Annotated in this window: 59 protein-coding genes, 1 riboswitch and 1 other annotated feature (1 of these 61 cut by a window edge); of the genes, 39 read left to right on the forward strand and 20 right to left on the reverse strand. The window is 57.9% G+C overall.

The genetic code is table 11. The annotated features are described in order from the left end of the window. Positions 1-87: 87 nt before the first annotated feature. Positions 88-435, reverse strand: a complete 348-nt coding sequence (locus tag B5E56_RS09130) for a hypothetical protein (protein ID WP_087389444.1) — start codon at positions 433-435, stop codon at positions 88-90. 159 nt (positions 436-594) lie between these two features. Here B5E56_RS09130 and B5E56_RS09135 point away from each other — a divergent pair, with 159 nt between their 5' ends. The 10 genes from B5E56_RS09135 (at position 595) to B5E56_RS09180 (ending at position 6,880) form a co-directional block, all read left to right on the forward strand. After that, on the forward strand, positions 595-1,146 hold the full coding sequence (locus B5E56_RS09135) for a helix-turn-helix transcriptional regulator (protein ID WP_087389445.1): 552 nt from the start codon (positions 595-597) through the stop codon (positions 1,144-1,146). After that, positions 1,143-2,516, forward strand: a complete 1,374-nt coding sequence (locus tag B5E56_RS09140) for an NAD(P)H-dependent oxidoreductase (RefSeq protein WP_087389446.1) — start codon at positions 1,143-1,145, stop codon at positions 2,514-2,516. The genes B5E56_RS09135 and B5E56_RS09140 overlap by 4 nt, the downstream gene beginning before the upstream one ends. 147 nt (positions 2,517-2,663) lie before the next feature. Continuing rightward, positions 2,664-3,242, forward strand: coding sequence for an SGNH/GDSL hydrolase family protein (locus B5E56_RS09145; RefSeq protein ID WP_242958883.1), 579 nt, complete (start codon positions 2,664-2,666; stop codon positions 3,240-3,242). Then, complete coding sequence (locus tag B5E56_RS09150) at positions 3,239-3,649, forward strand: peptide deformylase (RefSeq protein WP_087327499.1); 411 nt, start codon at positions 3,239-3,241, stop codon at positions 3,647-3,649. The genes B5E56_RS09145 and B5E56_RS09150 overlap by 4 nt, the downstream gene beginning before the upstream one ends. Then, positions 3,646-3,960 carry a TIGR04076 family protein gene (locus B5E56_RS09155; protein WP_087389447.1) on the forward strand — a complete coding sequence of 105 codons (315 nt, stop codon included), beginning with the start codon at positions 3,646-3,648 and terminating at the stop codon, positions 3,958-3,960. Before B5E56_RS09150 ends, B5E56_RS09155 begins: the two co-directional genes overlap by 4 nt. 12 nt (positions 3,961-3,972) lie before the next feature. Next, entirely contained in the window at positions 3,973-4,689 is a 717-nt protein-coding gene (locus B5E56_RS09160; protein ID WP_087389448.1) for an SDR family oxidoreductase, read from the forward strand. After that, the gene (locus B5E56_RS09165; protein ID WP_087389449.1) at positions 4,686-5,153 is read left to right on the forward strand and encodes a flavodoxin family protein; all 468 of its coding nucleotides are present in this window, start codon (positions 4,686-4,688) and stop codon (positions 5,151-5,153) included. The genes B5E56_RS09160 and B5E56_RS09165 overlap by 4 nt, the downstream gene beginning before the upstream one ends. After that, a complete protein-coding gene (locus B5E56_RS09170) occupies positions 5,150-5,608 on the forward strand; it encodes a metallophosphoesterase family protein (protein WP_087265796.1) in 459 nt (152 codons plus the stop codon). Before B5E56_RS09165 ends, B5E56_RS09170 begins: the two co-directional genes overlap by 4 nt. Next, positions 5,608-6,153, forward strand: a complete 546-nt coding sequence (locus tag B5E56_RS09175) for a DUF6933 domain-containing protein (RefSeq protein WP_087265794.1) — start codon at positions 5,608-5,610, stop codon at positions 6,151-6,153. The genes B5E56_RS09170 and B5E56_RS09175 overlap by 1 nt, the downstream gene beginning before the upstream one ends. Next, entirely contained in the window at positions 6,125-6,880 is a 756-nt protein-coding gene (locus B5E56_RS09180) for a DUF5714 domain-containing protein (RefSeq protein WP_343214243.1), read from the forward strand. Before B5E56_RS09175 ends, B5E56_RS09180 begins: the two co-directional genes overlap by 29 nt. A 48-nt stretch (positions 6,881-6,928) precedes the next feature. On the opposite strand, the gene B5E56_RS09185 is transcribed toward B5E56_RS09180, so the two are convergent. From B5E56_RS09185 to B5E56_RS09200, 4 genes are all read right to left on the reverse strand, one after another. Continuing rightward, complete coding sequence (locus tag B5E56_RS09185) at positions 6,929-7,135, reverse strand: hypothetical protein (protein ID WP_087188167.1); 207 nt, start codon at positions 7,133-7,135, stop codon at positions 6,929-6,931. Positions 7,136-7,189: 54 nt separating this feature from the next. Further along, positions 7,190-7,846, reverse strand: coding sequence for a vWA domain-containing protein (locus tag B5E56_RS09190; RefSeq protein WP_087327519.1), 657 nt, complete (start codon positions 7,844-7,846; stop codon positions 7,190-7,192). An 87-nt stretch (positions 7,847-7,933) separates the two neighbouring features. Then, complete coding sequence (locus B5E56_RS09195; protein WP_087265786.1) at positions 7,934-8,284, reverse strand: DUF2200 domain-containing protein; 351 nt, start codon at positions 8,282-8,284, stop codon at positions 7,934-7,936. 4 nt (positions 8,285-8,288) lie between these two features. Beyond that, positions 8,289-9,404 (reverse strand): O-acetyl-ADP-ribose deacetylase, encoded by a 1,116-nt coding sequence (locus B5E56_RS09200; RefSeq protein WP_087389451.1) that lies wholly within the window; start codon positions 9,402-9,404, stop codon positions 8,289-8,291. Positions 9,405-9,603: 199 nt separating this feature from the next. On the opposite strand from B5E56_RS09200, the gene B5E56_RS09205 reads away from it, so the two are divergent. The 8 genes from B5E56_RS09205 to B5E56_RS09240 all read left to right on the forward strand — a co-directional run bounded on the left by B5E56_RS09205 (position 9,604) and on the right by B5E56_RS09240 (position 15,768). Further along, a complete protein-coding gene (locus B5E56_RS09205; protein WP_087389452.1) occupies positions 9,604-10,161 on the forward strand; it encodes a TetR/AcrR family transcriptional regulator in 558 nt (185 codons plus the stop codon). 65 nt (positions 10,162-10,226) lie between these two features. Then, positions 10,227-10,718, forward strand: a complete 492-nt coding sequence (locus tag B5E56_RS09210) for a hypothetical protein (protein WP_343214244.1) — start codon at positions 10,227-10,229, stop codon at positions 10,716-10,718. Continuing rightward, complete coding sequence (locus B5E56_RS09215; RefSeq protein WP_087389454.1) at positions 10,715-11,125, forward strand: DUF2871 domain-containing protein; 411 nt, start codon at positions 10,715-10,717, stop codon at positions 11,123-11,125. Before B5E56_RS09210 ends, B5E56_RS09215 begins: the two co-directional genes overlap by 4 nt. A gap of 143 nt (positions 11,126-11,268) precedes the next feature. Further along, a complete protein-coding gene (locus tag B5E56_RS09220) occupies positions 11,269-11,715 on the forward strand; it encodes a MarR family transcriptional regulator (RefSeq protein WP_087327536.1) in 447 nt (148 codons plus the stop codon). After that, positions 11,696-12,766 carry an FUSC family protein gene (locus B5E56_RS09225; protein ID WP_242958886.1) on the forward strand — a complete coding sequence of 357 codons (1,071 nt, stop codon included), beginning with the start codon at positions 11,696-11,698 and terminating at the stop codon, positions 12,764-12,766. Before B5E56_RS09220 ends, B5E56_RS09225 begins: the two co-directional genes overlap by 20 nt. 205 nt (positions 12,767-12,971) lie before the next feature. After that, positions 12,972-14,360, forward strand: a complete 1,389-nt coding sequence (gene amrA / locus B5E56_RS09230) for an AmmeMemoRadiSam system protein A (RefSeq protein WP_087389455.1) — start codon at positions 12,972-12,974, stop codon at positions 14,358-14,360. Next, complete coding sequence (amrS, locus tag B5E56_RS09235) at positions 14,357-15,181, forward strand: AmmeMemoRadiSam system radical SAM enzyme (RefSeq protein WP_087389456.1); 825 nt, start codon at positions 14,357-14,359, stop codon at positions 15,179-15,181. The genes amrA and amrS overlap by 4 nt, the downstream gene beginning before the upstream one ends. Before the next feature lie 26 nt (positions 15,182-15,207). Next, positions 15,208-15,768, forward strand: coding sequence for a flavin reductase family protein (locus B5E56_RS09240; RefSeq protein WP_087327543.1), 561 nt, complete (start codon positions 15,208-15,210; stop codon positions 15,766-15,768). Between the two features lie 106 nt (positions 15,769-15,874). Here the strand turns inward: B5E56_RS09240 and B5E56_RS09245 are convergent, their stop codons facing one another. Beyond that, positions 15,875-16,771 (reverse strand): LysR family transcriptional regulator, encoded by an 897-nt coding sequence (locus B5E56_RS09245; protein ID WP_087327546.1) that lies wholly within the window; start codon positions 16,769-16,771, stop codon positions 15,875-15,877. 138 nt (positions 16,772-16,909) lie between these two features. Here B5E56_RS09245 and B5E56_RS09250 point away from each other — a divergent pair, with 138 nt between their 5' ends. The 6 genes from B5E56_RS09250 (at position 16,910) to B5E56_RS09275 (ending at position 21,557) form a co-directional block, all read left to right on the forward strand. Beyond that, positions 16,910-17,491: a sugar O-acetyltransferase gene (locus tag B5E56_RS09250; RefSeq protein WP_087188179.1), complete on the forward strand. Its 582-nt coding sequence runs from the start codon at positions 16,910-16,912 to the stop codon at positions 17,489-17,491. Continuing rightward, a complete protein-coding gene (locus B5E56_RS09255; protein WP_087389457.1) occupies positions 17,488-18,030 on the forward strand; it encodes a flavodoxin family protein in 543 nt (180 codons plus the stop codon). Before B5E56_RS09250 ends, B5E56_RS09255 begins: the two co-directional genes overlap by 4 nt. A 119-nt stretch (positions 18,031-18,149) precedes the next feature. Then, positions 18,150-18,491, forward strand: a complete 342-nt coding sequence (locus B5E56_RS09260) for a cyclophilin-like fold protein (RefSeq protein WP_242958888.1) — start codon at positions 18,150-18,152, stop codon at positions 18,489-18,491. A gap of 12 nt (positions 18,492-18,503) precedes the next feature. Further along, on the forward strand, positions 18,504-19,256 hold the full coding sequence (locus B5E56_RS09265; RefSeq protein ID WP_087389459.1) for a carboxymuconolactone decarboxylase family protein: 753 nt from the start codon (positions 18,504-18,506) through the stop codon (positions 19,254-19,256). A 229-nt stretch (positions 19,257-19,485) separates the two neighbouring features. Beyond that, positions 19,486-21,039: an S-layer homology domain-containing protein gene (locus B5E56_RS09270; RefSeq protein WP_158098702.1), complete on the forward strand. Its 1,554-nt coding sequence runs from the start codon at positions 19,486-19,488 to the stop codon at positions 21,037-21,039. Between the two features lie 128 nt (positions 21,040-21,167). After that, positions 21,168-21,557 carry a NifB/NifX family molybdenum-iron cluster-binding protein gene (locus tag B5E56_RS09275; RefSeq protein ID WP_087188184.1) on the forward strand — a complete coding sequence of 130 codons (390 nt, stop codon included), beginning with the start codon at positions 21,168-21,170 and terminating at the stop codon, positions 21,555-21,557. Positions 21,558-21,615: 58 nt separating this feature from the next. Here the strand turns inward: B5E56_RS09275 and leuA are convergent, their stop codons facing one another. The 6 genes from leuA to B5E56_RS09305 form a co-directional block, all read right to left on the reverse strand. Next, positions 21,616-23,307 (reverse strand): 2-isopropylmalate synthase, encoded by a 1,692-nt coding sequence (gene leuA / locus B5E56_RS09280; RefSeq protein WP_087389461.1) that lies wholly within the window; start codon positions 23,305-23,307, stop codon positions 21,616-21,618. A gap of 54 nt (positions 23,308-23,361) precedes the next feature. Further along, positions 23,362-23,597: a binding site (T-box leader), on the reverse strand. A 44-nt stretch (positions 23,598-23,641) separates the two neighbouring features. Beyond that, positions 23,642-25,036 carry a hypothetical protein gene (locus B5E56_RS09285; protein WP_087389462.1) on the reverse strand — a complete coding sequence of 465 codons (1,395 nt, stop codon included), beginning with the start codon at positions 25,034-25,036 and terminating at the stop codon, positions 23,642-23,644. Next, positions 25,033-25,779 carry an ABC transporter ATP-binding protein gene (locus tag B5E56_RS09290; RefSeq protein ID WP_087188187.1) on the reverse strand — a complete coding sequence of 249 codons (747 nt, stop codon included), beginning with the start codon at positions 25,777-25,779 and terminating at the stop codon, positions 25,033-25,035. The genes B5E56_RS09285 and B5E56_RS09290 overlap by 4 nt, the downstream gene beginning before the upstream one ends. Further along, positions 25,772-26,299, reverse strand: a complete 528-nt coding sequence (locus B5E56_RS09295; protein WP_087389463.1) for a hypothetical protein — start codon at positions 26,297-26,299, stop codon at positions 25,772-25,774. Before B5E56_RS09295 ends, B5E56_RS09290 begins: the two co-directional genes overlap by 8 nt. Further along, positions 26,286-27,056, reverse strand: coding sequence for a hypothetical protein (locus tag B5E56_RS09300; protein ID WP_087389464.1), 771 nt, complete (start codon positions 27,054-27,056; stop codon positions 26,286-26,288). Before B5E56_RS09300 ends, B5E56_RS09295 begins: the two co-directional genes overlap by 14 nt. Continuing rightward, entirely contained in the window at positions 27,053-27,448 is a 396-nt protein-coding gene (locus B5E56_RS09305) for a GntR family transcriptional regulator (protein WP_242958890.1), read from the reverse strand. Before B5E56_RS09305 ends, B5E56_RS09300 begins: the two co-directional genes overlap by 4 nt. A 147-nt stretch (positions 27,449-27,595) precedes the next feature. Here B5E56_RS09305 and B5E56_RS09310 point away from each other — a divergent pair, with 147 nt between their 5' ends. The 3 genes from B5E56_RS09310 to B5E56_RS09320 all read left to right on the forward strand — a co-directional run bounded on the left by B5E56_RS09310 (position 27,596) and on the right by B5E56_RS09320 (position 31,644). Beyond that, entirely contained in the window at positions 27,596-29,383 is a 1,788-nt protein-coding gene (locus tag B5E56_RS09310; RefSeq protein ID WP_087389465.1) for an ABC-F family ATP-binding cassette domain-containing protein, read from the forward strand. A 35-nt stretch (positions 29,384-29,418) separates the two neighbouring features. Continuing rightward, positions 29,419-31,266 carry a family 10 glycosylhydrolase gene (locus B5E56_RS09315; protein ID WP_087389466.1) on the forward strand — a complete coding sequence of 616 codons (1,848 nt, stop codon included), beginning with the start codon at positions 29,419-29,421 and terminating at the stop codon, positions 31,264-31,266. A 183-nt stretch (positions 31,267-31,449) separates the two neighbouring features. Further along, a complete protein-coding gene (locus B5E56_RS09320) occupies positions 31,450-31,644 on the forward strand; it encodes a hypothetical protein (protein WP_087188192.1) in 195 nt (64 codons plus the stop codon). 56 nt (positions 31,645-31,700) lie between these two features. Here B5E56_RS09320 and B5E56_RS09325 read toward each other — a convergent pair whose 3' ends face one another. Continuing rightward, positions 31,701-32,882, reverse strand: a complete 1,182-nt coding sequence (locus B5E56_RS09325; RefSeq protein ID WP_087389467.1) for a M20 metallopeptidase family protein — start codon at positions 32,880-32,882, stop codon at positions 31,701-31,703. A gap of 176 nt (positions 32,883-33,058) precedes the next feature. Between B5E56_RS09325 and B5E56_RS09330 the strand changes: the two genes are divergently transcribed. The 3 genes from B5E56_RS09330 (at position 33,059) to B5E56_RS09340 (ending at position 35,521) form a co-directional block, all read left to right on the forward strand. Then, the gene (locus B5E56_RS09330) at positions 33,059-34,369 is read left to right on the forward strand and encodes an MATE family efflux transporter (RefSeq protein ID WP_087389468.1); all 1,311 of its coding nucleotides are present in this window, start codon (positions 33,059-33,061) and stop codon (positions 34,367-34,369) included. Positions 34,370-34,488: 119 nt separating this feature from the next. Next, on the forward strand, positions 34,489-34,995 hold the full coding sequence (locus tag B5E56_RS09335; protein WP_087188195.1) for an RNA polymerase sigma factor: 507 nt from the start codon (positions 34,489-34,491) through the stop codon (positions 34,993-34,995). A 52-nt stretch (positions 34,996-35,047) separates the two neighbouring features. Further along, the gene (locus tag B5E56_RS09340) at positions 35,048-35,521 is read left to right on the forward strand and encodes a hypothetical protein (RefSeq protein ID WP_087265740.1); all 474 of its coding nucleotides are present in this window, start codon (positions 35,048-35,050) and stop codon (positions 35,519-35,521) included. Positions 35,522-35,563: 42 nt separating this feature from the next. Here the strand turns inward: B5E56_RS09340 and B5E56_RS09345 are convergent, their stop codons facing one another. From B5E56_RS09345 to B5E56_RS09355, 3 genes are all read right to left on the reverse strand, one after another. Next, complete coding sequence (locus B5E56_RS09345) at positions 35,564-36,418, reverse strand: patatin-like phospholipase family protein (protein WP_087389469.1); 855 nt, start codon at positions 36,416-36,418, stop codon at positions 35,564-35,566. Positions 36,419-36,435: 17 nt separating this feature from the next. Further along, positions 36,436-37,788 carry an MATE family efflux transporter gene (locus B5E56_RS09350; RefSeq protein ID WP_087389470.1) on the reverse strand — a complete coding sequence of 451 codons (1,353 nt, stop codon included), beginning with the start codon at positions 37,786-37,788 and terminating at the stop codon, positions 36,436-36,438. A 400-nt stretch (positions 37,789-38,188) separates the two neighbouring features. Next, the gene (locus B5E56_RS09355; protein WP_343214245.1) at positions 38,189-39,160 is read right to left on the reverse strand and encodes an AEC family transporter; all 972 of its coding nucleotides are present in this window, start codon (positions 39,158-39,160) and stop codon (positions 38,189-38,191) included. A 107-nt stretch (positions 39,161-39,267) separates the two neighbouring features. Here B5E56_RS09355 and B5E56_RS09360 point away from each other — a divergent pair, with 107 nt between their 5' ends. From B5E56_RS09360 to B5E56_RS09390, 7 genes are all read left to right on the forward strand, one after another. Continuing rightward, positions 39,268-39,537, forward strand: a complete 270-nt coding sequence (locus B5E56_RS09360; RefSeq protein ID WP_087389472.1) for a YlmC/YmxH family sporulation protein — start codon at positions 39,268-39,270, stop codon at positions 39,535-39,537. Between the two features lie 98 nt (positions 39,538-39,635). Then, the gene (gene glmS, locus B5E56_RS09365; protein WP_087389473.1) at positions 39,636-41,468 is read left to right on the forward strand and encodes a glutamine--fructose-6-phosphate transaminase (isomerizing); all 1,833 of its coding nucleotides are present in this window, start codon (positions 39,636-39,638) and stop codon (positions 41,466-41,468) included. Positions 41,469-41,486: 18 nt separating this feature from the next. Continuing rightward, positions 41,487-43,061, forward strand: a complete 1,575-nt coding sequence (locus tag B5E56_RS09370) for an ABC transporter substrate-binding protein (protein ID WP_087389474.1) — start codon at positions 41,487-41,489, stop codon at positions 43,059-43,061. Positions 43,062-43,160: 99 nt separating this feature from the next. Further along, positions 43,161-44,120: an ABC transporter permease gene (locus B5E56_RS09375; protein ID WP_087389475.1), complete on the forward strand. Its 960-nt coding sequence runs from the start codon at positions 43,161-43,163 to the stop codon at positions 44,118-44,120. A 64-nt stretch (positions 44,121-44,184) separates the two neighbouring features. Next, positions 44,185-44,991, forward strand: a complete 807-nt coding sequence (locus B5E56_RS09380; protein WP_242955374.1) for an ABC transporter permease — start codon at positions 44,185-44,187, stop codon at positions 44,989-44,991. Between the two features lie 85 nt (positions 44,992-45,076). Beyond that, positions 45,077-46,687: a potassium/proton antiporter gene (locus B5E56_RS09385; RefSeq protein ID WP_087389476.1), complete on the forward strand. Its 1,611-nt coding sequence runs from the start codon at positions 45,077-45,079 to the stop codon at positions 46,685-46,687. A gap of 113 nt (positions 46,688-46,800) precedes the next feature. Continuing rightward, positions 46,801-47,355 carry a winged helix-turn-helix domain-containing protein gene (locus B5E56_RS09390; RefSeq protein WP_087188206.1) on the forward strand — a complete coding sequence of 185 codons (555 nt, stop codon included), beginning with the start codon at positions 46,801-46,803 and terminating at the stop codon, positions 47,353-47,355. Positions 47,356-47,392: 37 nt separating this feature from the next. On the opposite strand, the gene B5E56_RS09395 is transcribed toward B5E56_RS09390, so the two are convergent. After that, a complete protein-coding gene (locus B5E56_RS09395) occupies positions 47,393-47,890 on the reverse strand; it encodes an SLOG family protein (RefSeq protein WP_087389477.1) in 498 nt (165 codons plus the stop codon). A gap of 145 nt (positions 47,891-48,035) precedes the next feature. Continuing rightward, positions 48,036-48,164, forward strand: a riboswitch (FMN riboswitch). Between the two features lie 81 nt (positions 48,165-48,245). Between B5E56_RS09395 and B5E56_RS09400 the strand changes: the two genes are divergently transcribed. Further along, positions 48,246-48,851 (forward strand): ECF transporter S component, encoded by a 606-nt coding sequence (locus tag B5E56_RS09400; RefSeq protein WP_087389478.1) that lies wholly within the window; start codon positions 48,246-48,248, stop codon positions 48,849-48,851. 44 nt (positions 48,852-48,895) lie between these two features. Here B5E56_RS09400 and B5E56_RS09405 read toward each other — a convergent pair whose 3' ends face one another. The 3 genes from B5E56_RS09405 to clpB all read right to left on the reverse strand — a co-directional run bounded on the left by B5E56_RS09405 (position 48,896) and on the right by clpB (position 53,286). Continuing rightward, a complete protein-coding gene (locus B5E56_RS09405) occupies positions 48,896-49,966 on the reverse strand; it encodes a hypothetical protein (RefSeq protein WP_087389479.1) in 1,071 nt (356 codons plus the stop codon). Beyond that, positions 49,963-50,502 (reverse strand): sigma-70 family RNA polymerase sigma factor, encoded by a 540-nt coding sequence (locus tag B5E56_RS09410; RefSeq protein ID WP_087389480.1) that lies wholly within the window; start codon positions 50,500-50,502, stop codon positions 49,963-49,965. Before B5E56_RS09410 ends, B5E56_RS09405 begins: the two co-directional genes overlap by 4 nt. A gap of 150 nt (positions 50,503-50,652) precedes the next feature. Continuing rightward, complete coding sequence (gene clpB / locus B5E56_RS09415) at positions 50,653-53,286, reverse strand: ATP-dependent chaperone ClpB (RefSeq protein ID WP_087389481.1); 2,634 nt, start codon at positions 53,284-53,286, stop codon at positions 50,653-50,655. Positions 53,287-53,496: 210 nt separating this feature from the next. Here clpB and B5E56_RS09420 point away from each other — a divergent pair, with 210 nt between their 5' ends. Continuing rightward, positions 53,497-54,640, forward strand: partial view of an MATE family efflux transporter gene (locus B5E56_RS09420; protein ID WP_087389482.1) — the 5' portion only. The gene runs 227 nt beyond the window's last position; only the first 1,144 of its 1,371 coding nucleotides appear in the window; it begins with the start codon at positions 53,497-53,499; its stop codon lies off the right edge, out of view.

Raw genomic sequence — 54,640 nt, forward strand, 5'->3', positions numbered from 1 at the left:
GGGTAAGCCCGAGAAAGAAATGCAGTCGGCAAACCTTTCGGGGCCCCTTAAGGGGCTTCGTCCGTATCAGGCCCTTTTAGGGCCTACTCAAGCCTCCGGCTTAGCCGGAGGTTTTGACTCAATCAAACCCAGGTGTGCCAATTTTGCCTCAATTGCGCCCCGGCTTCTTCCGTGCTCTCTGGCAATGGCGGAGAGTTTCATTCCAGAATAAAACTCATCAACCAATTTATCTTGTTCTGCCTGAGGCCAGGACTTTCCTGCGTTTGGCGTGTTCGCCCCTTTTTTGGCGTCCTGAGTCAAGGAGAGGATATGGTGCAGCGCGCGGATGATATCCGGATGATTGCAAATATGGTTTGGTGGAAAGAGTTCACCAGTAAACGGGTCCATACCGTCCGCCAAGGCGGACAACAGTTCTTTTGCGCGAATAGTATCCATAGAGCCAGCCTCCTTCCTTTCCGTGCGAAACAGTTCCCTGATGCTGTATTCAGTATACTTGGATTACCAAGATACGGCAAGTAGAGCTGTGCAGTTTTGCATTGACTGAAACACAAGTCCTGCTCTATAATATCTCTATTAGATATATTGGAGGGCGTTATGGAATACCTGATTTTAGGGCTGCTGATTCTATCTCCCATGACGGGGTATGAGTTGCAGCAATTCATCAAGAAAAACCTGGCCCTGATCTGTTCCCATAGCGCGGGCAGCGTGCAGACGGCTCTTGCCAAGCTGAAGAAAGAGGGCAAGGTGACAGCCTGTGAAGTGATCCAGGGCAAGCGCCGTAAAAAGCGCTTTTCCATCACGGAAACTGGCAGATCTGTTTTTTCTGCCTGGGTGGCTCAGCCCATGCAGGCGGACAGGGTGAAGAACATGGAGCTATCCCGTCTGTTCTTTGCGGGGCTGGCACGGCCGGAGGAGCGCCTGGCCGCTATTCGGGACTACATCCGGCAGATGAAGGAGACCCGCGGGGTCCTCTGTGCCATTCAGCAGCAATTCCGTCAGATGGACCCGCAGGAATTGCCGTCTGGGACCGATTGGTCCCAGATACTGCGCTTCCAGGGATACACCATTCAGTACGGTATCGCCGCCGCTGACTTTGAAATTGGCTGGTACAGCCGTCTGCTTCACGAATTGGAGGAACAACCATGAAAATTCTTGTTTTGAATGCCAGCCCCAAGGGCAAGAATTCCACCACGGTCCACACCGCGCTGTATTTGCAGGCGCTGCACCCGGAGCATACCTTCACTGTCCTTCCGGTGGGCCAGCGCATCAAAAGCTATGAGAAAGATTTTGCTCCGCTGCGAGAGGAATTGGAGCAGGCAGATCTGCTGCTGTTCTGCTATCCGGTCTATACCTTTATTGCGCCCTATCAGCTTCACCGGCTCATCGAGCTCATCAAGGCAGATGGGGTGGATCTCTCCGGCAAGTTTGCCTCTCAGATCACCACATCCAAGCACTTCTATGATGTGACCGCCCACCGCTATGTGGAGGAAAACTGCTTTGATTTGGGTATGAAGGTGGTGCGGGGGCTGTCCGCCGATATGGACGACCTGCTCACCCAGCAGGGGCAGCAGGAGGCACGGAGTTTTTTCGATCAGCTGATGTTTTCCTGTGAGCACGGGCTGTTTGTCACACCGCCTGCCAGAGCGCCTCGGCGGGAGAAGCCGGTCTATCAGCCGGTACTGCCCGCTGTCTCCAAAAGCAAAGAGAAGGATGTTGTGATCGTTACCAACTGCGCCCCTGAGGATGAAAACCTCCGGAATATGATTGCTGATTTCCGTGCCGCGCTGCCCTTTGAGAGCCGGGTGGTAAATTTGAGGGAGTTTCCCTTTGCCGGTGGCTGCCTTGGATGTTTCGGCTGTGCCATCACAGGGAAATGTGTCTATACCGATGGATTTGACGCATTTTTGCGCAATACCATCCAGACCGCCGACGCCTTTGTCTACGCCTTTACCATCTCCGACCATTATACCCACTCCAGCTTCAAATGCTTTGATGACCGGCAGTTCTGCAACGGCCACCGTACTGTTACCCACGGTACGCCCATTGCCTACCTGATCAGCGGCGACTATCAGTATGAGAGCAACCTGCGCATGATCGTGGAAGGCCGCAGTGAGGTGGGCGGCAACTATCTGTGTGGCGTGGCCACCGATGAGGGCAATACTGCTGCCGATGTGCAAAATCTGGCCGATGCTGTGGTATTTGCTATGGAGAAGAAGCTGTCCCGCCCGGCCAATTTCTACGGGGTGGGCGGCATGAAGATTTTCCGGGACCTCATTTATGTTATGAGAGGCATGATGAAAGCCGACCACAAGTTTTATAAAGAACACGGCATCTACGACTTCCCCCAGAAGCAGAAAAAGCGCATTCTGCAAATGAAGCTGGTAGGTGCCATGCTGGCGGTTCCCTCTGTGCAGAAGAAGATGAAGGGACAGATGAATCAATACATCATTGGGCCGTACCAAAAGGTGGTGGAGCAGGCAAGGGAAAGAACTGAGTCGACAAGAGAATCTTATTGAGATGTATCTACGCACGAATCATGAACTGACGATAAAAGGGTGCTCCCCGCTGAGCGGAGAGCACCCTTTTCAGCAAAAATACATGGGGCCTTCATGACAATTTTAGCATTGCTGTGCTATACTGTAGCAAACAGAAAAAGAAGGGATATGGACGTGCGGATTTTGATGCTGGGCAACAGTTTTACCTTTACCAATCATATGCCTCAGATGCTGGCTCAACTGACTGGGGCGGAAGTGGTCCACCACACCCGGGGCGGGGCGCGGCTGTCGGAGCACCTGAACCTCAAGACCAAGCTGGGTGCATTAACGCAGGAGGCGCTGGACAAGGAACATTGGGACTATGTGGTGCTCCAGGAGATGAGCCACGGGCCCATAACCGCTCCCGGCAGCTTCTTTGCCAGCGTGGAGCAGCTCTGCAACAAAATTTGGGAGAATGGGGCAGTCCCCATTCTCTACGCCACCTGGGCTTACCAGAGAGGCGGGGCCAAGCTGACAGCCAAGGGCTGGGATTATAGTGAGATGGCCCATAAGATGTCTGAAGCCTACCACAAAGCCGCCCGAGAGAACCACGCCCTCCTTGCTGATGTAGGGCGGAAGTTTTATGAGTTGTCCGATACTCAGAACCTCTATGCCGCCGATGGCGTGCATCCCAGTGAACTGGGTTCCCGTATCGCGACGGAAACCATTGCGGCGGTCATTCAGGAGCAAAAGGAGAAATTACGATGATTCGAGATATCTGCAAAGATGAGACGTTCCTGGCCCAAAAGGCGGTGCCTGCCACGCTGGGCGATGTTCAAGTGGCTGCCGACCTGCTGGAGACACTGGAGCACCACAAGGCCGGCTGCGTGGGTATGGCGGCCAATATGATTGGGATCAATAAGCGCATCATTGCTTTCGATAACGAGGGCAGCTACATGGTCATGTTCAACCCGGAGATCGTTAAAAAGTCCGAGCCCTATGACACGGAGGAGGGCTGTCTCTCCCTGACCGGCGTCCGCCCGGCCAAGCGGTGGAAGACCATCAAGGTACGCTGGCAGAACGAGAAATTTCAGGAGCGGCTGAAAACCTTCACCGGCTGGACGGCTCAGATCATCCAGCATGAGATCGACCACTGTGAGGGCATCATCATATGAAAAAGTGCAGGATCACTGTCATGCGCATCACCCGATACGAGGACCTGATGGCCCAATATGAGAATCCCATCGCTCATGCCTGCGACATGGAGGTGGGCCAAGTCTTTATCGCCAATGGCTGGGAGAAGCCTGTGGGCTTTTGCCAAAGCGCCTGGGATACCCTCTCGCCCTTTGTGCTGGCCCTAAGCCACGGGGGTGAGAACTTCTACGACGGCTGGATGAAGAACCCCCAATCCGCCATGCTCTCCTGTAACGACGGGTTCCGGCCGGTGAGCTTTCTGGTGGAAACCCTGGATGAGGACGCGGACTGAGGAGGAAACGCCATGTTTGAACATAAAGTTGCCGTGGTTACCGGCGGAGCAAAGGGTATCGGCAAGGCGATTGCGGAGGAATTCCGGAAAGCAGGCGCCGAGGTATGCGCGATTGACCTACTTCCCAACGATTATTTTGTGGGTGATCTGGCCGACCAGACCGTTCTGGAGGATTTTGCCCGCAAGGTGATTGCCGACTATGGTCATGTGGACTTTTTGGTCAATAATGCCCTGCCCCTGATGAAGGGCATTGACGCGTGCAGCTACGAGGAGTTCAACTACGCCCTGCGCGTGGGAGTGACCGCCCCCTTTTACCTTGCCAAGCTGTTTGCGCCCCACTTTGCTCCCGGCGGGGCCATCGTAAATATCTCCTCTTCCCGGGATCGTATGAGCCAGCCCCAGACCGAGAGCTACACGGCGGCCAAGGGTGGCATCTCCGCCCTGACCCATGCCTTGGCGGTGACTCTGGCCGGTAAGGTGCGGGTAAATTCCATCTCGCCTGGCTGGATCGACACCGACTATACCGTTTATGACGGCCCCGATGCTGTTCAGCAGCCCGCAGGCCGGGTTGGCAATCCCCTGGACATTGCCAATATGGTGCTCTATCTGTGCTCGGACAAGGCGGGCTTTCTTACGGGGGAGAACATCTGCATTGACGGCGGCATGACCCGCCAGATGATCTATCACAATGACTTTGGATGGACCCTGCAAGGAGGAAACGGGCTATGAAAACCGCCATCTGCTACTATTCCCGCCACCATGGGAACACGCTGAACGTTTTGAAGGCCATGGCGGGCGAGGGGGATGTGGACCTGATCGATGTTACCACGCGCCAGACCGTCCGGCTGGAGAAGTATGACTGTATCGGTTTTGCCTCCGGCATCTACGGTTTTGAATTCCAAAAGGCTGTGGTGGAGTTTGCCCGGCAGTACCTGCCCCAGGGCAAGCCGGTGTTCTTCGTCTATACCTATGGCGGCGCCAAGGGTAGTGGGGCCAAGGCTGTGGCGAAGATCGCGCAGGAGAAGAACTGCCGGATGCTGGGGGAGTTTTCCTGCAAGGGCTATGACACCTTTGGCCCCTTTAAGCTGGTAGGCGGTATTGCCAAGGGACATCCGGACGAGCGGGATCTGGAGAACGCCCGCAGCTTTTACCGGAATCTCAGCAAGACATACGACAGAGGTGGGCAGAAATGAAACTAGCCATTCTCTCCGACACCCACGGCCTTCTGCGGCCGGAGGTGGTGGAGCAGCTGAAAACCGCCGACGCCATTCTCCACGGCGGCGACATCAATAAACAGAGCATTGTGGACCAGTTGAGGCAATACGCGCCTCTCTATGTGGTCCGGGGCAACAACGATAAGGAGTGGGCGGAAGACATCCCCCATGATCTTACCATCACCTTGGATGGTGTGACGTTCTATATGGTCCACAATAAGAAAGAACTTCCCGCAACGCTTAACGGTGTGGATGTGGTGGTATTTGGCCACTCCCACAAGTATGTGCAGGAGGAGAAGAACGGTATTTTGTGGCTCAATCCCGGCTCCTGCGGCCCCCGGCGGTTCCATCAGGAGATTACCATGACGATGGCGGAACTGGCAGATGGGGAGATTCGGGTGGAGAAAATCTCCATTCCCCACGAGGTAAGGTGATGGAACTGGGACTGACTTTCCCCCTCAAGCGATTTTTGAAGATGAAAACGCCGGCCTACGGCACGCAGCCAGACCGGCGTTTCTGCTGGGACCTCCATGTCATCGATCTGCGGGGGTGCAAGTGTCTGCTGGCTGTCCACTGTCACAGCCGGTATACCTTTGTACGCTATGATGTAACGCCCCTTCAGTGGGCGGACCTGCCAGGCCTGTTTCGGGAGGGGCTGAGGGAAAGCTTTATCGCCGCTGGGTTTACCGAAGATCAGGTGAAAACATATCTGCGGCAGGCGGGCGAGATCGCAATCACCCGCACCCACGGCCGCCGGGAGGTGGCCTTTCTCAACCGGGCCTGGGAGGATGTATTGGCGCTGGATCTGTGCCTGGATACGGATTGTCAGGCCCAGCCTCTGCTGGACCATGCCGTCAATACAAAGCCCAGCCGGTGCGTGGGCTTTGAGGGGCTTGGAACGAGCCTGGAGCGGGTGAATGCCATATATGAGCATGAGAGGAGACAGGAGTTTGAACAGGGAAGAATGTCTGATTTGTAAGGCGCCTTTGGAATATCTGACCCAGGATGAGGTCATGGAATGCGCCATCTGCCATAAGAAGGAGTCCAGCAAAACCCGTTGTGTGGCGGGTCATTATGTCTGCAATGACTGCCATACCCAGGGTATGGACAGTATCTTTGGTCTGTGTCTCTCTGAGACTTCTGCCGATCCTGTGGCCATTCTCCGCCGGATGATGGAGCTACCATTCTGCCATATGCACGGTCCGGAGCACCATGTAATGGTGGGCGCGGCTCTGCTTACTGCCTATAAAAACGCCGGTGGTAACTTGGAGTTTGAGAAGTCGCTTCGGGAGATGTATAGCCGGGGCAAGGCGGTCCCCGGCGGAGCCTGCGGCTTTTGGGGAGCCTGCGGAGCGGGGATCGCCACAGGACAGTTCCTGGCCATTGTTACCCAGTCCACACCCCTGGCCCAGGAACCCTGGGGTTTGAGCAATCAGATGACCGCCCGGGCGCTGAAGAACATCGGCCGGGTGGGCGGCCCTCGATGTTGTAAGCGGGACTCCTTCCTGGCCATCCTGGCCGCCGTGGACTTTACCAAGGAGCATCTGGGGGTAGAGATGGAACGGACAATTCCTGTCTGCTCTTACAGTGGCCGGAACAACCAGTGCATTGGCAAGCGCTGTCCGTTCTCGGCGGCGAAAGCACTTGAAACGAAAGAGATTAAAACTGTTAAACGTGCAAAGCTGGTAAAACTATCTTTGAAATGAATACAGCCCGGAACTTCTGGATGATAAGAAGTTCCGGGCTCGTTGTTGTTATGCCTGTATTTGTTCCAGTTCCTTCTCAATCAGAGAAACAGCAATCGTAAAGGCCTGGATGCGGCGTCTGGCCAGTGTGATTTGAGATTTCAATCGGGCGGGATCTTCTTTCCCTTCCAGAGTCTTGACGGTTTCCCGCAGCTTATGCAGGGTAGAGTCGATCTGCCGTTTGGCCTCCACAAGTTCATCTTTGGTATAGGTCATGCTTTGCCTCCTAAAATGGACCTTACTTATCGTGGTGTTGCGGGAGAGTATCCTTTAGCGGCGGTTGCTCTTCCGCTTGCGAAAATCCTCCTCAATATCGTCTTTCCAGTGCTCATCCAGCGTAGCACAACACCGGACAGCGGTGACAGCCTGACTCACCACCTCGTAGTTGAGGCGAGTACCCTCGCTGTCACAGTGGTAGTTTACCGCCCGATCCGGGGCGATGCCCAGCGATCCCGCCGTTTCCACCGCGTCGATGTTGGCACCCAAAAAGAGGAACTCCCAGCCGTACTTCTCCTTCTGGCGCTGGATCATGGTTTTGACCTGCTGAGAGGTATAGCGGCGGCTGGCATTCTCCATGCCGTCGGTGGTGATGACGAAGAGGGTGTGCTCCGGTACATCCTCACTCCGGGCGTATTTGTGAATGTTACCGATGTGATGGATGGCACCGCCGATTGCGTCCAGCAGGGCGGTGCAGCCCCGGACATAGTATTCTCTGTGGGTAATAGGCTCGACCGCTTCAATTTTTACCCGGTCATGGAGCACCTGGGTATGGTCGTTAAAGAGAATGGTGGAGACAAAAGCCTCGCCGGGCTCCTTTTTCTGCTTCTCCAGCATGGCGTTGAAGCCGCCGATGGTATCGACCTCCAGTCCCTGCATGGAGCCGCTGCGGTCCAGGATAAAGACCAGTTCCGTCAAATTCTTTTTCATAGAAAAATCCCCCTGTTCTGTGTTGTTTGGTTTACGAGCACAGTATAGAGGGATTTTATGTTTGTTTGGTCGCCTGGCGGGCGACAATTATGCTCTCAAAATTTGCGCCATGGGTTTGCCTTTGGCCAACTCATCCACTAGCTTATCCAGATACCGGATTTCCCGCATCAACGGGTCCTCGATTGCTTCCACCTGAATGCCGCATACCTTGCCGGTGATGAGGGTTCGATTGGGATTCATGGCCGGGGCATTTCGGAAGAAGTCCCCATAGCTGGTATCAGACTGCTCCAGGCGGGCAATGTCCTCGACGCTATATCCGGTGAGCCAGGTGGTCACCTGGTCCACCTCTTCCCGGGTACGACCCTTTTTCACTGCCTTGTTGATTAGAAGCGGATAGAGCTTGGCAAAGGACATCTGTGTCACATCGGTACGGGGCATGGTATTAACCTCCCAGCAGGCTCTGATCAAAGGCGAAGAGAGCCTCGTTGATCTCAAAGATGTTGTAGTTTTGGTGGGCGATGAAATACTCCACGATGATGTCGAACTTACTGGCGTGGGAGAAGGCAAAGCCTGCCTTTCCCAGCATCTCACGGGCCTCCTGCAGAGGCAGCTCCAGGGCCACGGCGAAGGCCATAGCGGTGGGCTTAGAGGGCTTGTAGTGGACGTCCGAGCGGATCTTGGAGAAGAGTTTTCGGTCAATGTTGGCCTTTTTATAGCACTGGGCGTCGGTGAGACCACGCTCATCGATCTTCCGCAGCAGCATCTGAGAAAAGCTTTCATCCAGTTGACTGAGGGCCTCGTCCAGACTGATGGTCAACGATGTGGGGGGCAATGGTGCTGCTGTAGGGGTCAGTGGTGTTCCTGGAATAGACTCCCACATTGACGTTGTTAAAAAACGCTCATCCGGCTGGCTCAGGTTTTCGTCCGACCAATGCGCTGCCTTTGCAGGAGTCCACGGTACTTCTGTCATGGAAGGGGCGTTAAAGCCCGCGGAACGGCGGCGCTGCTCTTCCAGACTGTCGGTATGTTCGGACACATAGTGGTCGTCGATATAGGCGGCAATATCGGCAAAGAGCTTTCCGCCGATGGTGTAGGTGGCTCGGTCGAAGATCACCAGATAGACGGTCATATCGTGGGAGAGCAGGAAGTCTCCGATGGTGTCCACCGCCACCTTCAGAGCCTGGTCCTTGGGGTAGCCGTATGCCCCGGAGGAGATAAGGGGAAAGGCCACCGTTTCGCACTTGTTGGCGAAGGCCAGCTCCAGGGAGGAACGGTAGGCGGAAATGAGAAGCTCCCTCTCGCCGCAACTTCCACCCTGCCAGACAGGGCCGACGGTGTGGATTACAAACTTGGCGGGCAGGCGGTAACCCTTCGTGATCTTGGCCTGTCCTGTTTTGCAGCCGCCCAAGGTACGGCATTCCTTCAAAAGATCCGGCCCGGCGGCGCGGTGAATGGCGCCATCCACACCCCCGCCTCCCAGAAGGCTCTCTTTAGCGGCGTTGACGATGGCGTCCACCTTCATGGTGGTGATATCATTTCGAACGATGTGCAGGGGCATGAGAACACCTCCTCATTGATTGGTTTTATGATACCATGAACTGGTCGTTCTGACAAGGAACGGACATTTGCCCGCCTAAAAACCTATTGGAAGTCTTAGCTATTTCGATTTGTAGAGAGACCGCAGCATCCGGCCCCAAAATACTTGACAAAAGAGAATAAAACACTATAATGAACGATGTTCATATTGAGGTGATAGGATGAATACCGTAGTTACATCCAAAGAGGAGATCCTGAAGACCAGCCGTGAGCTCATCCAGCAAGCGGGGTGGTCTGCGGTCAATATTCGCTCAGTGGCGGCCGCCTGCGGTGTGTCGGTTGGTTCCATCTACAACTATTTTGATTCCAAAGCTGCTCTGATGGGTGCCACAGTGGAGAGCGTCTGGTGTGAGATCTTCCGCCGCCCGGAGGATGAGGCAGTATTTCAGGATACCCAAGCCTGCATTATCTGGCTGTACCAACGAATGAAGTACGGCTGTAAGCGGTATCCCGGATTTTTCAATCTTCACTCTCTGGGGTTCATGGGGGAGGACAAATCCGATGGAAAACGGCGGATGCAGCAGACCTGGCAGCATATTTTGGATAGCCTGCATTCTGTCTTGCTGCGGGATGCCAGAGTCCGGCTAGATGCCTTTACCGAAGCATTTACAGCGGAAAAATTTTCTGATCTCCTGTTTTCGCTGATGCTGTCTGCGTTGCTGCGGCGGGATTATGATCCCTCGGTTGTATTGGAGATCGTCCGCAGGACCCTCTATTAAAATTCCCACAACTCTGTGGGAATTTTGTATCCCGGAAATTGAACATTGTTCATTAGGAGGAGGCAATGATGAAAGTAAAACGGAATACGCTGCTGCTTCTGGCCTGTTTGGTGTGGAGCGCGGCGGGATTCAATATCCTTCGGATCGGCGTAATGGCCTATCCGACCTATGTTACGGTGCTGAACGCGCTGTTGTCGGTACTGGTGTTTGCCGTATTTCAGTATTTTATTTTTGGAAGGCTGGTCAAAAAGCACACTGCCCGGATTGCCGCCTATTTGGAGGAACGGCACTTTTTCCTCAAATTTTTTGACGGAAAAGCTTTTGTTATCATGGCGGTTATGATGACCGGGGGCATTGGCCTCCGAGTGAGCGGGCTGGCGCCGGAGCGGTTTATTGCCGTATTTTATACGGGCCTGGGCGCTGCACTGCTACTGGCAGGATTGCTGTTTGGCAGAAACTTTATCAAGGCGACCATTGCAGCAGGCGCCGTCCAAAACAAAATGGAACAAGAAGGAGAATATGAAACGGGAATGCAAATAAGGAGAGGAACTATATGAAACGCTATGCGAATACCGCGCTGCTGTACGCCATCCTGGCCATGGCGGGCGGCGTGTTTTATCGGGAGTTTACAAAATTCAACGGCTTTACGGCTAAGACCACGCTCTCTGTGGTGCATACCCATTATTTTCTGCTGGGTATGGTGTTCTTCCTGTTGATTCTTGTGCTGGAAAAGGCTTTTTCCTTCACAGGCGCAAAGACCGGACGGGTGCTGGCACTCTATCATGTGGGCCTGAACCTGACCGCCGTGATGCTGGTGGCGCGGGGAGTGCCCCAGGTGCTGGGGACCTCGCTGTCCGCTGGTATGAATGCGGCTATCTCCGGTATAGCTGGAATTGGGCATATCCTGCTTGGAGTCAGTCTGATTTTGATGCTGCTGCAGATCAAGCGCAGCGTAACGAAATAAGACAGAAGAACGGGGTTGGTACTGCATTGCAGTATCAACCCCGTTCTTCTGTTTATCTTGGCGGACGATCATCCTGCCTATTGACATGGAGTTACAATTGGCATACACTTAACGAAGTTAAATAAATGGGAGATTGTACGATTATGGAATGGACAGATATGGTGCATTATCAGCAGCAGCTCCAAAAGGTCATGCGTTCGCTCCTTCCACTACGGAAATCCGTGCTTACCGCCAGCGAATGTGAACTTTTGGCTCATCTCTATCTGAAGCCGGAACAGAACACGCCAGTTTTACTCAGCCAAAACAGCGGCATGAAAATTGAGGCGGTCAGCCGGTGTCTGAAATCGCTCCATGAGAAAAACTGCATACGCAAGCAGCGGAAGGAAACAGACGAGCGGAGTTATCAGATTTTTATCACGGAAACCGGTCTTGCAGAATTGAAAAGGGGATACGAGAGTATTCTGCAGCCCTTCTATGATTTATGGCGCAGCTCCAGCCAGGATTTTGAGGCGTTTGTGTATTATGCGGACCGACTTGCCGTGCAGATTGAGAAAGGACAGGAAAAGCCCCATGACCATGAAGTTTTATGACGCGCTGCAGATGGACCCCTCCGTGCTGAAGCGGAAGATTGCAGCCTGTGAAGTAAAACGGGAGAAAACCTATTACTGGGTTGCGATAGCGGTTCGGTCTGTTTTGATCGTGGCTTTTGCCATTGTGTTTATCAGTTTGCTATCCGCTGTGTTCGGAAGCGACAACACCCCTCTGGCAGTGGCACTGTTCTGCATGATGCTTGGGATTCGCTTTGTCAATTTTGAATATTGCATCGGAGATTCTCTGATTACCCTGGCAGCGGTGCTGGCTATTCTGGTTCTGGTTCCCAGTGCGGCGGCGGTGGTTCCGCCGGTTCTGTTGATTCCGCTGCACTTTGCGGGCTTTTTTGCCATTCTCTGCATGACCACCCAACGGCCTGAAATGGGTAACGGCGGCCTGTACAGCTTTGCCTACATCTATCTGACAGGCAATCCCGTCGTGGGAGAGGCGCTGGTTCGCCGCGGACTGTTGGCCTTGGTGGGTTATCTCATCTGCGGCGCCATCCTGTTTGCCAAGCACCGGGATCAGCATAAGACGACGCGTTTTCACCATGTCATGCGGAAGTTTGATCTTGCTGTGCCGGTTTATCTGTGGCAGTTTCGCATGGCCCTTGGCGTGAGTCTGGTGCTGACTGCGGGACAGGTGTTTGGCGCAGAGCGGTTCATGTGGATGGGATTTGCCTGTGCGTCGCTGCTATCGGAATATCCTTACTCCGGCAATACGGTTACCCGCTTCTGGCAGAGAATTGTGGGGGCTGTGGCGGGCTCCTGTGCGTTTTTTGTGGTTTATCTGGTGACGCCGGAAGCGCTTCACCCGTTAATGGGCCCCTTGGGAGGACTGTGTCTGGGCTTTTGCACCGATTATCGGTATAAAACGGCGATGAACTGTTTTGGTGCGCTGATGTTGGGGACCGGGATCTACGGACTCCAGGGAGCGGTGATCCTTCGTATTGTAGGTACCATCTTGGGTGTGACCTTCGGCCTGGTATTTGCGTTTATCTTCCATCGCCTGGCGGCGGCAAGATTTCTGACAGTACCGGAAAGAGAATAAGAAAACAGAAAAGGGGGCGGGCGACTGAAAGCTTTTTCGGGTGCCTGCTCCTTTAGTCCGTTCAAGCGGATGTTGCAGATCAGTATGTGTAGAACGCATGACAACAATTTGTGTGCAGTTTTGTTGGGGAACGGCTTTTTCTGTTCCTTTTGCCGTGCTATACTGTTTATAGAAATCTTTGTATGGACGGAAGGGAGCGGATAATATGCCTATGCTGGGTGCAATCCTGACCCCACATCCTCCGGTGCTGCTGCCTGAAGTGGGCAGGGGCCGGGAGTGTGAGATCAATGCCACCGGTCAGGCCATGCGTGCCGCCGCTGCAGAGGTGGCGCGGTGGAAGCCGGATGTGCTCATTGTAGCCTCACCACACACGGTTTTGTACGGAAATTATTTCCACATTGCCCCTGGAGCGGGTGCTGCGGGCGATATGTCTGCTTTTGGCGCCCCGCAGGTGCGCATTGAGGTAGAGTACGACGGGCCGCTGCGGGATGAAATTGTGCGTCGAGCCCGGGAAAAAGGTCTGGAGGCTGGCACCCTGGGCCAGCGTAACCCCGCTCTGGACCATGGAGCATTGATTCCTCTTGTTTTTCTCCGCAAAGCGGGCGTGGATTGCCCCATCATACGGATGGGCCTTTCCGGCTTCTCTCCGCTGGAGCACTACCGACTGGGACAGTGCGTGGCCGAGGCGGCAGAGGCATTGGGCCGCCGGGCCGTGTTTGTGGCCAGCGGCGATCTCTCTCATAAACTGAAATCTAACGGCCCCTATGGATTTGCGCCGGAGGGACCGGTCTTTGACCGGCGGGTGACAGAGACTATGGCGTCGGGGGATTTTCTGCAATTTCTCACCATGGACGCAGATCTTTGCCAGCGGGCGGCTGAATGCGGCCTGCGTGCCTTCCAGATGATGTCTGGAGCCTTGGATGGGCTGGCGGTGGAGCCCCGGCTTTTGAGTCATGAGGGTACTTTCGGGGTGGGATACGCGGTGGCGTTGTTTCCGGTCACCGGACGGGACGATGGCCGCCGGTATGCGGCCGCTTTCCAGCAGGTCAGGCAGGCCCAGCTGGAGGAGAGACGTGCTAAAGAGGACCCCTGGGTAAGGCTGGCCAGGTTGTCGCTGGAGACTTATGTGCGGACCGGGGATCCTCTGGGGCAGCTGCCTGCGGGATTGCCCCAGGAATTGACCAGTCAGGCGGCAGGAGCCTTTGTATCCCTCCATAAGGACGGACGGCTCCGTGGCTGCATCGGTACCATTGCGCCAACCCAGAGAAATGTGGCCTGGGAGATCATACAAAACGCCATTTCCGCCGGGATCCGAGATCCGCGGTTCCCGGCGGTGCGGGCCCGGGAGCTGGATGAGCTGGAGTACAGCGTGGATGTGTTGGGGGAGCCGGAAACTGTGGATTCCCCCGATCAGTTGGACCCCAGACAATATGGAGTCATTGTCAGCTGCGGGCAGCGGCGGGGACTGCTGCTGCCTGACCTGGAAGGTGTGGACACAGTGGCGCAGCAGCTGGATATTGCCCGGCAAAAGGGCGGGATCGGCGCGGAGGATCCGTATCAGATCCAGCGATTTCAGGTGGTGCGGCACCGATGAGCATCTCGTGTGAATTGTGTTTTCACCGCTGCCAATTAGCGGAGGGACAGACCGGGCTGTGCAGGGCCAGAGGCAACCGGGGCGGACGGATTGTCCCGCTCAATTATGGCAAGCTGACTGCGCTGGCCCTGGACCCCATTGAGAAAAAGCCGCTGCGCCGGTTTCATCCAGGCAGTATGGTACTGTCGGTGGGCAGCTTTGGCTGTAATCTGAGCTGTTCCTTCTGTCAGAATATTGAGATCGCTGGAGCAGGGGAGACATTCCCAACCAGGGATTGCACACCGGAAGAACTGGTACGGGAGGCTGTACGTTTGGCCAGCCGGGGCAATATCGGTGTGGCCTATACCTATAATGAGCCGCTGGTTGGCTATGAGTATGTGCGGGACTGCGCCGCGCTGGTACACCAGGCCGGGATGCTCAACGTGCTGGTGACCAATGGTACCATTGCAGAGGACTGGTGGCGGAAGCTGCTGCCGCTGATCGACGCGGTAAACATTGATTTGAAGGGCTTTACCGAACGATGGTACCGTGCTCTGGGAGGAGATCTGGAGAGTGTGAAACGCTCCATCTCCCTGGCTGCCGGCCGCTGCCATTTGGAGGTCACCACGCTGATTGTGCCGGGAGAAAATGACACGGAGGAGGAGATCCGGGCCCTGTCCCGATGGCTCTCCTCGGTCGATTCCCACATTCCCCTGCACATCTCCCGCTTTTTCCCCCGCCATCGTATGGCGGACCGTCCACCTACGCCGGTGGAGACGGTCTACCGCCTGGCAGATGTGGCACGGGAAGAACTGCATGATGTTTATACTGGCAACTGCTGAAAATCATCAAACAGGAGGTATCTTTTATGCGTAAGAATTTTGGAGCAAAACCCTGGACCTACCCCCAGCCGGTCTTTATCCTGGCCACCTATGGCGAAGATGGCACGGCGGACGCCATGAATGCGGCCTGGGGCGGCATCAGCGAGGAGAAAGAATTGTCCATGTGTATCAGCGCCGGTCATAAGACCACCGCCAATATTCTGGCCCGGAAGGCTTTTACGGTAAGCATGGCCACGGCAGAGCAGATGGTGGCCTGCGACTATGTGGGTATTGAGTCGGGCAATAACGTGGCCAATAAGCTGGAAAAAGCGGGCTGGCATACCAGCAAAGCAGAATTTGTGGATGCGCCCCTCATTGATGAGCTGCCTATGGCTGTGGAGTGCCGCCTGGTCAGCTATGATCCGGAGAGCTGCCGTCTGGTAGGCGAGATCGTAAATGTCAGTGCTGATGAGTCGGTTTTGGGAGAGGACGGAAAGATCGATCCGGACAAGCTGCAGCCCATTATCTTTGACCCCATCCACAATACCTACCGCAAGCTGGGTGAGAAGGTGGGCAACGCCTTCCGGGACGGGGCGCAGCTGAAGTAATCGAAGGAGAATGATTGGCGCAACAGACCTGCAGTATCCTTGAATTTACAAACAAAGAAAGAACCAAGCAACAAAATGGACGCCCGGCATCAGCCGGGCGTCCAAGTTATTTGCTTACGTTTTGAGAAGAGGACAGGTGATTCTGCAGTTGCTCCAGGAACAGTTCTGCCGCCTTGGAAAATGTCTGGGATTTTTTCCAGACCAGGTGCATCCCCAGCTCCAGCTTTGGCTTCAGGAGCCGGAAGCACAGGTTGCTGCCAGTGGTGTTTACCAGTTTGTCCAGGGTAAAGGCGTATCCCAGCCCCTCGTCCACCATTAACGAGGCGTTGTAGATCAGATTATAGGTGGCCACGGTGTAGAGCTCCGAGGGTTCTTTTTTGAGCCAGCGGTACAGGCCGCTTTTATTATCCACCTGCCGGGAGAGGATCAGAGGCTTGTCCCACAGATCATGGGGAGAAACGGTGTCCTGCCGGGCAAGAGGACTGTCTCGCCGCATCAGTACCCCCCAGGTGTCCTTCATAGGCAGCTCCATATAGTGGTATCTTGTTTTGTCCATGTCCCCAAGAAGGACGCCAAAATCCAACAACCCCTTGTCCAGCCGCTCGCATACGTCCACAGCGTCGCCGCTGACGATGTGGAAATGGATACCCGGGTAGCGCTCCCGCAGCTGTTTGGCAGCCCCAACGATTTGGCGCACGCCGTCTGTCTCACCGGTGCCGATATAGATATCCCCGTTGACGGTGTTGCCGGACTGCATAACCTCTTTCTCCGTCCGGTCCACCAACTCCAGAATCTCCTCCGCCCGTTTCCGCAGCAGCATACCGTCCTCGGTCAGCGTGATCTTCCGGTTGCCCCGGACCATCAGCTGCTTACCCAGCTCTTCCTCCAGCTCCTTGAGCTGCCTGGAGAGGGTGGGCTGTGTCAGGTGAAGGGATTGTGCCGCCGCTGAGATATTTTGCTCCCGTGCCACGGCCAGAAAATATTGAAGCACTCTTAACTCCATAGCGCTCACCTCTGTATAGATAATAGCATGACTTAACTATAGGTTTCAAGCATAGTAAGATATTCTATATAGGTATTTGTTATCTGAAAGCGCCGGTGATACAATGAAACCAAATACCTGAAGAATTGGGAGCGTAACATGGAGCTAGAAGAATTTTTGAATGAACTGAACAGCGGTAACGTGGTGCAGGGCGGAAGCGAGGTTCACCAATTCATGCACGGCGTCAGCCAGGAGGCCCTGCGGATTACCGCGGAGATCAACGGGAGCTATCATGAACCGGCGCAGCTGCGGGCCCTGTTTTCTCAGCTGATCGGCAAGCCGGTGGATGAGAGCTTCGGGCTTTTCCCGCCTTTCTACACGGACTGTGGAAAAAACATCCATATTGGAAAGAATGTGTTTATCAACGCGGGGTGCAAATTTCAGGATCAGGGCGGCATTTTTATCGAGGATGGTGCCCTCATCGGTCATAATGTGGTGCTGGCGACCCTTAACCACGTTGCCTCGCCAAAAGACCGAGGCAGCATGATCCCCGCACCGATCCGAATCGGGAAGAATGTGTGGATCGGCGCCAATGCTACCATTCTGCCTGGTGTGACCATCGGGGACGGCGCCATTGTGGCCGCCGGCGCGGTGGTGAACAGAGATGTGCCGGAGAATACCGTGGTAGGCGGCGTACCTGCAAAAGTCATACGGACCATCGGCGAGGAGGACGAAGCATGAGCAAGAAAGTTTTGGTGATTTCTACCAGCCTGCGTCACAACAGCAATTCTGATCTGCTGGCCCGGCAGTTTGTCCAGGGTGCCCAGGAGGCCGGCCATCAGGTGGAGCTGCTCTCCCTACAGGGGAAGGAATTGCACTTTTGCAGGGGCTGTCTGGCCTGTCTGAAGCAGTCCCGGTGTGTGATTCAGGACGACGCCAACGCGATTGTGGAAAAGATGGCGGCGGCGGATGTGATTTGCTTTGCCACCCCGGTGTACTATTACGAGATGTCCGGCCAGATGAAAACCCTGCTGGACCGGGCCAATTCTCTGTACGCCGCCGACTACGCTTTCCGGGATATCTACTTACTCACCGCCTCCGCTGAGGAGGAGGACAGCGCCTCTGACGGCCCTGTCAACGGCCTGAATGGCTGGATCGCCTGTTTTGAAAAGGCTCGGCTGGCCGGTGTGGTACGGGGCGGCGGCGTCAATGACCCGGGCGATATGGCCTGTCTGACCGAAAAGCTGGCCGAGGCCTATAAGATGGGTAAGGGTGTATGAGAACCGCGGCAAAGTGGCTGTGTATGCTCCTTGCCCTATTGGGACTGTCGGCCTGCGGGGGCAGCGTTCCAGAAGAGACACAATCTGCGGAGACGGCATCCGGTCAGGAGGAAACGGCATTGAAGATCACAGTAGGCGATGAGGAACTGCTGGCTACCTTGGAGGACAACAGCTCGGCCCGTGAATTCAAGGAGCTGCTGGCACAGGGGCCGGTGACCATCGAGATGGAGGATTACGGTGGCTTTGAAAAAGTGGGCCCGCTGGGTACCACGCTGACCCGGAATGACCAGCAGATCACCACGGAGCCGGGGGATGTGATCCTCTATCAGGGCAATCAGATTACGATTTACTACGGTACGAATACCTGGAACTTCACCCGGCTTGCAAAGATCGATGATCCCGCCGATTTGCAGGCGAAGCTGGGAGAGGGAAGGGTTCAGGTTACATTTTCTCTTGAGTAGGAGGTATTTGTTATGGCAGTGAAGCAGACGGCGGGCAGAGATGCGCTGGGTGAGTTTGCTCCGAAATTTGCGGAGTTGAATGACGACGTATTGTTTGGACAGGTGTGGAGCCGGGAGGACAAACTCTCCCTGCGGGATCGTTCTCTGGTCACGGTTGTGGCTCTGATGGCTCAGGGGCTGGTGGACAGCTCCTTCCAGTATCACCTGAGCACTGCCAAGCAAAACGGTATTACCCGCCAGGAGATTGCGGAGATTTTGACTCATGCTGCCTTTTACGCAGGTTGGCCCAAGGCCTGGGCGGCCTTCCGTATGGCCAAGGAAGTGTGGGCCGAGGATGCCGGCGATGATGGTAAGGCCATGCACCAGAAAGAAATGGTGTTTCCCATCGGGGTGCCCAACGACGGGTTCTCTCAGTACTTCGTGGGCCAGAGCTACCTGCAGCCCCTCTCTGTCAGCCAGGTGGGGGTATATAACGTGACCTTCGAGCCAGGCTGCCGAAACAACTGGCACGTCCATCACGCTGACAAGGGCGGCGGGCAGATTTTGATTTGCGTAGCTGGCCGAGGCTGCTATCAGGAGTGGGGGAAGGAGGCCAGGGAGCTGCATCCCGGCGATGTGGTCAACATTCCCACCGGCGTCAAGCACTGGCATGGCGCCGTATCGGACAGCTGGTTTTCCCATCTTGCCCTGGAAGTGCCTGGTGAGAACTGCTCCAATGAGTGGCTGGAGGCAGTTTCCGAGACCGAGTACAGCAAACTGGGTTGATTTTTATCCTGCAAAAAGGCTCCCGCCAGACTGGCGGGAGCCTTTTTGTGCAGAAAACTCTGTAAAAACTTATGTATACTGCGTGGAACTATCTTGGGTGGAATAAAAGGAAAACAGCAAATATTATAAAATTTCCGTTCAAAACTTGTCGAACAGCAGGATTTCTGTTATGCTATTATCAATCGCATCATCCAAGACAGAACAGAGTCCAACGCAGAAAGGAAAGTCCATGGTTAGAAAGAAAGCAGTATCCGGGTTGCTGGCAGGCGCACTACTGGCAGCCATGATTCCTTTGTCCTTTGGCGGAACGGTCCAAGCAGCGGGGAGCAGCGGGTCCTTTACCGACGTAGCCCCCGGCATATGGTATGCCGGCGCGGTATCCTATGTGTATGACAACGGTTTGATGAGCGGTATTTCCGGCAGTATGTTTGCGCCGGAATTGTCCATGAGCCGGGCCATGCTGGCCACGGTGCTCTACCGGATGGCGGGCAGTCCGGCAGTGAGTGGTAAGGACAATTTTACCGATACAGAGAATGATACCTGGTACTCCGACGCGGTGCTGTGGGCCCAGCAGAACGGCTATGTGACCGGGTACAGCAGCCAGACCTTTGGTACCAACGACCCTGTGACCCGGGAGCAGGTGGCCACCATTTTGTGGCGCTATGCAGGCAGCCCGGACGCCAGCGCCGGTACACCCTATGCCGATGCAGACGAGATCTCGTCCTGGGCGGTTCCCGCAGTGGACTGGGCCCAGGCGGAGCAGGTCATCAGCGGTAAGCCGGGAAATTGTTTTGATCCCTCCGGCCAGGCAACCCGGGCGGAGACAGCGGTTATTCTGACCCGCTACGACCAGAACAGCCAGCCGGAGCCGGAGCCCACGCCTACCCCGACTCCAACTCCGACTCCAACTCCAACTCCAACTCCAACTCCAACGCCTACGCCTACTCCTACACCTACTCCCACGCCTACTCCCACGCCAACACTTACACCGGAACCCACCCTCAGCGAAAGCCCGGATCCGGAACCTACTCCCAGTGAAACACCGGAGCCAACGCCTACGCCTACTCCAATGCCCATCCCATCCAACCCCTATGACAGCGAGGCGTTTTATGTCAATGAGGATGGCTTCCTCAGCTACAATGGAGATGCGGAGAGCCATGTGGGCATCGATGTCTCCTCCCACCAGGGCAAGATCGACTGGGACCTGGTGGCGGAATCCGGAGTGGAATTTGCCATCATTCGGGTAGGTTATCGAGGGTATACCGTGGGTAAGATCGTGCAGGACCCCTATTTTACCTATAACATAGAAAACGCCACCCGAGCGGGTATCGATGTGGGGGTTTACTTCTTCTCCCAGGCGGTCAACGAGGAAGAAGCAATGGAGGAGGCCTATCAGACCCTGGAGTGGATCGAGGGATATGATGTGACCTATCCGGTGGTATTTGACTGGGAGTATGTCAGCGACAGCAGCAGCCGTACATACAACATGACCTACCAGGAGATCATTGACTGTACCAAGGCATTTAACCAGGTGATCCAGGATGAGGGATATCAGCCCATGGCCTACAGCAATCCCAATCTGGTAAACAAGGGGTTTGACCTCTCTCAGCTGCAGGACTATCCTTTCTGGCTGGCCCACTATACCACCGGCTGGACACCCACCACATTCCCGTATTACTATGATATGTGGCAGTATTCCAGCAGCGGAACGGTAAGCGGGATCGAGGGTAAGGTGGATCTGAACATCTGCCTGGTGGATCTGAAGAAAAACAATCGAAAATAAGAAAAGATTGGGGGTGCGGCAATCCGCTGCACCCCCATCTTTTTTAGAATGATATTGACATATGCCGGAAATAAGCGTATGATGATGCTATAATAATTGGCATATGCCGGGAAAAGGAGCGACGAACCATGAAGATCGCAGTTGCCAGCGTGGGAACAGAGGTAGGAGGCCACTTCGGCCATTGTGAACATTTCCGTATCTACACTGTGGAGGACGGCAAGATTCTGGGGGAGGAGCTGGTACCCAATCCGGAGCACAAGCCTGGATTCCTGCCCAATTTCCTGGGGGATATGGGGGTTGAGGTAGTCATTGCCGGAGGCATGGGTGCCCACGCCGTGTCTCTGTTCCAGCAGCGGAACATCAAGACCATGATGGGGGTTCAGGGGGACGCCCGCACCGCCGTGGAGCAGTACCTGAAAGGGGAGCTGAAGTCCACCGATGCCGTCTGCCACCACCATGATCACGAACACGAGCATCATCACGACCACAACTGCGGTGGTCATCATCACGACGCGTAAAAAATGGACAAAAGGGGTCCCGCCGGTTTACCGGCGGGACCCCTTTTGCGTTGTGAGATTACAGCCCGTCGTGGTTGACGGCCCGGTTGATGGCGGACAGGATGCCCTTCAGGGGAGCCAGGTTGATGTTGTGGCTCATGCCCACACCGAACCAGTCCCGGCCCTCCTCATCCTGGAGGTGGATGTAGGCCACAGCCTGGGAGTCGGAGCCCTGTTTGATGGCGTGCTCCTTGTAGTCGATGAAGGTGAAGCGGTCCATCTTCTGACCGTGGATGGCGTTGAAGAAGGCGTCAATGGGGCCGTTGCCCGAGCCCTGAACCTGGAATACCGTGTCGGTGTGGCGAAGGGTACCGGCAAAGGTGACGTGGGAGTGGCCCTCCTCATCGGTAAACTCAGCAAAGGAGTGGCGCACCATCTCGTAGGGCTTGACGGCGTCGATGTAGTGGGTCTTGAACAGGTCGTAAATGGCCTCCGGTTTGAGCTCCTTGCCCACCCGGTCGGTCTCCACCTGAACGATGTGGCCGAACTCGGGGTGCATGGCCTTGGGCAGATCGAAACCGAAGGAGTGTTGCATGACGAAGGCGGAGCCGCCCTTGCCCGACTGAGAGTTGATGCGGATGATGGGCTCATACTGCCGTCCCACATCGGCGGGGTCGATGGGCAGATAGGGCACCTCCCAGTACTCGGTGCCGCTCTCCTCCATGTAGCGGGTGCCCTTGTTGATGGCGTCCTGGTGGGAGCCGGAGAAGGCGGTGAACACCAGCTCACCCACATAGGGCTGCCGCTCGCCGATCTTCATCTTGGTGACCTTCTCGTACACGTCACGGATCTTATTGATGTTGGAGAAGTCCAGCTTGGGGTCCACGCCCTGAGTGTACAGGTTGAGAGCCAGGGTGACCATATCCACGTTGCCGGTGCGCTCACCGTTGCCGAAGAGGGTGGCCTCCACACGCTCGGCGCCTGCCAGCAGGCCCATCTCGGCGGTGGCTACGCCCTCGCCGCGGTCGTTGTGGGGATGGAGGGAGATGATGGCGCACTCCCGGCTGGGCAGCTTGTCGATGAAATACTCAATCTCATCGGCAAAGTAGTTGGGCATACAGTTTTCCACCGTAGTGGGCAGGTTGAGGATGATCTTGTGGTCGGGGGTGGCCCCAATGGCCTCGATGACCGCCTGGCAGATCTCCACGGCGGCGTCCATCTCGGTGCCCATGAAGGACTCGGGGGAATACTCGTACCGGAGATCCATACCGGCGTTGATGGCGGGCTGGCTCAGCTCCCGGATGAGCTGGGCGGCGTCCACGGCGATCTTGGTGACGCCGGCCACGTCGGTGTGGAACACCACCTTCCGCTGGAGGGTGGAGGTGGAGTTATAGAAATGGAAGATAACGTGCTTGGCTCCGTCTATGGCCTCAAAGGTCTTGCGGATCAGATGCTCTCTGGCCTGGACCAGCACCTGGATGGTCACGTCGTCGGGGATGTGGCCGCCCTCAATGAGGGTGCGGATGAACTCATACTCGGTCTCGGAGGCGGAGGGGAAGCCCACCTCGATTTCCTTCACGCCGATGTCCACCAGCGTGTGGAACAGCTCCAGCTTCTCTTCCACGTTCATGGGATCGATAAGGGCCTGGTTGCCGTCCCGCAGGTCCACGGAGCACCAGACGGGGGGCGCTTTCAGCTCCTTGTCGGGCCAGGCGCGCTTTTCCATTTTCAGCGGGACGAAGGGAATGTACTTTTTCTGTGCGGGTTTCATAATAGCAGTTCCTCCTTGGGCCAGGGAATAAGAAAAACCCCTGACCAGATTATGGTCAGGGGCGTAAGATACGCGGTACCACCCTGCTTCCGCCCGCCGTCACCGGCGGACGCTCATGGCCTCCAACAAGGCCCCGGCCGATAACGTGGCCGTGACGGCCTGCCCTACAACAGCAGCTTCAGGCAGGCGGCTCCGGGATCAGTATCCGCACGCTTTCCTCCGCCGGTTCGCACCAACCACCGGTTCTCTGAGAAGGATGGGACGTGCCTTCTTCCCATCATTGCCTCTTCTGGGATTTGATTGTTACCCATTCTAGCCGAACCGTCCGGTTTTGTCAAGAGGCAGTTTCCGACCAGGAGAGCACATGGGAGGGGGAGTTGTTGGTATAGACACCATAAAGTTTATACACATCTGCGGGCAGACTGAACTGATAGGTCCCCAGATAGGCCAGCCCGTCCCGATCGTATACAGACAGAAAGAACGAGGTGTTCTTTTCGTCCCCTGCGTAATAGGAGTCGGCAAAGATCAGCCGGTGGCTGTCATGGTCATAGAGGGAGGAGGTGGTGCTGTACCGGGCATACCCGGTCAGCTCATCGGCTGACGGATAGTAGGTGGGGGTGTATTGGTTATGGAGGTCCCCGGTCAGATCCACCTTCCAGCCCCCCTGGCCGTCGGGAACCAGTACCGCGAAGGGGCCTTTGCCGGTGAAAACCACCAGATAGTCTCCATGCCATAGGGTACTGAGGATCTCCTGATCCTCTGTCCAGGGGAAGAGAGGCAGATGGACCACCACCTGGCCGTTTTTGGGGTCCAGCTGGGTGAAAAACAGCGTGTTCTCTTCCAAAGTCAGCAGGTAGAGGCAGTCGTCTCCCTCCGGGCCGCCAAAGAGGCGGACCACCTGCCCGCCATCGGGTATGGAGTAGAGGGTAGAGATGGCGGCGTCCTCTCCGCTGGTGCCGGTGAGGGCGTATACCCCCCAGCCGCCGGGGATGTGGCTGGTGTCCAGCAGGTCGACTTGGTCACCTCCGGGAATGAGAGCGAAATAGGTAATATAGTCCCGCATCACAGTCTGGGTAGATAGACTCAAGTCATATTCCAGGTCAAAATCATAACCACAGAGCTGGCCGCTCTTCTCATCGGTCTCCAGAGAGATGATGGCATATGTGCTCTTGGACAGAGGAAAGAAAAAGTAGTCTTCCACCAACTGGATCAGCTGCTTGGATGTCAGTGGGTCGTGTATAAATTGGGTGAAAGAGCCGGAAACCTCCAGGGGATAGTGATCGGTATAGTCGGACAGGTCCACCCGCTGTTGCGAAACGGCGACGTTGGGCCGGTTACTCTGGATCTGCTTTAAAAGAGCGAGCAGAGAAGGGGAGAGCTGCTTCTCTATAGAGGAATGACTGCTTATGCTATGTCTGAAGAGCTCGATATTAAAATAGGTTCCCCAGGAAAAGTTGTCCTCTGCGAAATGGGCAGCCTGAGAAAAGGTGCAGAGGGTCTCACCCTGCTCTGGGCTGTCCGCCGGAAAGGACTGGCGCCAGAAGAGGTGATTTTGATACTCAGTGTAGCTGGTGACCTGGACGTCGGCGACAGCTGCCGGGTCCCCTGCCAGGGTGGTGGAGGAGACGGTCACGTCTGTGCCCTGTTGCTGCAGCTGGGCATTGGTCCAGCCCAGCAGTCCGCTGAAGGCGACCACCAGAGCCAGAAGCAGAGCAAGAGCGCTTTTCATCCCTCTCCCTCCTCCTTGCCGGTGAGCTGATCCAGGGCCTGACTGACCCGGTCAGCCTTGTAGCGGTAGGTCTCTTTCACATAGTCCATGAGGCTCTTGCCCTGTTCCTCCAGATCCAGGGTGGAGGCGTCTCCCACCAGCTTGCCTTTTTGCAGCAGCACGGCCCGGCTGATGAAGTGCTGTACCTCCTCCAGCAGGTGGGTGGACAGCAGGATGGTTTCGTTGGGTTCCAGAATACCCAGCAGCACCTTGTAAAAGTCCTCCCGGTTGAAGATGTCGTTGCCGGCGAAGGGCTCATCCATCAGGATGTAGTCGGCGCCCTGACACAGGGCCAGGATCACCTCGAACTGGTTCTTCTGGCCGGTGGAAAACCGGCGGATGGCTTTGTGGGCAGGCAGCTCGAAGAAGTCCAGCAGAGCGTGGAAGCGTTTTTGACGGAAGGTAGGAAACTGGCTGGTGAGAAAAATTCTGTGCTCCTCTGCGGTCAGGTTGGGGAAGAAGGAGTGCTCGCAGGTGGCGAAGGACAGGCGGGCGATGTTGGCCCGGTTTACCGGAGCGCCGTCCAGGGTGATTTGGCCCTGATAGGACAGCAGACCTAGGATACACTTGAGCAGCGTGGTTTTGCCGGCGCCGTTCTCCCCAAATAGTCCTACGATTTCCCCAGGGCCTATGGTGAGGGACAGATCATCCACCGCTATGGTGGAGCCGAAGTATTTTTTACGAACCTGATGCAGTTCAAGCATAGCAGCCTCCAATCCAGTAGAAGGGGAAGGAACCCCAACAGTTGGGGGGGAAGTGACCGTCCGGCGTCCCGTAGCGGTAGGTGAGGGCGCACAGCAGAAGCAGCAGGCCCCACAACAGCGCGCAGGCGGCCAGGCCTACCAGAGGGATAACGACCACCCGCCGCCACAGCTCCCAGCGGTTGGGGAGCAGCTTCATGCGGTAGATGCTGCGGCTGCCCAGCTTATGCCAGGCATAATGAAGAAAGAGGGAGACGATGAGGCAGAGGGCCACCAGAGTCAGCCCCAGCGATACCCCGCCCAGCAGGCGGGAGAATGGGGCATTGACCGAACCCTCAATGAGTTTTGGGACCCACTTGCCGTCGATCCGGACGGACGTGTAGAGCTCATTTTTGGCGGAAGAAAAGGAGGCAAGAAACCGGAAATAGCCAATGGCGAAGGCGACTCCCAGCCCGCCCAGTGTGAGCTGGAGGGCCTGCCTGCCGGGAAAACCCAGGGGATAAACGCGTTCAGGTGTCCACATAGCGAGCCCTCCCTATCAGGTTGTAGGTGACGATGATCAGGGCCGTCACAAAGACGGCCAGCTGGAAGAGCGCCACCATGATATTATCTGGCACCTTAGCGTACACATTGGGCAGACTGGCAACAAAATCGCTGCCCGGTCCCGGTAAACCGAAGGCGCCGATGTCGGCAGGGAAGCTGAGACCGGCAAAAGCGGCCAGGGGCACGACGGTAAAGGGTTTATCGCCCCGCCGCCAGTGGTAGGAGCAGGTGGCTGCCGCCATGGCCAGGGCCGCCAGCATCACCACATTGCGGATGTAGATGGGCCAGTCCAGGCCGGGCAGGATCCCGTGAAACCATCCGCTGTAATAAAACACCAGCATGGGAAAGGCGTCGTCTGAGAGGGCGCAGAAGCGCAGGGCAATATACCATGCCGCTGCGATCTGCCCGCCCCAGTAGATCAGCAGGCAGAGAAAGTGGTGGAGCGCAAACACCAGGGTGGCTTTCTCCTCCCCGCAGGGCAGGCGGCGGAAGGTATAGCCCAGCTTGCTGCCGCCCCGCTCCATGCCGAAGGAGGCCAGCGACAGACAGACCAGCACCAGACCTGCGGTGAACAGCAGATGGAACAGGGAATTCTGCATAAAACCATATAGACTCATTTTGTTCAGCATGGAAATGGCCAGTGCCACCTGGGCGGCACTGGTGCCGGCGGTGATCAGGACTACCTGCCACAGCCGGGAGCGGGCGGCTACCATCATCAGGCTCACATATTGTCTCATGCTTCCTCCTCCTTTCGGTCCCACAGCCGGTCGATCAGCTCCAGAGCGGCCTCTTTCTCCAGCCCGGACTGCCGCAGAGAGCGGACAAAACCGGCGATCTCCTGCTCCAGCAGCCGGGTGCGAAGGGCCGCAACCTGCTCCGGCGGGGCGCACACTTCACTTTTGGCCCCCGAGCGGGAGGTGATAAGCCCCTCCTCCTCCAGCAGGCGGTAGGCCTTCTGCACCGTGTTGGGGTTGACCCCCAGTTGGGCCGACAGCACCCGGCGGGAGGGAAGCTCTTCGCCGTCGGCAATGGTCCCAGCCGCCACGCCCCGTTCCACATAGCGCACAATCTGAAGGTAGATGGGCAGACCGTCCGCCGGGACGAAGCCGCCAAAGTCACACATGGCCATACCACCTCCTAACTGTATTACTGAACTAGTACACTTTCTAACTGTATTATATGAGTAATACGGTTGCCTGTCAAGTACCATGAGGCCTTTTCTTTTTCAGCCATTTCCGCTATACTATACAGGATATCGACAAAGCGAGGGAACAATATGCTGTTATCGGCGGAACAACTGACTAAGACCTACGGGACACGGAGTCTGCTGGACTCTGTCTCGTTTTATGTGGAGCCGGGGGATAAGGTGGGTATCATCGGCGTCAACGGATGCGGAAAATCCACCCTGCTGCGGCTGCTGGCCGGGGCGGAGGAGCCAGACGGGGGTGCCGTCCGTCCCGACCCCAATGTGCGCCTGGCCTATCTGCCCCAGAACCCGGTATTTCCCGGGGAACATACCGTGCTGGAGCAGGTGCTGCTGGGGCTGGACGGGGACGACCGCGCCCTGGCGGAATATGAGGCCAAGACCATTCTAAACCAGCTGGGGGTACCCTGGTTCGACCAGAAGATGGAGGAACTGTCCGGCGGAGAGCGCCGCCGGGTGGCCCTGGCGGCGGTGCTGGCCCGGCCCTGCGATGTGCTGTTGCTGGACGAACCCACCAACCATCTGGACGACCGGATGGTTGGCTGGCTGGAGGACTATTTGAGAGGCTGGAAGGGCGCTCTGGTGATGGTCACCCACGACCGGTATTTTCTGGAGCGCATCGTCACGAAAATGGTGGAGGTGGAGGGCGGCAAGCTCTACACCTATGAGGGTAACTATGACAAATATCTGGAGCGGAAGGCGGCCCGGCTGGAACGTGAAAAGGCCAGCGAGCGCAAGCGCCAGGCCATTCTCCGCCGGGAGTACCAGTGGGTGATGCAGGGCCCCACCGCCCGGGGCACCAAGAGCCGGGAACGGCTGGAGCGGTACGAGGCCCTGAAGGCCCAGACCGGCCCCACGGAAAAAAGTACCTTGGAACTGTCCGCCCGTGCCAGCCGTCTGGGGAAAAAGACGGTGGAGCTTGCGGGGGTCACCAAGGCCTTTGGGGACCGGACCGTGGTCCGGGACTTTGACTGTATGCTGCTGCGGGACGACCGTATCGGCATCGTGGGCTCCAACGGCAGCGGCAAATCCACCCTGCTCAACCTGATGGCGGGGACTCTGGCTCCCGATTCCGGCACCGTGGAGGTGGGCGAGACGGTCCGCTTCGGCTACTTCCGCCAGGAGGTGCCCGACATGGACGGGGATACCCGGGTCATCGACTACGTGAAGGAGATTGGCAACAACATCGAGACGGCAGAGGGAATGCTCACCGCCTCTCAGCTGCTGGAGCAGTTCCTTTTCCCGGTGGAGGTGCAGTGGTCCCCCATCTGTAAGCTGTCCGGCGGGGAGAAGCGGAGACTCTACCTGCTTTCGGTGCTGGCAGCCGCTCCCAACGTACTGCTGTTGGATGAGCCCACCAACGACCTGGATATTCAGACCCTGTCCATTCTGGAGGACTATCTGGACACCTTCCCCGGCGCGGTGATTGCCGTATCCCACGACCGCTATTTCCTGGACCGGGTGGTGCGGCGGGTGTTTGCCGTAGAGGGGGATGGCTCTGTGCGGGCCTATCCCGGCGGATATACCGAGTATCTGGACGCCAAGCGGGCAGAGGAGAAGGCCAAAGCCCCCAAAATCTCCACCTCTGACAAGGGGAAAGAGCGCCCCGCCGCCCCCAAGAAGCTGAAATTCAGCTACAAGGAGCAGCGGGAGTTTGAGACCATCGACGACGACATCGCTGCCCTGGAGGAGCAGATTGCCCAGGTCCAGGCGGAGCAGGCTGCCAAGGCCACCGACTATGTGGCCCTCCAGGAGCTCCAGGAGAAGCAGAGCCAGCTGGAGGCCGCCCTGGAGGAGAAGATGGAGCGCTGGGTCTATCTCAATGACTTGGCGGAGCGGATTGCCGCCCAGGAGAAGTAGCCCGCCGTCCTCAGAACCAAAGCAAGGAGAATCCCATGACAAGAGTATGGAAATTTGTGGTGGCCATTGTGCTGGTGTGCGCCCTGGCATTGGCAGGTATGGCCATCCGTACCCAGACCAGCGCCGGGAAGAATGAAGTGAAGAATCCCGACCAATTCCGGGCGGTGTGGGTGAGCACGGTGTACCGGCTGGACTATCCCAGCAAGGCCACCACCGACCCGGCGGTGCTGAAGGCGGACGCGGACAAGATCTTGCAGACCTGCGCCGATATGGGCATGACCGCCGTGATCTTACAGGTGCGGCCCTCCGCCGACGCCCTCTATCCCTCCAGTTACTATCCCTGGAGCGCCGATCTGACGGGCCGACAGGGTCAGGCCCCGGCAGATGGCTTTGATCCCCTGGCCTACTGGGTGGAGAAAGCCCATGAGATGGGGCTGGAGCTTCATGCCTGGATCAACCCCTTCCGAGTGACTAAGGGAGGCCAGTCCGAGTACGACAGCCTGACTGCCGACCATCCGGCCAAAGTCCACCCGGACTGGGTGGTGGAGTACGACGGCAAATACTATTTTGATCCCGGTCTGCCGGAGGTGCGGGAGTACATCATTCAGAGCGCCGAGGAGTTGGCCCGTAATTACGACATCGACGGCATCCACATGGACGACTACTTCTATCCCGGCGCAAACTTTGACGACGCCGACACCTATGCCCAGTACGGCAGCGGCTTCTCCGACATTGGGGATTGGCGTCGGGACAATGTGAACCAGCTGGTGAAGGAGATGGGGGAGCGGCTCCACGCCATTGATCCCGATTTGTCTTACGGCATCAGCCCCTCCGGCGTGTGGGCCGACAAGAGCAGCCAGTCCCAGGGCTCCAATACCACCGGCGGCTTTGAGAGCTACTATGCCTCCTACGCCGACAGCCGGAAGTGGGTGCAGGAGGAGTGGATTGACTACATCTGCCCCCAGGTCTACTGGTATATCGGTCATAAAAGTATGGACTATGAGACCGTCGTCAAGTGGTGGGCAGACACAGTAAGGGGTACAGATGTTTCCCTTTACATTGGTATGGCCGACTACCAGGCGGGCAACACTGATCCCAGCAGTCCCTGGTACGGTGTGGAGGCCATCCGGCAGCAGCTGGAGCTCAACGAGACCATTGCCCAGGTGGATGGTGAAGTTCACTTCCGATATCAGTTTTTGGCGCAGAATGGGGAATTGCAGAAGCTTTATAAGGAATTTTATGCGCCTCAGCCGGAAGCAGCTCTAAATACGGCGGACCATATGGCCTATGTACAGGGCAGCAATGGACAGTTCCACCCGGACAGCTCTCTGACCCGGGGAGAGGCGGTGACGATGCTGACCCGGCTGGCGGTGGATCGTAATGGGAAACCACTTTACAGTTATGAGGAGGGCACCGGCGGCTTTTCCGACGTGAGTCTGGGGGACTGGTACAGCTCCTATGTCCATTTTGCCCGGAAATACGGCATTGTCCAGGGCTATGAGGACGGAACCTTCCGTCCCACCCAGCCTGTCCGCCGGGCGGAGCTGGTGAAGATGGTGTGCGGCTTCTTTACTGTCACTGGCGGCAGCCACGCCTTTCCCGATGTGCCCGCCAGCTATTGGGCAGCCAGGGAGATCGCCTTTGCCGCTGCCCAGGGGTGGATCTCCGGCGGTACCAATGGTACCTTCCAGCCGGGCCGCAATGTGACAAGAGCGGAGGCAGTAAAGATCCTCAACCGTGCCATGGACCGGCAGGCGGGTGAGCGGGACATAGCGGCCCCCTTCACCGATGTGCGCGTGGACCACTGGGCCTACCATGAGATTCTGGAGGCCTCGGTGACCCACGACTATGAAAAGCACAGCCAGGGGGAGACCTGGCTGTAAAACAGGAAAGGCTCCCGGCGCTGCCGGGAGCCTTTTTGGAAGTCAGAAGAAACTTTACAGTCTTTTACCAAAAGGTGATGGAAAGCGCGGGGCAGGCCAAGTACAATAGAGACACCGGATGTTTTCAGACAAGCCGGAACCGCCGGGGCAAGCACCCGGACAGAGCAGAAAGGGGTTTCCGCTATGATTCCGTGTCAACAGACCTGTTCCAGTTACTGCGAAGGCTGTCACAAAAGCTGTGCCCAGTGGGCGAATTTTCAACAGCAGAAGAGCCGGGAGCGCCAGGCAAAAAAGGACTATCTCAAGTATTATAACGAGCTGTGCGGTGCGGTGGCACGGCAATTCAAGGCTATTGGCGCGGTGTATATGGCCCGTTGAAGTACATATAGAGAAAAAGCAGCACGCCCTCCACATGGGAGGGCGTGCTGTTCTTTTTATTCCAATCCTACCAGGGCAGACTGGGCCAACAGGGCGGCGGCCAGAGGCAGGGCGTCGTCATCGGTGCGGAAGTGCTCGTTGTGCCAGCAGGGATTAAACTGGCCGGGGAAGCCGGAGCCCAGCCAGTAGAAGAAGGCGGGCACTTCCTGCCCAAAGACGGCGAAGTCCTCCGAACCCATGTCGGGGGCGGGGGAGACCACATGAGCCTCATCCACCAGAGCCAGAGCCGCCTTTCGGGCCAGAGCGGTCATGGCGGGGGAGTTGACAGTGGCGGGCACACCGGGGTGGAACTCCACCTCGGCGGTGCACCCGTAGGCGGCCGATACTCCCAGAGTCAGCTCACGCAGCCGCTCCTCGGCATGGCGGTGGGCGGCAGTTCCGTGGGCCCGGATGCTTCCTGTCATGGTAAGTACGTCGGGGACGAAATTGTCCGGGGTACCAGCGTGAATGGACAGCACGGAGCACACCAGGCTTTCCAGGGGATCGGTGTTGCGGCTCACCACCGTTTGAAGGGCGTTGACCACCGCCGCACCGGCTACGATCACGTCGGTACATTTGTGGGGGGAGCCGCCGTGGCCGGAGATACCATGGAGGGTGATAACAAAGTGGCTCTTGCCCGACATCACCGGCCCTTCCATCACGGCGATCTGCCCGGCGGGCAGCTCAGGCCGGTTGTGCAGGCCGAAGAGACAGTCAGGCTTGGCGGGCAGCTTGTCCCACAGCCCGTGGTCGATCATGGCCTGGGCCCCCTGGGTGACCTCCTCGGCGGGCTGGAAGAGAAAGACCACGTTGCCCGCCAGCTGATCCCGGCGCTGGGCCAGCAGGCAGGCTGCGCCATACAGTCCCACGGTGTGGAAATCGTGGCCGCAGCCATGCATCAGTCCGTCACACTGGGACATGGCCCCGTCGTGGGCGGCTTCCTGCTGGGCGATAGCATCAATGTCGGCCCGGAGGGCCACAGTCTTACCGGGGTGGGCTCCCCGCAGCAGGGCTACCACGCCGGTGTCCATGCCCAGGTCGATGAGTTCCAGCCCTAAGGCGGTCAGTTTTTCTTTTAAAATTCCAGTGGTGCGCACCTCCTGAAAGCTCAGTTCGGGGTGGCGGTGGAGATCGTCCTTCATGGCCCGCAGCTGAGGCTCCATGGCCTTGGCCTGCTCCAACAGTGTCAAAGAAATCATTTCCTTTCCGTTGCCTGTACTTTAAAACGGTAGTATAATTAACTATTATGCATCCGTCGTATCCAAACGGCGGAGCCGGGGTTCCCTATAGGTATACCCCAAATTCATCCAAATTGCAAGAGAAGAGGTGACCGGCCACGCAAGCCCGGACCCAGAATGATTTTTCCAAGGGCAGTATGGCCCGCAATATCGTCTATATGGCGGTGCCCATGACGGTGGCTCAGCTCATTAATATCCTGTACAACGTGGTGGACCGGATGTACCTGGGCCGTCTGCCGGGGCACCTGGCCCTGACGGGACTGGGGCTGTGTCTGCCCATCATCTCCATCTTGATGGGTTTTGCCAACTTGTGCGGCATGGGTGGCTCCCCGCTGTGTTCCATCTGCCGGGGTAGGGGAGAGAATGAGGAAGCGGAGCAGATTATGGGCAATTCCTTCTCTCTGCTGCTTCTGTTCGGCACGGCCCTTACTGTTTTGTGTCTCATCTTCCGCCGGCCGATTCTCTATCTGTTCGGAGCCAGCGATGTCACCTTCCCCTATGCCAACGACTACCTGACGATTTACATTTTGGGCACCCTCTTCGTTATGATCAGCCTGGGTATGAACCCCTTCATTAACGCCCAGGGCTTCAGCCGTATGGGTATGATTACGGTAGCTGTGGGTGCGGTGGTCAACATCGTATTGGACCCTATCTTCATTTTCCTGCTGGACATGGGGGTAAAGGGGGCCGCGTTGGCCACGGTGATCTCCCAGGCCTGCTCGGCGCTGTGGGTGCTGAAATTTCTCACCGGGAAAAAGGCCATCCTCAAGCTGCGGCTGTCCGCCCTTCGACTCAAAGCGGAGCGGGTCAGACGTATTTTAAGCCTGGGTACCTCCGGGTTTGTCATGTCCATGACCAACAGTCTGGCCCAGGTGTTGTGCAACGCCAGCCTGGAGGCCTACAGCGGCGATCTGTATGTAGGCGTCATGACGGTGATCAACTCCATTCGGGAGATCATTACCATGCCGGTCCAGGGCATTACCAACGGCTGCCAGCCGGTGCTGGGCTACAATTATGGGGCAGGCCAGTATCAACGGGTACGCCAGGGTATCCGTTTTACCACGGTGTTGACGGTAGTATATTCAGTGGCGGTCTGGGCGGTGGTGATGCTGCTGCCCGAACCTCTGATCCGTATCTTCAACAATGAGCCGGATCTCATTGCCGCCGGTATCCCCGCCTTCCGCATCTACTTTGCCACCTTCTTCTTTATGTCCTTCCAGTTCATTGGCCAGTCGGTCTTTGTGGGGCTGGGCCGGTCCAAAAACGCCATCTTCTTTTCTTTGCTCCGCAAGGCATTCATTGTGGCTCCTCTGACCCTGATCCTGCCGGCGGTGGGCTTCGGGGCGGACGGCGTATTTCTGGCCGAGCCGATTTCCAATGTGCTGGGGGGCTTGGCCTGCATCCTCACCATGTATTTCACGGTCTACCGGCGGCTGGACCGGGCATGAATTTTGGGGCGTCTGGATGACGCCCCAAAATTTTTTTATTCTCTGTGAGATTTTTTGCCCCTCCGGGGGGTATTCCTGATGAAAGGCCTTTCAAACCAACCCACAGAAAGGGAGTAGTCATGACCGACGAGACATTTGAACAGGCGGCCCGGACCTATGGCGATATGCTCTACCGGGTGGCCTACCACGCCCTGCGGAGCCGGGCGGACGCGGAGGACGTGGTGCAGACGGTGCTCCTCAAGCTCTACCAGCAGGATGGCTTTGAGAGCGAGGACCACCTGAAGCATTGGCTGCTACGGGTGGCGGTCAATGAGAGCCGGAAGGTGATGCGTTCCTTCTGGCGCCGCCGGGCGGTACCGCTGGAGGAGCGGGACGAGGCGCCCCTTCCGGCGGAGGACCGCCGGGAAGAGGTGTTTCAGGCGGTGATGGCGCTGGATGGAAAGTACCGCCTGACCATCTACCTCTACTACTACGAGGGCTGCTCCGTCAAGGAGACGGCGGCGGCCATGGGGGTCAATCCCTCCACCGTACAGACCTGGCTCCAGCGGGCCCGGGCCCGGCTGCGCCGGACGCTTTCCGAAGAAGAGGAGGGGAACGACGATGTTCGACCACAACGCATACCGTGAACGATGCTCGGAGCTTCACGTCTCCGAAGAAGCCCTACAGGAGGTCATTGAAATGGCAGAACAGAAACAGAAGAAGCCGGTCCGCCGCCCGCTGCGGGTGGGCCTGATCGCCGCCGTGGTAACGGTGGCTCTGATGGTGACCGTAAGCGCCGCCAACCCGGAGGCCCTGGAGTGGCTCTCCGCCACCATCCGCTCGTCCGCCTCTATCGGAGATTACCGGGAAGAGATCGTGATGGATGACACCGGCGAGACCATCACCGCTTTGCGGCTGCCTGATACGGCGGTAGAGGAGAGAGACGGCCGCATCATCCTTACCGTGGACGGGGAGGAGACGGACATCACCGAGGCCATGGAGCGGGACGGCAGCTACCTCTGGACCCGGGAGGATGAGGGAGCCAAGGTTTCCGTCCAGGTGACCCTGGATGAGGACGGAAAGCCTGTGGCTGTCTCCCATGTGACACTGCCCGACGGTACCGGACAGGACGCCAACATGGCTATGGTCACAGAGATCAGCGGAGTGGAATAAGACGCAAAGGACCCGGACGGCAGCCGCCGCCCGGGTCCTGTTTTATTGTCCCGCCAGGAAGGAGCGTACCTCGTCCAGCCGGGCCATGCCCTCGTCGTAGCCGTCCTGCCACAGGGCCTGGATCTTGGCCACATCCCGCTCGGTGCGGCTGAAGCCCTGGGTGTTGTGGGGGGCAAAGAGGAGTACACGGCCCTCCTTTTCCAGCTGAAAGAGCTTTTCCCGGGCCTCGTTGTAGGTATCTGCCCGGCGGCGCATGGTGTCGCAGAAGTTGGGGTACTTCCGGTAAACCCGGTCAATGAGAGGCTGGAGCTTCTCTGGCTGCCGCCGGAAGTCCCGCTCCCGGGTGAGTACCACGATCAGCCGGTCGCAGCCCTTCTCAAAGGCACGGTCAAAGGGAATGGCGTCCGCCGCGCCGCCGTCCATGAATGGTTTGCCGTCAATGTGGAAAATAGGGAAGAGGAAGGGCAGAGCACAAGTGGCCTGGAGGATGGTAAAGCTCTTGTCGTTGTCGTCCACCGGCAAATATTCTGCCTTGCCGGTGTCAAGGTTGGTGACCGCTGCTTCCACTTCGCCGGGGAATGCACGGTAGGTATCATAGTCAAAGGGGATTAGCTCGTTCGGAATGGTGTCATAGACGAACTTCAGACCGAAATATGCCTTGTTGTCCCGGCGGAGCAGGTTGCCCATGCTCATATACCGCTTATCATTGACGTAGTTTACCATAATATCAAGGTTGCGGCGGATCTGCCTGGACACATAACTGACACCATAAGCGATCCCAGCGGAAACGCCGATGACATAGTCCGTCATAATACCGCCGGTGAGCAGGGCGTCACACACACCGGAAGAAAAGATGGTACGAATGGCTCCACCCTCCAGTACGATCCCGGTCTTCATGGACAACACATCCTTTCTTACATGGACAGTACATTTTTGCGGCACCAGGCCCGGCTGCGCCACCGCAGCAGGAAGAGCACCGCCCGCAGGCACTCGTCGCAGGCCATGGCAATCCACAACCCCGCCAGCCCCAGGCCCAGGGGCACGGCCAGCAGGAAACCGCCTACTACAGCGGTAAGCCAGGCGCTGAAAATGCAGATGGTGATGGGGAAGCGAATATCTCCGCAGGCCTGAAGAGCCCGGCACATGACCATGTTCACCGCACGGCCCAGTTCCAGGGGGATCTCGATGATCATAATGATGCGGAAGAGTTCCAGCACCTGGGGATCCTTGGTAAACAGGCCCAGCAGGGGCTGACAGAACACCAGTAGTATCACCGCCATCAGACCGGAGATAGCCAGGGAGGCCAGCAAGGTGCGTTTTACCAGCCGCTCCACGTCGGGAACACGGTCGGCACCCATCAGGTGGGCCACCATGACCTGGGCAGCCTGGGAGATGGCGGAGCCAAACATATAGGTGAGCATGGCGAACATATTGGCGTATACCCGGGTATTGATGACGAAGATGGCGAACAGGTTGCAGATGGACTGGATGGCCACCTGGGACAGATTATAGGAGATGGACTCTCCGCCGGCGGGGATGCCGATGCGCAGCAGACGGCGCAGCTGGTCGGTGGGGAAGGGGCGGAGCAGCTTGAGGGAGAGCACAGGGCCAAACTTCCGGCGGAACAGGAAAGCGATAAGGATGACGCCCACCACACGGGAGATATCGCTGGACAGAGCGGCGCCTGCCACGCCCAGGGCAGGCAGGCCGAAGGTACCACCGATGAGCACCGCGTTGCCGCCGATGTTGAGCAGATTCATGATCACAGCCACGATCATGCTCTCCTTCATCATCTGGTTGGAACGGAAAAAAGCGGTAAAGGTGAGATAGACCGCCTGGAACACCATGCCCCCGCCAATAATCCGCAGGTACAGGCAGCTGCGGTCCAGGATCTCCGTCGGCACCTGCATCAGCGTAAAGATGGGGCCGCACAGGGCGATGAGAATGACGCCCACCACCAGACCGAAGATAGCGTTGACCAGCAGGGAGAGGGTATAGGTCTCATTAACCCGCCGTTTGTCCTCAGCGCCCAGGTAACGGGAGATGAGGATGGTGGAGGCGGTGGAAATAACGGAAAAGACCAGAAGTACCAGATTGGTGATCTGGTTGGCGTTGCCGATGGCGCCTACGCCGTTGGGGTCAAAGTGCCCCACCATGACCTGGTCGGCGTTGCCCACCAGCATCTGAAGAAGCAGTTCGATGAAGATGGGCCAGGTGAGGGACAGAATGCCCGGCTCGCGCCGGCGGAGAACGGTAGCTTGTTCCATGGAGGGGCTTCCTTTCGGTACAGAAATGGGAAATAGAAAGTACCGTATTAGTATAATGCGTACTGAACAAAGCCGAATGCCTTGAAAGCACCAGCTTTCAAGGCCAGTTGGCTTTGTTCAAGTGCAAGGTTTTTGGACGAGATCGACCCAAAACCTTGCACCTTCTGCTGGTGCGCCTTAACGCACCAGCGGAAATACGCATTGTACCAATGGCTAAATTTCATAAAAACGGCCACTTCGAGCCGTTTTATGAAATTGGGCGGCTACTGCCGCACGAATAAACCGTATCACGGTTTATTCAGCAGACATTAGTATAGTGTCTCCATGCCAAAATGCAAGGGGGAAAAACGCCGTCTTTTTCCCCTGTTTCAGGGAGCCCATCCGTTAATTTTTGTCAAAGTCAGATGAGGGCCAGGGTTTTCAGCACATAGAGCCACAGCGTCAGGGTAAAGGCGCTGAAGGCGGTGGTCAGCATGACGGTGCTGGAGGTCAGGGTGCCCTCGTGGCCCATATTGCGGGCCATGACAAAGCAGCTGACAGTGGTGGGGCTGCCCAGCATGGTGAGAGCGGCCACCAGCTTGTCGTCCCGGAAGCCCATAGCCACGGCAATGGGCAGGAAGATGCCCACAAAGACCACCAGCTTGAGGGCGGTGGCGGAGAGGGCGGGCTTGATGCGGCCGATAGCTTTCTTCCAATCAAAGGAGGCGCCCAGGGCCATGAGTCCCAGAGGGGTACCGGTGGCGGAGATGCTGTTCACGGTTTTGGTGAGGATGGTAGGCTGGGGAATGCGCAGCAGGGTCCAGGCCAGGCCAACGATAATACCCAGAATGATGGGATTGGTGATGATTCCTTTGGCCACCTTCTTCACAGCGCCTTTGGACAGCCCCTTCTGGCTGGGACTGGTAATGGAGAGCACCGTCACCGCCGCCGCGTTATAGAGGGGGACCGCGCCAATGATGATCAGGCTGGCGGCCCCGGCGCTGCCGTAGAGGTTCTCCAGGAAGGCGGCGCCCAGCAGAGCCACGCTGCTGCGGTAGCCCACCTGAATAAATTCCCCTCGCAACGGGGGTTCTTTCAACATACGGCTGAGCAGGGCGGTGAGCAGGATGGAGGCCAGAGTGGCCAGAAAACAGAATACCACAAAGGAGGTGTCCCACACCTGGAAAAAGTCGGAGCCGGTCAGATCCTTGAACATCATGACGGGCAAGCCCACTTTAAACACATAGCTGTTGAGCTTATCGGCAAAGGCCTGGCTGAAAAAGCCCATTTTACGGAATGCGACACCCAGCAGCATGAGCAAAAAAATGGGTATAGTACCATTGAGACAATAGATCAGATTGTCCAGCATGACGATCTCCTCCAGAAATGACATCTATTTCATTATATCCCCTCCGCTATACAGGTGCAAGATTACCAAATGGTAAGTGGAATGGGTCAACCTGGCCGGCGCATAGGGATATCAAAAAGGGGGATTGCGCTATGGAGTGCCGGGGATCGGAGTTACGGGACAAGGAGATCATCAATATCAGCGACGGCAGCCGGATCGGCTATGTGGGGGATGTGATTATGGATCTGGAAGAGGGCAAAGTGAGTGCTCTGGTGGTGCCTGGGCGGCTGCGCCTGTTTGGCCTGTTGGGGCGGGAACCGGACACGCTTTTTCCCTGGACAGCGGTGCGCCGCTTCGGTGCGGACACCATTTTGGTGGAGGGGACGCAGGTCAGACAGAGAGAGCGGAGGGAACGAGCCTAATTTCGGGTGTTCTGCCATTGTTTTGCCAGCTTTTCCGTGCTATAATTCTATTTTAAAGCACCATATATCAAACACGTCAAATACGCAGGAGGATCGCCATGTGCGGGATTGTTGGATATGTTGGAAGGGAGGAGGCTGCGCCAATTTTGTTGGACGGCCTGTCCAGGCTGGAGTACCGGGGGTATGATTCCGCCGGTGTAGCGGTATACGGAGCAGAAGAAGGAATGCAGGTGGCCAAGGCCAAAGGGCGGCTTCAGGTGCTAAACGACCTGGTTAAGGGCGGAAGCACCCTTCACGGCACCATTGGCGTGGGCCATACCCGGTGGGCTACCCACGGGGCCCCGTCGGACGTCAATTCCCACCCCCAGGTCAGCGAGAATGGCCGGTTCGCCGTAGTCCACAACGGTATCATCGAAAACTACGCTGAGCTGCGGGAATTCCTCCAGTCCGAGGGAGTGCAGTTCGTGTCGGATACCGATACCGAAGTGGCGGCCCAGCTGCTGGAGTATTACTATCAGGGCGACCTGCTGGACGCAGTGGTGCGTACCCTCCACACCATCCGGGGCGCCTACGCCTTGGGCATCCTGTGCGCCGACTGCCCTGACCGGCTCATTGCTGCCCGAAAGGACAGCCCGCTGATTCTGGGTTTCGGCGACGGCGCTCACTATCTGGCCAGCGACGTCACTGCTCTCATCAAGTACACCAGAGAGGTGTGCTTTCTGGATGACGGTGAGATTGCGGAACTGACTGCCGACCACCTGTGGGTGTACGATTCCTACCTGCGCCCAGTGGAGAAGGAGCGCCGCCATGTGGACTGGGAGATCTCTGCGGCGGAGAAGGGCGGCTACGAGCACTTTATGATCAAGGAGATCATGGAGCAGCCCGAAGCAATCCGCAAGACCATCTCCCCCCGCATCAAGGACGGCCGTATTGTGCTGGATGACTGGCGGCTCACCGCCCGTGAGCTGGAGGAGATGGACCGGCTGTATATCATTGCCTGCGGCTCCTCCTACCATGTGGGTGTGGCGGCCAAATATATCCTGGAAAAACTGCTGCGAAAGCCGGTGGAGGTGACCTTGGCCTCCGAGTTCCGCTACTGCGATCCCATTGTGTCGGAGCGTACTCTGGCCCTGGTCATCAGCCAGTCCGGTGAGACCATCGATACCCTGGCTGCCATGCGGGAGGCCAAACGGCTGGGCGCCAAGGTGGTGTCCATTGTCAACGTGGTGGGCTCCACCATTGCCCGGGAGAGCGACAGCGTGCTCTACACCTGGGCCGGACCGGAAATCGCCGTGGCCACCACCAAGGCCTATTCCACCCAGTTGGCGGTGATTTACCTCATCGGCCTGTACTGCGCCGACCTGCTGGGCACCTTGGACCGGGCGAACTATGATGCCATTCTGGCAGAGCTCCAGCGCATTCCGGACAAGCTGCAGGAGATCCTGGAAAATCGGGAGGACATCCAGTATTTTGCCTCCCTGTACTTCAACCGGCCTTCCATGTTCTTCATCGGCCGCAATCTGGACTATGCGGTGGGTCTGGAGGGCTCGCTGAAGCTGAAAGAGATTTCCTATATCCACTCGGAGGCCTACGCTGCCGGAGAGCTCAAGCACGGCACCATCTCCCTCATTGAGCCGGGCACCCTGGTGGTGGCCCTGGCCGGGTGCGGGCCCCTGTTTGAAAAGACAGTGAGCAACGCGGTGGAGGTCAAGAGCCGGGGAGCCGACGTACTGGGTCTTACCACCCGGGACCGGGCGGCCGATCTCAGCCGTACGGCGGACCATGTGATTGCCATTCCTGAGACCCATCCCATGCTGCTGCCTTCCCTGGCAGTGGTGCCTATGCAGCTGTTCGCCTATTATACGGCGCTGCAGCGGGGTTGTGATATTGATAAACCCCGGAACCTGGCCAAGTCTGTAACAGTGGAATAAAAAAGACGGAGGAACGACATGAAACGACTGATCGCATTACTGATGGCAGCCGTTCTGGCCCTGGGGCTGACGGCCTGCGGCGGAGAGAAAGAGACCGCAGAGCAGGTCACGGTGCGCTATGGCCTGTCCAATGCCTGGGACTCCCTGATGCCCTATAACAGTCCTTCGGGCAGCAATTATACCCGTATTGTCTGTGATAAGATCTATGACCGGCTGGCCTATGTCCACGCTGACGGTACCCTGGATCCCCGAGGCGCTAAAAGCTGGGAGAGTACCGACGACGGTATGGCGGTGCTCTTCCACCTGGATGAAAAGGCTGCCTTCCACGACGGCACTCCGGTGACCGCCCAGCACTGGGCGGATACCATTGCCCTCATTACCAACCCGGACTGTCCGGCCCTGGGCCGTGGTACCTTCTCCGTGCTGGCAGGCACCGACAGCAACGGCTGCGCCGTGGCGGGGGAGCAGCTGGGGGCGGAGGCAGTGGATGAGTACACCCTGAAGCTCACCTTCAAGAGCGCTATCACCCCGGAGGACTTCCTGCTGGACAAAAACCGGGAGCTCTATGTGCTGCCCACCCATCTGCTGGCGGATACCGAACCGGCGGACATTATGGAGCTTGACCTGTGGGACGCACCTGTAGGTTCCGGCCCCTGCAAGTTTGTGGAGGAGATCCCGGGCAGCCAGCTGGTGCTGGACATCAACAAGGACTATCAGCTGGGCTGTCCCGACTTTGATCAGCTGGTGGTGACGGTGATCGATAAGTCCAACCTGTTGTCCTCCCTCATTTCCGGCGATCTGGATTACTATGCCTTTGGTGGCAACCTGTCCATGGATGATGCTGAAACCGCCAAAGCGGGAGGCATTGAGGTGCTGGAGGGCGAGGTCCCCAACACCTTCTATGAACTGATGCTCAACTGCGAGACCATCCCCAGTGCAGAGGTGCGCCGGGCCATCGATCTGGCCCTGGATAAGGAGGCACTGTGCCTTCAGTCCACCCATGGTTTGGGTGAGCCCACTGCCACCGACGTGACTCCGGGTACGGAGTACACCTGCTCCCTGACCTGGCAGCGGGACGTGGAGGGAGCCAAGACGCTGCTGGAGCAGGGAGGCTACGACGGGCGGACCTATACCCTGGCCTGTACCTCCAACCGCTCCGGTCTGGCTGCCCTCATGCAGCAGGAACTGGCCGAGGTGGGTATGAATGTGACCATCGAGACGGTGGACTCCGCCGCCCTCTTCTCCGGTATGGCTGACGGCAAGTACGACATGGCCATTGCCAGCCATACCCCCGGCGCGCTGCCTCTGTGGTTTACGGAGAGCCGCCTCAGTGAGAGCAACAACATCTTCCACATTGCCGATCTGGAGCCCTACACTTACTATATTGACCAGATCAAGAGTTCCTCGGGCTGGGAGACTCGCCAGGTCATGCTGGATAAGCTGCAGGAGCTGCTGGCTGATCAGCGGCCCTTTATCCCCCTGTGGTTTGGCCGTACCCTCCATGCCCAGTCTCCCACAGTGGACAACATCGACTACCCCTCGTCCAGTTTCTCCAATGAGAACATCTGGGCGTGGCGCATGAAGGAGGCCTGAAAGGCCCCTTCTCAAAACTAGAAAGACCTCCGTAGGGCCGCCGCCCATAGCGGCCCGTGCCCCTGATTGGGGCCGGAAGTGCAGGAGGAAGCGAAAACTATGGGACGATATTTCCGCCGTCGTCTGCTGACGGCTATTCCGGTCTTTTTCGGAATTACGATTCTGGTATTTTGTATGCTTAATCTGGCCCAGGGCTCCATCCTGGACCTGATGGGGGAGGGAAGTGGCGCCACCGACGCCGACCGCTCCGCTCTGGCTGCCTCTCTGGGGCTGGACCAGCCCCTGCCGCAGCGGTATCTCTCCTGGCTGGGCGGATTGCTCCGGGGAGACCTGGGCAATTCCTACACCAACGGGAAACCGGTGGCTGGGCTCATTGCCCAGCGGGTAGGACCCTCCCTGCTGCTCACCGGCACCGGTGTGGTGCTGGCGATAGCCATCGCTTTACCCCTGGGGGTGTTGGCTGCCTGGAAGCCACGGTCTGGCTGGGACCGGGTGGCCTCTGCCCTTAGCTTGGTCAGTTTCGGTGTGCCTGGCTTTTTCCTCTGCCTGGCCGGCATCTTTGTCTTTTCCGTCACTCTGGGCTGGCTGCCCGCCAACGGGATGTATGCCGCCGGGCGGTTTACCAGCCTGGCTGACCTGCTCCGCCATCTGATCCTCCCGGCAGGGGTGGTGTGCCTGAGCAGTGTGGGCGAGCTGGTGAAGCAGACCAGGGCCGCCTGCCTGGAGACTTTGGGAGAGGACTATATCCGCACTGCCTATGCCAAGGGACTCACTGAACGGGCGGTCATGGTACGCCATGCCTTCCGGGGCTCTATGATCCCGGTGCTTACCACCATTCTCAGCCACATTCCTCATATCCTGGGTGGCTCCGTGGTGGTGGAGCAGATCTTTGGCTGGCAGGGTATGGGCAGCCTCCTGTTTTCCGGTATCTCCGGCCGGGACTATCCCGTGGTGATGGGTGTCACGGTGGTCATCGCCCTGACGGTGCTCCTAACCAACCTGCTCCTGGATCTGGTCTACGGACTGGTGGACCCCAGGGTGCGCTATGGGAAGGGGTAGGGCTATGGAGGAAAAACGGTTAGGCCGCAGCCCCTGGGACCGGTTTAGGGCGGACCGGAGGGCGATGGTATGTCTTTATATACTCTGCCTGGAGATCCTTGCGGTATTGCTGCTGCCGCCGCTGCTGGGTCTGGAGCCCAATGCCAGCGATTTGGAGGCCGGCTTTTGGGCGCCGCCGTCGGCACAGCACCCCCTGGGTACCGACGATGTGGGCCGGGACCTGCTGGCCCGGCTGCTGAGCGGAGGGCAGGTATCCCTCTTCATTGGCCTGAGCTCTGCCGCCATCAGCACCGCTCTGGGCGTGCCTCTGGGCTTGCTGGCGGGTTACCGCCGGGGAGCCTGGGAGTTCTGGATCATGCGGTTGGCTGATATCTTTCAGACCTTTCCCTCTATCGTGCTGGTGCTCTGCCTGGTGACGGTAGTGGGTCCGTCGGCCACCAATATCGTACTGGTGCTGGGCCTGCTGGGCTGGACGGGAATTGCCCGGTTGGTGTACGGCAATACCCTGGCAGTGCGTGAGCGGGAATATGTGCTGGCAGCTAAGGGCCTTGGCGCCCGGACCGGGACCATCCTGCGGCGAAACGTACTGCCCAATGTGATCTCCCCCGTATGGTGCTCCATCCCCCTGCGGGCGGGGCGGGCCATCCTGTCGGAATCCAGCCTTAGTTTTCTGGGCTTCGGCATCCGGGCACCCCAGGCATCCTGGGGCAGTATGATCCAGTATGCCAGTAACCTGACGGTGCTCACCGCCCGGCCCTGGGTGTGGCTGCCGCCGGGCCTGTGCATTATTCTCACGGTGCTCTGTTTGGCGGGTATCGGAGACGGCCTGCGGGATGCGCTTGACCCCCGGTTCGACGGTCGGCGGTCCTGAGAACAGCGGAATATCAGTTGGAGAACCTGAAACAGCTCCGACCTGGGAAGGACCGGAGCTGTTTTGCAGCAAAAGGAGGTAATAGATGGTATATATGTTGATTTTATGCGGTGTGGTGCTGGTAGCCTGTATTTTGGCCAGCCGTTTCTCTCAGCGGGCCGGAGTGCCGGCGCTGCTGCTCTTTATGGCCCTGGGGATGCTGTTTGGCTCCGATGGGCTGCTGCGTATCCCCTTCGATGACTTCCGGGCGGCGGAGCAGATCTGTTCGGTGGCTCTGATCTTTATCATGTTTTACGGCGGATTCGGCACCCGCTGGGAAGCCGCCAAACCGGCAGCGGCCAGGGCGGTGGTGTTGTCCACCCTGGGAGTGGCGATGACCGCTCTGCTTACCGCCCTCTTCTGCTATTTTGCATTGGGGTTTCCGCCTCTGACCAGCTTCCTCACCGGCTCGGTGATTAGCTCCACCGACGCGGCCTCGGTGTTCTCCATTCTGCGCTCCAAAAAACTGGGCCTGCGGTACCATACGGCCTCCCTGCTGGAGCTGGAAAGTGGCAGCAACGATCCCATGTCCTATATGCTGACCATGATTGCTCTCTCTCTGATGGGGGTGGGGGAGAGCGGCAATCTGATCTGGATGGTCTTTTCCCAGGTCGTATTTGGTGTTGCGCTGGGCCTGGCGGTGGCCGGCCTGTCGGTGCTCGTTCTGCGGCGGGTCCATCTGGCGGACGGCATGGACTCCATCTTTGTGCTGGCAGCCGCCTTGTTGGCCTATGCTCTGCCTGCTGCCGTGGGAGGCAACGGCTACCTGGGTACCTATCTGGCAGGGATCCTTCTTGGCAACGCCAAAATTCCTCATAAGCCCTCCCTGGTCCATTTTTTTGACGGCCTGACCGGTCTGGGCCAGATCATCATTTTTTTCCTGCTGGGCTTGCTGTCCTACCCCACGCAGATGCCCGGCGTACTCCTTCCGGCAGTGGCCATCGCCCTGTTCCTGACACTGGTGGCCAGGCCGCTGGCGGTCTTTGTGCTGCTGGCTCCCTTCCGGTGCAAACTGCGTCAATGTTTGCTGGTGTCCTGGGCGGGACTGCGGGGCGCGGCCTCCATTGTGTTTGCCATTATGGCTCTGGCCGGGGGAGCGGAAACCGGCTATGATCTGTTCCATATTGTCTTTTGTATCTCCCTGCTGTCCGTGGCAGTTCAGGGTTCCCTGCTGCCCCTGGTGGCCCGCAAGCTGGATATGGTGGACACGGAGGACAACATTGGACGGACCTTCAACGACTATCAGGACCAGCAGCAGCTCCACCTGACCCGCTTCCGCATCCAGCAGGGACACCCCTGGGAGGGAAAGACGGTAGGGGAGTGCAATCTACCTGCCGATGCTCTGGTGGTCACCATCCGCCGGGGGGAAGAGAATCTGATCCCCAACGGCAGCACCGTGGTCCAGGCGGGGGACCTGCTGGTGGTGAGCACGCCCATCTATCAGGACGACGGCGGTGTCAGCCTGCGGGAGCTTCCGGTGGAGGAGCATAAGGAATGGATTGGCCGCACCATCCGGGAGCTGGATCTGCCGGCGGAGGTGCTCATTGTACTGGTCCGCCGGGCGGACGGTACCACCGCTGTACCCAAAGGGGGAACGGTACTCTGCCAGGGAGATACCCTGGTGGTCAGCGAAGGGGAGAATATGCGTCCCGCGTAAATCAGAAAAAATGGATGGAGGGGCTAAAATCTCTTGCCATTACCAAACGGTAAGTGTTATCATGATAACAAAGGATCATGTGAACCGGTTTCGTGGCAAAGGAGGCCCCACTGGTGGAGTATACGGTAGAACTGACGGAAAAAAAGCAACTGCGCGTGATGCTCAACCCGGTACGGCAGGAAATGATCCATCTGCTGCGCCTGGTGGCTCGGCCGCTGTCCGCGAATGAGGTGGCGGAGCGGATGCAGCTGTCTCCCAGTGCCGCCCATTCCCATTTGAACAAGCTGGTGAAAATAGGATTGGTGTCGGCCCGGGAGGGTACCCGGCGGGACGGGAGCAAGACGACTTACTATCAGATGCGGGATGTGAGACTGCGGCTGTGTCTGGGCCGGAAGGACGGCTTTCAGGGCGAGCGGGAGGCCCTGGCAGCAAATTTGGTGGACAGCACCTTCCGCAGTTTGCTGGATAACGTGTACCGCTATGAGGAACAGGAACTGAAAGACTACGGGGTGCTCCGCTTTGGGGCCCTCCATCTGGATACCGCCCAGCGTAAGGAGCTGATGGAGCTGGTGACGGATTATCTGGAGAAGCACGGAGCCCTCCGGCCGGAGGCAGAGGAGCACTGGGAATATGTGGTGCTTGCTTACCGGGCCGGGGAGGAATTGTAATAAAAATCAGGGCCGGACAAAAGTCCGGCCCTGATTTTTACAGATAGATAATATCCAATTCCAGCTCCTGCTTCATGGCATAGCTGATGGTATACATGGTGCCCCCCAGCATTCCATTGTAGATGGAGATAAGCCGGGCGGCATGATCCACCAGATAGCGGTTGCGGCGGAGCATACAGCCCTTGTCATAGCGGCGCTGTACCATGGTCTCCCCATCGCAGGCTTCCACCAGTGCGTAATACCGGTCCCGGTCCCGCTCGCTCCAGCGGGCGGCCTGCTCCTCACAGGGAATAACCGCCTCCAGCGTGACATCGGGCATCTGTTCCCGCAGAGCAAGCACCGCCTCACAGAAGTAAAAGTCAGCGCCCCGGGCCATACCGCACAGAAAATGTCGGTATCCTGCTTCATAGGCCCGCACTACCGACGCGGCCAGCTTATCCTTGATTTCCAGGCAAGAGGGGGCCTGCTCGTCCTCACCCCAGGGCAGCTTTTCCGGTCGATGCCCGGTAAAGCAGCAACTGATGTCCCGTCTCATAGCCAACCCCTCTCCGCAGTTTGATGCTGCCCATATTGTAAACGATTCCCTATTGGAAGTCAATAAAAATCGAACATTTGTTTTTGCCTTAGAAAGCAGTTGCAAATTGTGTTGGAATGTGTATAATAGGGGATGACAACTGAATGACTGTCTTCAGGGCAGGGTGAAAATCCCGATCGGCGGTAAAGTCCGCGAGCCGTTTTGGCCGACCCGGTGGAACTCCGGGACCGACAGTGACGCACAATGTGCGAAGTCTGGATGGAAGAAGACGTGTGGTACATTGGCACGCTCCCATTGCATGGAACTCTGAACGGCAGTTTGGTTCAGCAGATCCGGTAATGAGGAGTGTTTTGTTATGACCAATTCTGTTTCCGCCCGGCGGCGGGTGGGCGCCCGCGCCGTTACGGTGACGGCCATGTTTTCCGCCGTGGCCTTTGTGCTGATGTTCCTGGAGTTTTCTCTCCCCATCATCCCCAGCTTTGTAAAGATGGATGTGTCCGAGCTGCCCGCCCTGCTGGCTTCCTTCGGCCTGGGACCGGTGTACGGCGTGGTGGTGTGCCTGGTGAAGAACCTGCTCCACCTGCTTATTACCACCACCGGCGGCGCCGGTGAGCTGTGCAACTTCCTGCTGGGTGCCTGTTTTGTGTTCCCGGCGGGCCTGCTCTACCAGCTCCACAAGTCCCGCAAGACCGCTATCCTGGGCGCTCTGGTGGGCGCGATCATCATGGCCCTGCTGTCCATCCCCCTGAACTACTATATTACCTACCCCATTTACTCCAACTTTATGCCCATCGATACCATCATCGAGATGTATCAGGCCATCCGTCCCTCCACCAACGGCCTGCTGGAGTGCCTTGTGGTGTTCAATGCCCCCTTCACCCTGCTGAAGGGCCTGTTGGACGCGGTGATCTGCTTCTTGATCTACAAGCCCCTGTCCCCCCTGATCCACGGAAAACGGTAAATGCAAAAACGACCGCCGAAAGGCGGTCGTTTTTTGTATGGGAACTAGGTCAGGGGAATGACCCAGTCCAGGTCCACCCACTGGCTTATCAGTCCCTCATCCATATCGTCATAGGCGTAATAGACGCGCTGGATGCGCACGGCGGTGATAGGTCCTGTGTCCTGAGTGAGCAGAATCTCCTGGGGGTATCCCGCTCCATCCAAGCCGCCCGGACGGCGGGGAATCCCCTGATGGCAGGTGCCATCCTCCTCCATGAACTGAACCCCATAGATTGGGTCGGCCTGCAATTCTACCAGGGACTTCCACCACTCCTCCGACTTGGCCATCGTGCCGTAAAGGGACAGGCGGCGGCCGTCTGCCGAGACCAGGGCGGTGATCCGGACCTCGTCCACGGTGCGCTGTTCACAGATTGCCGCGATTTCCTCCGGAGGGGCCAGGGTCAGTTCCACCTCCCGGACCTGGTCGGTCAGGTAGTCCTCCACCCGCAGGGTATAGCTGCCGTCCGGATTTGCCGCTTCATAGGTAAAGACGGCCTGGGCGTAGGTCTGATAGCCCTCCCGCAGATAGCGCCAACCCAGATATTGATCCTCTTGCAGAGGGGAGAAGGAGACGCGCTTGCGGGTCAGGGCGGTATACTGTCCCGTGGAGTAGGAGCCATTGTCCGACAGGCTGAGGAAGGGATTGCTGCCGGCCAGGGCCTGCCCGTCCTGGCTGACCTCCATCTTGACATACAGATTTTGGTAGTTGCTGCCGTTGAGCCGCTCCTCCGAGCGGGAGACCACCTCCAGGGGGACAAAGAGAATGCCGTCCTGGGCATAGGCTCCGGAGATAAGATAGGTGCGGCCGCTGAGCTCGAATTCCAGCTCGCCCTCCTGGATGCGGAGATCCGCCCCTGTTTCTGCCGCTCCCACCCCGGAGAAATAGCGGATGAGGGTTTGTACCCCGGTGGCCAGGGCCTGGTAGTTGGTCAGGCACAGGATCAGGGCCAGACAGGCTGCCAGAGCCCCCAGCCGCCTCCAGGGAATGGGCCGTGCCGTCCTGGGGCTCATAGCCTCCTCTGTCAGCTCCATAAGGTCCTCATCTTCCAATAGCTCATCCCAATGATAGGCTTTCATCTGGTATCCTCCTTTCCGGCCCAGCCCAGTCCCTGTTGGGCCAGCAGCCGCTTCAGCTTCTTGCGCAGGCGGGTCACCCGGGCGTCCACCCCGTTGGGGGACAGGCCCAGTGTTTTCCCAATCTCTGCGGAGGGCCATTGATAGAGAAAGCGCAGGGTGAAGAGCCGTCGCTCCTCCGCCCCCAGGGCCTCCAGGGCCCGGCGGAGGCCGTCCCGAAGGGCGGAGCGCTCGGCGTGGTCCTCTGCCCACAGGGTCCCCTGGTGTTCCTCCAGGGAGTCCTCCCGCCGGGCGGCCAGCCTGCGGCGGCGGTCCTTGGCCCGACTGCGGACCAGCACGCAGAGATAGGTCTTTTCACTGCCCCTGGCCGGGTCCCACCTTTGAGCGCCGTCCACATAGGCCCATAGAGCGTCCTGGACGCACTCCTCGGCCTCCTCCGGGTATCCGGACAGCAGAGCGTCCGCCACCGTGCGCAGCAGTCTGCCGTATTGGTTCAGGATGCGCTGGGCCTCCTGGTCCCGGTCCATAGTGGTATCCATGCCTTTCCCCCCTTTCATCCAACAGTACGATGGAACAGCGGAATACCTGACGATGTTCCCTTCGATTTTATCAAAAAAAGCCCCCGAACGGGGGCCGGAACCGGATAAACCGATTCCGGGCCCGTTCAGGGGCTGACAGGATCAACAGGATCAGGCCTGGTCCACCACCTGGCCGGAGAGGACGCTCTTGGCCTCCACGGTCAGTTCGCCATTGACACAGTCCACAGTGAGGGTGTCGCCGGGCTGGACCTGATCGGCAATGATCTTCCGGCTGATGAGGGTCTCCACCCCGTGCTGCACAAAGCGGCGCAGGGGACGGGCGCCAAAGGCGGGATCATAGGCGCTGTCGATGATGAAGCGCTTGGCTGCGTCGGTGAGGACCACCTTCAGCTGCTTCTCCTCCAGACGGCGGTTGAGCTCGCCCACCAGCAGGTCGATGATGTGGGTGATGTTGTCCTTGGTGAGAGGCTTGTAGAACACGATCTCATCCAGACGGTTGAGGAACTCAGGCCGGAAGGAGTGGCGCAGCAGCTCCTGCACGGCGCTCTTGGCCTCCTCGGTGATCTCGCCATTGGCGTCAATGCCGTCCAGCAGATACTGGGAGCCCAGGTTGGAGGTCAGGATGATGATGGTGTTCTTGAAGTCCACGGTGCGGCCCTGACTGTCGGTGATGCGGCCGTCGTCCAGCACCTGGAGCAGGATGTTGAACACATCAGGATGGGCCTTCTCCACCTCGTCGAAGAGGACCACAGAGTAGGGGTGACGGCGGACGGCTTCGGTGAGCTGACCGCCCTCCTCATAGCCCACATATCCCGGAGGGGCGCCGATCAGACGGGACACAGAGAATTTCTCCATATACTCGCTCATGTCGATACGCACCATGTTTTTCTCGGAGTCAAACAAGGCTTCGGCCAGGGTCTTGGCCAGCTCGGTCTTGCCCACGCCGGTGGGGCCCAGGAACAGGAAGGAGCCGATGGGCCGGTTGGGGTCGGCGATACCGGCACGGCTGCGCAGAATGGCCTCGCTGACCAGACGAACGGCCTCGTCCTGGCCCACCACACGCTGGTGGAGGATGTCCTCCAGATGGAGCAGTTTCTCACGCTCACCCTCCATCAGCTTGGCCACGGGGATGCCGGTCCAGCGCTCGATGATGCGGGCAATCTCCTCCTCGGTGACCTTATCCCGCAGCAGGGAACGGGCTTTGCCTTCGTTGGCAATGGCTTCCTCCGCCTCCAGCTGCTTGCGCAGTTCGGGGATTCTGCCGTACTGCAGCTCGGCGGCCTTGTTCAGGTCGTACTCCCGCTGGGCCTTCTCCAGCTGGGCGTTGGCGGCCTCCAGGTCCTCCCGCAGCTTCTGGACCTTGCCGATGGCGTTCTTCTCGTTCTCCCACTGAGCCTTCTTGGCGTTGAACTCGTCCCGCATCTCGGCCAGCTCCTTCTGGATCTCGGCCAGGTGCTCACGGGACAGGGCGTCGTCCTCCTTCTTCAGGGCGGCCTCCTCAATCTCATGCTGGATGATCTTACGCTGGATGATGTCCAGCTCGGTGGGCATGGAGTCGATCTCGGTGCGGATCATGGCGCAGGCCTCATCGATCAGGTCGATGGCCTTATCGGGCAGGAAACGGTCGGTGATATAGCGGTCGGACAGAGTAGCGGCGGCGATGATGGCGCCGTCCTGGATCTTTACGCCGTGGAACACCTCATAGCGCTCCTTCAGGCCACGGAGGATGGCAATGGTGTCCTCCACCGTAGGCTCGCAGACCTGTACGGGCTGGAACCGCCGCTCCAGAGCGGCGTCCTTCTCGATATACTGGCGGTACTCGTTGAGGGTGGTGGCGCCAATGCAGTGGAGCTCGCCACGGGCCAGCATGGGTTTCAGCAGGTTGCCGGCGTCCATGGCGCCCTCGGTCTTGCCGGCGCCCACGATGGTGTGCAGCTCGTCGATGAAGAGGATGATACGGCCCTCGGACTTCTTCACCTCGTTGAGGACGGCCTTCAGCCGCTCCTCAAACTCGCCCCGGTACTTGGCACCCGCAATGAGGGAACCCATATCCAGAGCGAAGATGGTCTTGTCCTTCAGGGAGCCGGGCACGTCGCCCTTGACAATTCGCTGGGCCAGGCCCTCGGCGATGGCGGTTTTGCCTACGCCGGGTTCACCGATGAGGACGGGGTTGTTTTTGCTCTTGCGGCTCAGAATACGGATCACGTTGCGGATCTCGTCGTCACGACCGATCACCGGGTCCAGCTTGTTCTGCCGGGCCCGCTCCACCAGGTCGGAGCCATACTTCTTCAGGGCATTGTAGGTCTCCTCCGGGTTGTCGGAGGTGACCCGCTGATTGCCCCGGACGGCGGTCAGAGCCTGGAGCACTCCTTCCTTGGTGACGTTATAGGTACGGAAGAGTTCCTTCAGCTCCCGGTTGGCGGTATCGATCAGGGAGAGCAGCAGGTGCTCCACCGAGACATATTCGTCCTTCATGGAGGAGGCGATGGACTCAGCGGTATTCAGACATTTGTCTACGTCCTGAGCCACATAGATCTTGCCCTGCTCACGGCCGGAGCCGGAGACACGGGGCAGTTTCTCCACCTCGGCCTTGGTGGCAGCGGTGAAGGAGGGAACGGTGAGGCCCATGTTCCCCAACAGCTGGGGAATCAGGCCGGACTCGTCGCTGAGCAGTGCCAGCAGCAGGTGAGGCTGCTCGATCTGCTGGTTACCATATTCCGTGGCCAGACTCTGGGCGGTCTGGACGGCCTCCAGAGACTTCTGGGTATATTTCTGTGCATTCATAAAAAACACTCCTTTCAAGGGGCAGCTTTTTGTTTGTCCTCAGTATAGTCCCCTGCAAAACAAAAATCATGAACGGAGTGTGAATTTTTAGCACTCAATAATGGAGAGTGCTAAAACCTTCGGGGAATGGAGTGATTGGATGGGATAGCCCCCTTTACGAGCGCAGAAAAAAGAGGTATAATGCCGTGGACTGCCTGAAGGAGGAGCGAGATGAAACGGACCAACGATTTGGGGCATGATCCAGTTTTTCGCCTGGTGTGCAAGCTGGCCATTCCCACCATGCTGGCCCAGCTGGTCAGTGTACTCTATAGCATCGTAGACCGCATTTACATTGGAAACATTCCCCAGATCGGGGATCTGGCCCTGGCGGGAGTGGGCGTGTGCGGACCTATCGTCACCCTGCTCGGTTCCTTTGCCTCCCTGGTGGGATTGGGCGGCTCGCCTATCCTGGCCATGCGGATGGGGGAGGGGAACCGGAAGGAGGCCAGCCGGGTGCTGTCCAACAGCTTTTTTATGCTGCTGGTGTTGTCGGTGGGACTGACGGGACTGTTTCTAGCCATGAAGGGGCTTCTGCTCCAGTGGTTTGGCGCCAGCCAGGCTACCTTCGGCTACGCCGATACCTACCTGACCATCTACACCGCCGGTACCTTCTTTGCCCTGATGGCCACCGGCATGAACAGCTTTTTGATCGCCCAAGGCTTTTCCGGCCTGGGTATGGCCACCGTCATGCTGGGGGCGGTGCTCAATATTGTGCTGGACCCCATTTTTATCTTTGTTTTAAAGTTGGATGTGGCGGGTGCGGCTCTGGCTACGGTCATCTCCCAGATGGCCTCCTGCGCCTTCGTGCTCTGCTCTCTGCTGCGGAAAAAGATGCCGGTGCCCCTGCGATGGGGCGGCTTTGACCGGAAGATCATGATGCGGATTGTCACATTTGGCTTGTCCCCCTTCCTGATCATTGCCACCGACAGCGTGCTGCTCATCGTCCTCAACACAGTGCTCCAGCACTACGGCGGCCCAGAGTTGGGCGACAAGCTGGTGGTCTGCGCCACCATTGTGCAGAGCTATCTGCTTCTCATCACCATGCCCATGGGTGGCCTGACCTTGGGTACTCAGCCGGTGATCAGCTTTAACTACGGGGCGGGCAACGTCGCCCGGATCAAGCGGGCCATGAAATCCATTGTGGGATTGTGCCTGACCTTCTGCGCCCTGATGACTGTGGTGACCTACACCCTGTCTCCGGTGTTTGTCCGGCTCTTTACTCAGAATCCGGAACTGATTGACCGCTCAGTGGGCTATATCAAGGTGTTTACCGCTATGATCCTGCCTCTGGCCGTCCAGTACCCTCTGGTAGATG

It is taken from the genome of Flavonifractor sp. An112 (genome assembly GCF_002161085.1).
In the GTDB taxonomy this organism is placed as follows: Bacteria; Bacillota; Clostridia; order Oscillospirales; family Oscillospiraceae; genus Flavonifractor; species Flavonifractor avicola.

What these genes read in the sequence shown, in the direction of transcription:
- B5E56_RS09130 (WP_087389444.1), bottom strand. Translation starts at nt 435, where the DNA reads ATGGATACTATTCGCGCAAAAGAACTGTTGTCCGCCTTGGCGGACGGT.
- B5E56_RS09135 (WP_087389445.1), top strand. Translation starts at nt 595, where the DNA reads ATGGAATACCTGATTTTAGGGCTGCTGATTCTATCTCCCATGACGGGG.
- B5E56_RS09140 (WP_087389446.1), top strand. Translation starts at nt 1,143, where the DNA reads ATGAAAATTCTTGTTTTGAATGCCAGCCCCAAGGGCAAGAATTCCACC.
- B5E56_RS09145 (WP_242958883.1), top strand. Translation starts at nt 2,664, where the DNA reads ATGGACGTGCGGATTTTGATGCTGGGCAACAGTTTTACCTTTACCAAT.
- B5E56_RS09150 (WP_087327499.1), top strand. Translation starts at nt 3,239, where the DNA reads ATGATTCGAGATATCTGCAAAGATGAGACGTTCCTGGCCCAAAAGGCG.
- B5E56_RS09155 (WP_087389447.1), top strand. Translation starts at nt 3,646, where the DNA reads ATGAAAAAGTGCAGGATCACTGTCATGCGCATCACCCGATACGAGGAC.
- B5E56_RS09160 (WP_087389448.1), top strand. Translation starts at nt 3,973, where the DNA reads ATGTTTGAACATAAAGTTGCCGTGGTTACCGGCGGAGCAAAGGGTATC.
- B5E56_RS09165 (WP_087389449.1), top strand. Translation starts at nt 4,686, where the DNA reads ATGAAAACCGCCATCTGCTACTATTCCCGCCACCATGGGAACACGCTG.
- B5E56_RS09170 (WP_087265796.1), top strand. Translation starts at nt 5,150, where the DNA reads ATGAAACTAGCCATTCTCTCCGACACCCACGGCCTTCTGCGGCCGGAG.
- B5E56_RS09175 (WP_087265794.1), top strand. Translation starts at nt 5,608, where the DNA reads ATGGAACTGGGACTGACTTTCCCCCTCAAGCGATTTTTGAAGATGAAA.
- B5E56_RS09185 (WP_087188167.1), bottom strand. Translation starts at nt 7,135, where the DNA reads ATGACCTATACCAAAGATGAACTTGTGGAGGCCAAACGGCAGATCGAC.
- B5E56_RS09190 (WP_087327519.1), bottom strand. Translation starts at nt 7,846, where the DNA reads ATGAAAAAGAATTTGACGGAACTGGTCTTTATCCTGGACCGCAGCGGC.
- B5E56_RS09195 (WP_087265786.1), bottom strand. Translation starts at nt 8,284, where the DNA reads ATGCCCCGTACCGATGTGACACAGATGTCCTTTGCCAAGCTCTATCCG.
- B5E56_RS09200 (WP_087389451.1), bottom strand. Translation starts at nt 9,404, where the DNA reads ATGCCCCTGCACATCGTTCGAAATGATATCACCACCATGAAGGTGGAC.
- B5E56_RS09205 (WP_087389452.1), top strand. Translation starts at nt 9,604, where the DNA reads ATGAATACCGTAGTTACATCCAAAGAGGAGATCCTGAAGACCAGCCGT.
- B5E56_RS09210 (WP_343214244.1), top strand. Translation starts at nt 10,227, where the DNA reads ATGATGAAAGTAAAACGGAATACGCTGCTGCTTCTGGCCTGTTTGGTG.
- B5E56_RS09215 (WP_087389454.1), top strand. Translation starts at nt 10,715, where the DNA reads ATGAAACGCTATGCGAATACCGCGCTGCTGTACGCCATCCTGGCCATG.
- B5E56_RS09220 (WP_087327536.1), top strand. Translation starts at nt 11,269, where the DNA reads ATGGAATGGACAGATATGGTGCATTATCAGCAGCAGCTCCAAAAGGTC.
- B5E56_RS09225 (WP_242958886.1), top strand. Translation starts at nt 11,696, where the DNA reads ATGACCATGAAGTTTTATGACGCGCTGCAGATGGACCCCTCCGTGCTG.
- amrA (WP_087389455.1), top strand. Translation starts at nt 12,972, where the DNA reads ATGCCTATGCTGGGTGCAATCCTGACCCCACATCCTCCGGTGCTGCTG.
- amrS (WP_087389456.1), top strand. Translation starts at nt 14,357, where the DNA reads ATGAGCATCTCGTGTGAATTGTGTTTTCACCGCTGCCAATTAGCGGAG.
- B5E56_RS09240 (WP_087327543.1), top strand. Translation starts at nt 15,208, where the DNA reads ATGCGTAAGAATTTTGGAGCAAAACCCTGGACCTACCCCCAGCCGGTC.
- B5E56_RS09245 (WP_087327546.1), bottom strand. Translation starts at nt 16,771, where the DNA reads ATGGAGTTAAGAGTGCTTCAATATTTTCTGGCCGTGGCACGGGAGCAA.
- B5E56_RS09250 (WP_087188179.1), top strand. Translation starts at nt 16,910, where the DNA reads ATGGAGCTAGAAGAATTTTTGAATGAACTGAACAGCGGTAACGTGGTG.
- B5E56_RS09255 (WP_087389457.1), top strand. Translation starts at nt 17,488, where the DNA reads ATGAGCAAGAAAGTTTTGGTGATTTCTACCAGCCTGCGTCACAACAGC.
- B5E56_RS09265 (WP_087389459.1), top strand. Translation starts at nt 18,504, where the DNA reads ATGGCAGTGAAGCAGACGGCGGGCAGAGATGCGCTGGGTGAGTTTGCT.
- B5E56_RS09270 (WP_158098702.1), top strand. Translation starts at nt 19,486, where the DNA reads ATGGTTAGAAAGAAAGCAGTATCCGGGTTGCTGGCAGGCGCACTACTG.
- B5E56_RS09275 (WP_087188184.1), top strand. Translation starts at nt 21,168, where the DNA reads ATGAAGATCGCAGTTGCCAGCGTGGGAACAGAGGTAGGAGGCCACTTC.
- leuA (WP_087389461.1), bottom strand. Translation starts at nt 23,307, where the DNA reads ATGAAACCCGCACAGAAAAAGTACATTCCCTTCGTCCCGCTGAAAATG.
- B5E56_RS09285 (WP_087389462.1), bottom strand. Translation starts at nt 25,036, where the DNA reads ATGAAAAGCGCTCTTGCTCTGCTTCTGGCTCTGGTGGTCGCCTTCAGC.
- B5E56_RS09290 (WP_087188187.1), bottom strand. Translation starts at nt 25,779, where the DNA reads ATGCTTGAACTGCATCAGGTTCGTAAAAAATACTTCGGCTCCACCATA.
- B5E56_RS09295 (WP_087389463.1), bottom strand. Translation starts at nt 26,299, where the DNA reads ATGTGGACACCTGAACGCGTTTATCCCCTGGGTTTTCCCGGCAGGCAG.
- B5E56_RS09300 (WP_087389464.1), bottom strand. Translation starts at nt 27,056, where the DNA reads ATGAGACAATATGTGAGCCTGATGATGGTAGCCGCCCGCTCCCGGCTG.
- B5E56_RS09305 (WP_242958890.1), bottom strand. Translation starts at nt 27,448, where the DNA reads ATGGCCATGTGTGACTTTGGCGGCTTCGTCCCGGCGGACGGTCTGCCC.
- B5E56_RS09310 (WP_087389465.1), top strand. Translation starts at nt 27,596, where the DNA reads ATGCTGTTATCGGCGGAACAACTGACTAAGACCTACGGGACACGGAGT.
- B5E56_RS09315 (WP_087389466.1), top strand. Translation starts at nt 29,419, where the DNA reads ATGACAAGAGTATGGAAATTTGTGGTGGCCATTGTGCTGGTGTGCGCC.
- B5E56_RS09320 (WP_087188192.1), top strand. Translation starts at nt 31,450, where the DNA reads ATGATTCCGTGTCAACAGACCTGTTCCAGTTACTGCGAAGGCTGTCAC.
- B5E56_RS09325 (WP_087389467.1), bottom strand. Translation starts at nt 32,882, where the DNA reads ATGATTTCTTTGACACTGTTGGAGCAGGCCAAGGCCATGGAGCCTCAG.
- B5E56_RS09330 (WP_087389468.1), top strand. Translation starts at nt 33,059, where the DNA reads ATGGCCCGCAATATCGTCTATATGGCGGTGCCCATGACGGTGGCTCAG.
- B5E56_RS09335 (WP_087188195.1), top strand. Translation starts at nt 34,489, where the DNA reads ATGACCGACGAGACATTTGAACAGGCGGCCCGGACCTATGGCGATATG.
- B5E56_RS09340 (WP_087265740.1), top strand. Translation starts at nt 35,048, where the DNA reads ATGGCAGAACAGAAACAGAAGAAGCCGGTCCGCCGCCCGCTGCGGGTG.
- B5E56_RS09345 (WP_087389469.1), bottom strand. Translation starts at nt 36,418, where the DNA reads ATGAAGACCGGGATCGTACTGGAGGGTGGAGCCATTCGTACCATCTTT.
- B5E56_RS09350 (WP_087389470.1), bottom strand. Translation starts at nt 37,788, where the DNA reads ATGGAACAAGCTACCGTTCTCCGCCGGCGCGAGCCGGGCATTCTGTCC.
- B5E56_RS09355 (WP_343214245.1), bottom strand. Translation starts at nt 39,160, where the DNA reads ATGTCATTTCTGGAGGAGATCGTCATGCTGGACAATCTGATCTATTGT.
- B5E56_RS09360 (WP_087389472.1), top strand. Translation starts at nt 39,268, where the DNA reads ATGGAGTGCCGGGGATCGGAGTTACGGGACAAGGAGATCATCAATATC.
- glmS (WP_087389473.1), top strand. Translation starts at nt 39,636, where the DNA reads ATGTGCGGGATTGTTGGATATGTTGGAAGGGAGGAGGCTGCGCCAATT.
- B5E56_RS09370 (WP_087389474.1), top strand. Translation starts at nt 41,487, where the DNA reads ATGAAACGACTGATCGCATTACTGATGGCAGCCGTTCTGGCCCTGGGG.
- B5E56_RS09375 (WP_087389475.1), top strand. Translation starts at nt 43,161, where the DNA reads ATGGGACGATATTTCCGCCGTCGTCTGCTGACGGCTATTCCGGTCTTT.
- B5E56_RS09380 (WP_242955374.1), top strand. Translation starts at nt 44,185, where the DNA reads ATGGTATGTCTTTATATACTCTGCCTGGAGATCCTTGCGGTATTGCTG.
- B5E56_RS09385 (WP_087389476.1), top strand. Translation starts at nt 45,077, where the DNA reads ATGGTATATATGTTGATTTTATGCGGTGTGGTGCTGGTAGCCTGTATT.
- B5E56_RS09395 (WP_087389477.1), bottom strand. Translation starts at nt 47,890, where the DNA reads ATGAGACGGGACATCAGTTGCTGCTTTACCGGGCATCGACCGGAAAAG.
- B5E56_RS09400 (WP_087389478.1), top strand. Translation starts at nt 48,246, where the DNA reads ATGACCAATTCTGTTTCCGCCCGGCGGCGGGTGGGCGCCCGCGCCGTT.
- B5E56_RS09405 (WP_087389479.1), bottom strand. Translation starts at nt 49,966, where the DNA reads ATGAAAGCCTATCATTGGGATGAGCTATTGGAAGATGAGGACCTTATG.
- B5E56_RS09410 (WP_087389480.1), bottom strand. Translation starts at nt 50,502, where the DNA reads ATGGATACCACTATGGACCGGGACCAGGAGGCCCAGCGCATCCTGAAC.
- clpB (WP_087389481.1), bottom strand. Translation starts at nt 53,286, where the DNA reads ATGAATGCACAGAAATATACCCAGAAGTCTCTGGAGGCCGTCCAGACC.